This window comes from Bradyrhizobium macuxiense (assembly GCF_007993935.1).
GTDB lineage: Bacteria > Pseudomonadota > Alphaproteobacteria > Rhizobiales > Xanthobacteraceae > Bradyrhizobium > Bradyrhizobium macuxiense_A.
Map to the genome: position 1 here is coordinate 333043 of NZ_VITY01000009.1, position 55364 is coordinate 388406.

57 protein-coding genes and 1 tRNA gene (2 of these 58 only partly in view) are annotated in these 55364 nt (G+C 64.3%); 39 read left to right on the forward strand and 19 right to left on the reverse strand.

Annotated features, from left to right (window positions below; translation table 11 throughout):
- The 9 genes from FBZ93_RS24685 to FBZ93_RS24725 form a co-directional block, all read left to right on the forward strand.
- Positions 1–44, forward strand: the final stretch of a protein-coding gene (locus FBZ93_RS24685; protein ID WP_146989259.1) for a branched-chain amino acid ABC transporter permease. It extends 880 nt beyond the left edge of the window; only the last 44 of its 924 coding nucleotides appear in the window; its start codon lies off the left edge, out of view; it ends in the stop codon at positions 42–44.
- Positions 41–787, forward strand: a complete 747-nt coding sequence (locus FBZ93_RS24690) for an ABC transporter ATP-binding protein (protein WP_146989261.1) — start codon at positions 41–43, stop codon at positions 785–787. The genes FBZ93_RS24685 and FBZ93_RS24690 overlap by 4 nt, the downstream gene beginning before the upstream one ends.
- Complete coding sequence (locus FBZ93_RS24695) at positions 787–1479, forward strand: ABC transporter ATP-binding protein (RefSeq protein ID WP_146989263.1); 693 nt, start codon at positions 787–789, stop codon at positions 1477–1479. The genes FBZ93_RS24690 and FBZ93_RS24695 overlap by 1 nt, the downstream gene beginning before the upstream one ends.
- Positions 1463–2146 (forward strand): DUF2848 domain-containing protein, encoded by a 684-nt coding sequence (locus tag FBZ93_RS24700; RefSeq protein ID WP_146989264.1) that lies wholly within the window; start codon positions 1463–1465, stop codon positions 2144–2146. Before FBZ93_RS24695 ends, FBZ93_RS24700 begins: the two co-directional genes overlap by 17 nt.
- Before the next feature lie 30 nt (positions 2147–2176).
- Positions 2177–3505: an amidase family protein gene (locus FBZ93_RS24705; RefSeq protein ID WP_146989267.1), complete on the forward strand. Its 1329-nt coding sequence runs from the start codon at positions 2177–2179 to the stop codon at positions 3503–3505.
- Between the two features lie 247 nt (positions 3506–3752).
- A complete protein-coding gene (locus FBZ93_RS24710) occupies positions 3753–4751 on the forward strand; it encodes an AraC family transcriptional regulator (protein ID WP_146989268.1) in 999 nt (332 codons plus the stop codon).
- 150 nt (positions 4752–4901) lie between these two features.
- The gene (locus tag FBZ93_RS24715) at positions 4902–5900 is read left to right on the forward strand and encodes a SphA family protein (RefSeq protein ID WP_146989270.1); all 999 of its coding nucleotides are present in this window, start codon (positions 4902–4904) and stop codon (positions 5898–5900) included.
- Between the two features lie 86 nt (positions 5901–5986).
- A complete protein-coding gene (locus FBZ93_RS24720; protein WP_146989271.1) occupies positions 5987–6724 on the forward strand; it encodes an alpha/beta fold hydrolase in 738 nt (245 codons plus the stop codon).
- Between the two features lie 40 nt (positions 6725–6764).
- On the forward strand, positions 6765–7208 hold the full coding sequence (locus FBZ93_RS24725) for a nuclear transport factor 2 family protein (RefSeq protein ID WP_146989273.1): 444 nt from the start codon (positions 6765–6767) through the stop codon (positions 7206–7208).
- Positions 7209–7463: 255 nt separating this feature from the next.
- Here FBZ93_RS24725 and FBZ93_RS24730 read toward each other — a convergent pair whose 3' ends face one another.
- Both FBZ93_RS24730 and FBZ93_RS24735 read right to left on the reverse strand, forming a co-directional pair.
- Positions 7464–9773 (reverse strand): tetratricopeptide repeat protein, encoded by a 2310-nt coding sequence (locus FBZ93_RS24730; protein WP_146989275.1) that lies wholly within the window; start codon positions 9771–9773, stop codon positions 7464–7466.
- 332 nt (positions 9774–10105) lie between these two features.
- Positions 10106–11722, reverse strand: a complete 1617-nt coding sequence (locus tag FBZ93_RS24735) for an AMP-binding protein (protein WP_146989277.1) — start codon at positions 11720–11722, stop codon at positions 10106–10108.
- A gap of 191 nt (positions 11723–11913) precedes the next feature.
- On the opposite strand from FBZ93_RS24735, the gene FBZ93_RS24740 reads away from it, so the two are divergent.
- The 5 genes from FBZ93_RS24740 (at position 11914) to FBZ93_RS24760 (ending at position 17956) form a co-directional block, all read left to right on the forward strand.
- Positions 11914–12507, forward strand: coding sequence for a GNAT family N-acetyltransferase (locus tag FBZ93_RS24740; protein ID WP_146989279.1), 594 nt, complete (start codon positions 11914–11916; stop codon positions 12505–12507).
- A gap of 342 nt (positions 12508–12849) precedes the next feature.
- On the forward strand, positions 12850–14124 hold the full coding sequence (locus tag FBZ93_RS24745; protein ID WP_246667629.1) for a DUF3100 domain-containing protein: 1275 nt from the start codon (positions 12850–12852) through the stop codon (positions 14122–14124).
- A 24-nt stretch (positions 14125–14148) separates the two neighbouring features.
- Positions 14149–15318 carry a M20 aminoacylase family protein gene (locus FBZ93_RS24750; protein ID WP_146989283.1) on the forward strand — a complete coding sequence of 390 codons (1170 nt, stop codon included), beginning with the start codon at positions 14149–14151 and terminating at the stop codon, positions 15316–15318.
- Positions 15315–16715: an L-serine ammonia-lyase gene (locus tag FBZ93_RS24755; protein WP_146989424.1), complete on the forward strand. Its 1401-nt coding sequence runs from the start codon at positions 15315–15317 to the stop codon at positions 16713–16715. Before FBZ93_RS24750 ends, FBZ93_RS24755 begins: the two co-directional genes overlap by 4 nt.
- A 167-nt stretch (positions 16716–16882) precedes the next feature.
- Positions 16883–17956: an AraC family transcriptional regulator gene (locus FBZ93_RS24760; RefSeq protein ID WP_208764052.1), complete on the forward strand. Its 1074-nt coding sequence runs from the start codon at positions 16883–16885 to the stop codon at positions 17954–17956.
- Between the two features lie 379 nt (positions 17957–18335).
- Here FBZ93_RS24760 and FBZ93_RS24765 read toward each other — a convergent pair whose 3' ends face one another.
- From FBZ93_RS24765 to FBZ93_RS24775, 3 genes are all read right to left on the reverse strand, one after another.
- A complete protein-coding gene (locus FBZ93_RS24765) occupies positions 18336–19535 on the reverse strand; it encodes a CaiB/BaiF CoA transferase family protein (protein ID WP_146989284.1) in 1200 nt (399 codons plus the stop codon).
- A gap of 126 nt (positions 19536–19661) precedes the next feature.
- The gene (locus tag FBZ93_RS24770; protein ID WP_146989286.1) at positions 19662–20636 is read right to left on the reverse strand and encodes a 3-hydroxyacyl-CoA dehydrogenase NAD-binding domain-containing protein; all 975 of its coding nucleotides are present in this window, start codon (positions 20634–20636) and stop codon (positions 19662–19664) included.
- Between the two features lie 21 nt (positions 20637–20657).
- Positions 20658–21416, reverse strand: a complete 759-nt coding sequence (locus tag FBZ93_RS24775; protein WP_146989288.1) for an acetoacetate decarboxylase — start codon at positions 21414–21416, stop codon at positions 20658–20660.
- A gap of 265 nt (positions 21417–21681) precedes the next feature.
- On the opposite strand from FBZ93_RS24775, the gene FBZ93_RS24780 reads away from it, so the two are divergent.
- The 12 genes from FBZ93_RS24780 (at position 21682) to FBZ93_RS24835 (ending at position 33968) form a co-directional block, all read left to right on the forward strand.
- On the forward strand, positions 21682–22746 hold the full coding sequence (locus tag FBZ93_RS24780; RefSeq protein WP_208764053.1) for an AraC family transcriptional regulator: 1065 nt from the start codon (positions 21682–21684) through the stop codon (positions 22744–22746).
- A gap of 300 nt (positions 22747–23046) precedes the next feature.
- A complete protein-coding gene (locus tag FBZ93_RS24785) occupies positions 23047–24129 on the forward strand; it encodes an AraC family transcriptional regulator (protein ID WP_246667630.1) in 1083 nt (360 codons plus the stop codon).
- Between the two features lie 180 nt (positions 24130–24309).
- On the forward strand, positions 24310–25119 hold the full coding sequence (locus FBZ93_RS24790) for an esterase/lipase family protein (protein WP_146989292.1): 810 nt from the start codon (positions 24310–24312) through the stop codon (positions 25117–25119).
- 60 nt (positions 25120–25179) lie between these two features.
- Entirely contained in the window at positions 25180–25620 is a 441-nt protein-coding gene (phaP, locus tag FBZ93_RS24795) for a phasin family protein (RefSeq protein WP_246667631.1), read from the forward strand.
- Between the two features lie 39 nt (positions 25621–25659).
- On the forward strand, positions 25660–26427 hold the full coding sequence (locus FBZ93_RS24800; protein WP_146989293.1) for an SDR family oxidoreductase: 768 nt from the start codon (positions 25660–25662) through the stop codon (positions 26425–26427).
- A 28-nt stretch (positions 26428–26455) separates the two neighbouring features.
- Positions 26456–28165, forward strand: a complete 1710-nt coding sequence (locus FBZ93_RS24805) for a long-chain-fatty-acid--CoA ligase (RefSeq protein ID WP_146989295.1) — start codon at positions 26456–26458, stop codon at positions 28163–28165.
- A 171-nt stretch (positions 28166–28336) separates the two neighbouring features.
- On the forward strand, positions 28337–29884 hold the full coding sequence (locus FBZ93_RS24810) for a WS/DGAT/MGAT family O-acyltransferase (protein WP_246667632.1): 1548 nt from the start codon (positions 28337–28339) through the stop codon (positions 29882–29884).
- A 97-nt stretch (positions 29885–29981) separates the two neighbouring features.
- Complete coding sequence (locus FBZ93_RS24815; protein WP_146989297.1) at positions 29982–31319, forward strand: MFS transporter; 1338 nt, start codon at positions 29982–29984, stop codon at positions 31317–31319.
- Positions 31320–31422: 103 nt separating this feature from the next.
- On the forward strand, positions 31423–32007 hold the full coding sequence (locus tag FBZ93_RS24820; protein WP_146989433.1) for an adenylate kinase: 585 nt from the start codon (positions 31423–31425) through the stop codon (positions 32005–32007).
- Positions 32008–32018: 11 nt separating this feature from the next.
- Complete coding sequence (locus FBZ93_RS24825) at positions 32019–32336, forward strand: hypothetical protein (protein ID WP_146989298.1); 318 nt, start codon at positions 32019–32021, stop codon at positions 32334–32336.
- A complete protein-coding gene (locus FBZ93_RS24830; protein WP_246667633.1) occupies positions 32333–33124 on the forward strand; it encodes an SDR family NAD(P)-dependent oxidoreductase in 792 nt (263 codons plus the stop codon). Before FBZ93_RS24825 ends, FBZ93_RS24830 begins: the two co-directional genes overlap by 4 nt.
- A 67-nt stretch (positions 33125–33191) precedes the next feature.
- Positions 33192–33968, forward strand: coding sequence for an esterase/lipase family protein (locus FBZ93_RS24835; protein WP_146989302.1), 777 nt, complete (start codon positions 33192–33194; stop codon positions 33966–33968).
- Positions 33969–33993: 25 nt separating this feature from the next.
- Here FBZ93_RS24835 and FBZ93_RS24840 read toward each other — a convergent pair whose 3' ends face one another.
- The 5 genes from FBZ93_RS24840 to FBZ93_RS24860 all read right to left on the reverse strand — a co-directional run bounded on the left by FBZ93_RS24840 (position 33994) and on the right by FBZ93_RS24860 (position 39963).
- A complete protein-coding gene (locus FBZ93_RS24840; protein ID WP_146989304.1) occupies positions 33994–34914 on the reverse strand; it encodes a LysR family transcriptional regulator in 921 nt (306 codons plus the stop codon).
- 153 nt (positions 34915–35067) lie between these two features.
- On the reverse strand, positions 35068–36060 hold the full coding sequence (locus tag FBZ93_RS24845) for a Csu type fimbrial protein (RefSeq protein ID WP_146989306.1): 993 nt from the start codon (positions 36058–36060) through the stop codon (positions 35068–35070).
- A gap of 87 nt (positions 36061–36147) precedes the next feature.
- Complete coding sequence (locus tag FBZ93_RS24850; protein WP_167529200.1) at positions 36148–38571, reverse strand: fimbria/pilus outer membrane usher protein; 2424 nt, start codon at positions 38569–38571, stop codon at positions 36148–36150.
- 16 nt (positions 38572–38587) lie between these two features.
- On the reverse strand, positions 38588–39268 hold the full coding sequence (locus FBZ93_RS24855; RefSeq protein ID WP_167529201.1) for a fimbrial biogenesis chaperone: 681 nt from the start codon (positions 39266–39268) through the stop codon (positions 38588–38590).
- Positions 39269–39411: 143 nt separating this feature from the next.
- On the reverse strand, positions 39412–39963 hold the full coding sequence (locus tag FBZ93_RS24860; RefSeq protein WP_146989312.1) for a Csu type fimbrial protein: 552 nt from the start codon (positions 39961–39963) through the stop codon (positions 39412–39414).
- A 169-nt stretch (positions 39964–40132) separates the two neighbouring features.
- On the opposite strand from FBZ93_RS24860, the gene FBZ93_RS24865 reads away from it, so the two are divergent.
- Positions 40133–40483, forward strand: coding sequence for an alpha/beta hydrolase (locus tag FBZ93_RS24865; protein WP_146989314.1), 351 nt, complete (start codon positions 40133–40135; stop codon positions 40481–40483).
- Between the two features lie 435 nt (positions 40484–40918).
- Here FBZ93_RS24865 and FBZ93_RS24870 read toward each other — a convergent pair.
- Positions 40919–41003: transfer RNA gene (locus FBZ93_RS24870), tRNA-Leu, on the reverse strand.
- A 170-nt stretch (positions 41004–41173) separates the two neighbouring features.
- Here FBZ93_RS24870 and FBZ93_RS24875 point away from each other — a divergent pair.
- Positions 41174–41734 carry a disulfide bond formation protein B gene (locus FBZ93_RS24875; RefSeq protein ID WP_433995440.1) on the forward strand — a complete coding sequence of 187 codons (561 nt, stop codon included), beginning with the start codon at positions 41174–41176 and terminating at the stop codon, positions 41732–41734.
- Between the two features lie 154 nt (positions 41735–41888).
- Here FBZ93_RS24875 and FBZ93_RS24880 read toward each other — a convergent pair whose 3' ends face one another.
- Together FBZ93_RS24880 and FBZ93_RS24885 are read right to left on the reverse strand one after the other, a co-directional pair.
- On the reverse strand, positions 41889–42974 hold the full coding sequence (locus FBZ93_RS24880; RefSeq protein ID WP_146989318.1) for an AbrB family transcriptional regulator: 1086 nt from the start codon (positions 42972–42974) through the stop codon (positions 41889–41891).
- Between the two features lie 264 nt (positions 42975–43238).
- Complete coding sequence (locus tag FBZ93_RS24885) at positions 43239–43520, reverse strand: PsiF family protein (protein WP_167529203.1); 282 nt, start codon at positions 43518–43520, stop codon at positions 43239–43241.
- Positions 43521–43707: 187 nt separating this feature from the next.
- Here FBZ93_RS24885 and FBZ93_RS24890 point away from each other — a divergent pair, with 187 nt between their 5' ends.
- Positions 43708–44199, forward strand: coding sequence for a hypothetical protein (locus tag FBZ93_RS24890; protein ID WP_050419521.1), 492 nt, complete (start codon positions 43708–43710; stop codon positions 44197–44199).
- Between the two features lie 67 nt (positions 44200–44266).
- Here FBZ93_RS24890 and FBZ93_RS24895 read toward each other — a convergent pair whose 3' ends face one another.
- Entirely contained in the window at positions 44267–44824 is a 558-nt protein-coding gene (locus FBZ93_RS24895; RefSeq protein WP_146989320.1) for a TetR/AcrR family transcriptional regulator, read from the reverse strand.
- A 195-nt stretch (positions 44825–45019) separates the two neighbouring features.
- Here FBZ93_RS24895 and FBZ93_RS24900 point away from each other — a divergent pair, with 195 nt between their 5' ends.
- The 6 genes from FBZ93_RS24900 (at position 45020) to FBZ93_RS24925 (ending at position 48955) form a co-directional block, all read left to right on the forward strand.
- Positions 45020–45454: an acyl-CoA thioesterase gene (locus tag FBZ93_RS24900; protein WP_146989322.1), complete on the forward strand. Its 435-nt coding sequence runs from the start codon at positions 45020–45022 to the stop codon at positions 45452–45454.
- Between the two features lie 5 nt (positions 45455–45459).
- On the forward strand, positions 45460–45906 hold the full coding sequence (locus tag FBZ93_RS24905; RefSeq protein WP_146989324.1) for a PaaI family thioesterase: 447 nt from the start codon (positions 45460–45462) through the stop codon (positions 45904–45906).
- Positions 45907–46156: 250 nt separating this feature from the next.
- Positions 46157–46543 carry a CidA/LrgA family protein gene (locus FBZ93_RS24910; protein ID WP_146989326.1) on the forward strand — a complete coding sequence of 129 codons (387 nt, stop codon included), beginning with the start codon at positions 46157–46159 and terminating at the stop codon, positions 46541–46543.
- The gene (locus FBZ93_RS24915) at positions 46540–47262 is read left to right on the forward strand and encodes an LrgB family protein (protein WP_146989328.1); all 723 of its coding nucleotides are present in this window, start codon (positions 46540–46542) and stop codon (positions 47260–47262) included. The genes FBZ93_RS24910 and FBZ93_RS24915 overlap by 4 nt, the downstream gene beginning before the upstream one ends.
- Before the next feature lie 241 nt (positions 47263–47503).
- A complete protein-coding gene (locus tag FBZ93_RS24920) occupies positions 47504–48241 on the forward strand; it encodes a sulfite exporter TauE/SafE family protein (protein WP_128970436.1) in 738 nt (245 codons plus the stop codon).
- 36 nt (positions 48242–48277) lie between these two features.
- Positions 48278–48955 carry a DsbA family protein gene (locus tag FBZ93_RS24925; protein ID WP_146989330.1) on the forward strand — a complete coding sequence of 226 codons (678 nt, stop codon included), beginning with the start codon at positions 48278–48280 and terminating at the stop codon, positions 48953–48955.
- Between the two features lie 57 nt (positions 48956–49012).
- Here the strand turns inward: FBZ93_RS24925 and FBZ93_RS24930 are convergent, their stop codons facing one another.
- Entirely contained in the window at positions 49013–49615 is a 603-nt protein-coding gene (locus FBZ93_RS24930) for a CGNR zinc finger domain-containing protein (RefSeq protein WP_146989332.1), read from the reverse strand.
- Between the two features lie 32 nt (positions 49616–49647).
- On the opposite strand from FBZ93_RS24930, the gene FBZ93_RS24935 reads away from it, so the two are divergent.
- Both FBZ93_RS24935 and FBZ93_RS24940 read left to right on the forward strand, forming a co-directional pair.
- Positions 49648–50361, forward strand: a complete 714-nt coding sequence (locus FBZ93_RS24935) for an AzlC family ABC transporter permease (protein ID WP_167529204.1) — start codon at positions 49648–49650, stop codon at positions 50359–50361.
- Positions 50354–50656, forward strand: a complete 303-nt coding sequence (locus FBZ93_RS24940) for an AzlD domain-containing protein (RefSeq protein WP_146989336.1) — start codon at positions 50354–50356, stop codon at positions 50654–50656. The genes FBZ93_RS24935 and FBZ93_RS24940 overlap by 8 nt, the downstream gene beginning before the upstream one ends.
- A gap of 26 nt (positions 50657–50682) precedes the next feature.
- On the opposite strand, the gene FBZ93_RS24945 is transcribed toward FBZ93_RS24940, so the two are convergent.
- On the reverse strand, positions 50683–50889 hold the full coding sequence (locus tag FBZ93_RS24945; protein WP_146989338.1) for a hypothetical protein: 207 nt from the start codon (positions 50887–50889) through the stop codon (positions 50683–50685).
- A 63-nt stretch (positions 50890–50952) separates the two neighbouring features.
- Entirely contained in the window at positions 50953–51840 is an 888-nt protein-coding gene (locus FBZ93_RS24950; protein WP_146989340.1) for a LysR family transcriptional regulator, read from the reverse strand.
- Between the two features lie 120 nt (positions 51841–51960).
- Here FBZ93_RS24950 and FBZ93_RS24955 point away from each other — a divergent pair, with 120 nt between their 5' ends.
- Together FBZ93_RS24955 and FBZ93_RS24960 are read left to right on the forward strand one after the other, a co-directional pair.
- Positions 51961–52701, forward strand: a complete 741-nt coding sequence (locus FBZ93_RS24955; RefSeq protein ID WP_146989342.1) for an SDR family oxidoreductase — start codon at positions 51961–51963, stop codon at positions 52699–52701.
- A gap of 57 nt (positions 52702–52758) precedes the next feature.
- Positions 52759–53658: an SDR family oxidoreductase gene (locus FBZ93_RS24960; RefSeq protein WP_146989344.1), complete on the forward strand. Its 900-nt coding sequence runs from the start codon at positions 52759–52761 to the stop codon at positions 53656–53658.
- 143 nt (positions 53659–53801) lie between these two features.
- On the opposite strand, the gene FBZ93_RS24965 is transcribed toward FBZ93_RS24960, so the two are convergent.
- Both FBZ93_RS24965 and FBZ93_RS24970 read right to left on the reverse strand, forming a co-directional pair.
- Entirely contained in the window at positions 53802–54884 is a 1083-nt protein-coding gene (locus FBZ93_RS24965) for a phospholipase (protein WP_146989346.1), read from the reverse strand.
- Between the two features lie 22 nt (positions 54885–54906).
- Positions 54907–55364, reverse strand: the end of a protein-coding gene (locus tag FBZ93_RS24970) for a S1C family serine protease (protein ID WP_146989348.1). It continues 514 nt past the right edge of the window; only the last 458 of its 972 coding nucleotides appear in the window; its start codon lies beyond the right edge, outside the window — the gene reads right to left on this strand; it ends in the stop codon at positions 54907–54909.

The following is a 55364-nucleotide window of genomic DNA, read 5'->3' on the forward strand; positions in this document are numbered from 1 at the left end:
GCATCTATGGACTATTCGCGCGCAAGGAGGCGTCGAGCCCATGAGGCGTCCTATCCTGGAGGCCAGGAGCCTCTGCGTCGCATTCAACGGGGTCAAGGCCGCCGACGGGGCGAGCATCGCCATCCACGACGGCGAATTCCTCGCGATCATCGGTCCGAACGGATCGGGCAAGACGACGTTGCTCAACATCTGCACGGGTTATATCCGCCCGGTTTCGGGCAGTGTGCTGCTCGACGGCAACGATATCACCCGGCTGTCGCCGCGCGCCATTGCCCGACGCGGCGTCGCGCGCGCCTTCCAGATCCCGCAGCTGTTCTCCGCGCAGCGCGTGATCGACAACATGATGCTGGCGCTTGCCGCGAAAGACGGGCTGTGGAGCGCGATCCGGCCGCTTGAAACGGCGCAGCGGCGCGACGAGGCAAAGGTCCTACTCGAGCTGGTCGGGCTCGACGGCGATGCCGACCGGATCAGCAGCACTCTGCCTGAAGGTCATCGCAAGCTGCTCGACATCGCGGTTGCGCTGGCGCTCAAGCCGCGGCTCCTGCTGCTGGACGAGCCGACCAGCGGCGTGAGTGCGCTGGAGCGCTTCCCGCTGATGGAGGCGCTGATGAGCGCGCTGCGCCAGCGCCGGATCACGGCTCTTTTCGTCGAGCACGACATGGACGTGGTTGCGCGTTACGCAAGCCGCGTCCTGGTGTGGAATGCCGGGAATATCATGGCCGAAGGGCGGCCGGACGAGGTGTTCGGCAACGCGCAGGTCCGCGAACGCGTCGTGGGAGTGGCCTAATGCTCAGGCTCGACAAGGTCAGCGTCTCGATCGAGGGCGTTCGCGTGCTGCGCAAGGTCAGCTGCAACATCATCGCGCGCAAGACGACGGTGTTGATCGGCCGCAATGGCGCCGGCAAGACGACGACGCTTCGCGCGATCATGGGCCTCATCGCGCACGACGAGGGCTCGATCCACCTCGATGCTGACGATCTCGGCAGCCGGCCGGCCTACACCCGCGCCCGGGCCGGTATCGGCTATGCGCCGGAAGATCGCCGGCTGATACCGGAATTGAGCGTCGAGGAGAACATCCGCCTTCCGGCACTGGCGCTGAACCTTGCCAAGCCGGAAATCGTTCGCCGGCTGGACGAAATCTATACGCTGCTGCCTGAGCTGCATGTGATGCGGTCGCGGCCTGCGGGCGGCGTTTCCGGCGGGCAGGGCAAGATGGTTGCGCTCGGTCGTGCGCTGATGGTGGCGCGCAAGGTCCTGTTGCTCGACGAACCCTTCCAGGGGCTGGCGCCGGCCCTGGCGCTCGATTATGCACGGACGCTCGGTGAGCTGCGCAAGCACCGGCCGGAGCTCGCCCTGCTGATCACGGAATCCTCGCCGGCCCTGCTCGACCGCGTCGCCGATCGCACGTTGCAGATCGAGCGTGGCGAGATTCTCGTTCCGTCTACCAAGGATGACAAAGCCCATGTTCATGAAGTTTGACCGCATCGCGAAGGATCGGACCGATCACGTCGGCGTCGAAATCGGATCGCTCGTGATCGCGGGCTGGGCGGGCCGGAACGCGGCGGCGATCGAGCACCATATCGAGGAGCTCGCCGCGCTCGGAATCCCGCGCCCGTCGACGACGCCGCTCTACTACCGCGTCGCAGCCCAGACGCTGACGCACGATAATTGCTTGACCGTGCTCGGTCCGGACAGTTCCGGTGAGGTCGAGCCCGTCGTGGTCGCCATGGCCGACGGACTCTGGATCGGAATCGGATCCGATCATACCGATCGCAAGGCGGAAGCAGCTGGCATCGCCCTTTCGAAGCAGCTCTGCGGCAAGCCGGTCGGCCGGCAGCTCTGGTCCTACGCTGATGTCGAGCCGCACTGGGATGAACTCGTGCTCCGCTCGTGGGCGACGATCGACGGCAAGCGGGTGCTCTATCAGGAGAGCCCGGTTTCCTCGCTGAGAACGCCGCGCGATCTGATTCGTCGCTACGCGAACGCCGACATCCTTCCGGCCGGGACCTTGATGTTCTGTGGCACGCCGGGGGCGATCGGCGGAATTCGCCCAGGAACACGCTTCGAAATGGAGCTGAGCGACCCGGTTCTCAAGCGCTCCCTGACCCACGGCTACGATATCGACGTGCTTCCGGTTGTCTCTTGACCTCCAACGTCCGGTGAGGAGCATCGACCAATGACGTTGGCTAACGACCAATCTCAACCCGGTGCCGTGGCACGATTGGAAGCCGCACTGACGCGCGCGCGATCATCTGACGCAGCGAATGTCTTCACCACCCTGTTCGAGGAGAGCGCGCGGTGCGAGGCCGAAGCCGCCGATCGGCGCGCCGCTGCCGGGACGACGCGCGGCCCGCTCGACGGTCGCATCGTCTCGGTCAAGGCTCTCTTCGATGTTGCCGGCACCGTGACGAGCTCGGGTTCAGCCGTCCTGCGCGCTTTGCCTCCCGCCGCTGATGACGCGCTGGCTGTGAAGCGTTTGCGCGCGGCAGGAGCCGTGATCATCGGCAAGACGCAGATGACCGAGTTTGCCTTTTCAGCGCTCGGCACCAACCCGAACGATGGGGGGCCGGGCAACCCGAGGGACCGCCGGCGCGCTCCGGGAGGATCCTCGTCAGGGGCTGTCGTCTCGGTCGTCGACGGCATGGCGGAGATCGCCATCGGGAGCGACACCGGAGGGTCGATCCGAATTCCGGCGGCGCTGTCGGGTGCAACCGGCTTCAAGCCGACGAGCGGCTTCGTGCCGACCGCCGGCGCGTTCTCGCTGTCGTCGAGCCTCGATACCATCGGTCCGATTGCTTCGAGCGTCGCGGACTGCTTCGTGGCCGATCAGGTGCTCTCGGGTGGCGACGTGGCGTCGCGGCCGCAGCTTGCCTCTCCCTATACATTTCGGCTCACTATCGCTCGCGGTCGCCTGTTTCACGGTTGCGAGCCGGAGGTGCTTGGTGCGTTCGAGAATGCCGTCGAGCGGCTTCGATCAGGTGGCTTGCAGATCGCGGATGGATCGATCGAGACGGCGCTCGACAATGTTGCAGAGATCGACGGCATCGGCACCTTTCCGTCGATCGAGGTCGGTGCGACGTTGCGAGGTCTCGGCCTATCGAGCCTGGATGGCGTCGATCCGAAAACCCGCGTTCGTATCGAGGCGGGGGCCGGCATCCCCGGTATCGACTATGTGCGCATGGTGCGGCTGCGGGAAGCGGCGATCCGATCCTTCGAGCAGTCCTTCGGCAATGATGAGGTTTTCATCCTGCCAACGACGCCAATCCGCGCGCCGCTGCTGTCGTCGGTCGAGGAGGATAGTGCGTTTCATCGGGCCAATGGTCTGGTGCTGCGCAATCCACGGGTCGCCAATCTGCTCGATTGTCCGTCGATCTCGTTGCCGATACCGCTCGACGGTCTTCCCGTCGGTCTGATGTTGATCGGCCGCAGGAATGCCGACCGGCGCTTGCTGGAGATCGCGTCCTGTGTCGAGACGATGCTGCGAGGCCCTTCGGCTGCCGTTTAGGACTTTTGACCGCCGCATCTGTTTGAGCGAAGAGGTTGTGCAAAAGCGCCTGTGAAGCTGCAGCTTGCCGATTGTCGATATCGGGCATGGGCGCCGAAGCAGGGCGCTTCTGCGGCGGTGGCCAATGGCGGGTTTTGCGATGCGGCAGAACCATGTTGCCGATAGCGCGATATCGTGCGCCAATCGGCCGACTGCGCTATGGTTGCGATGTTGAGGTGTCGCCGACGATTGGAGAGGAGCAGCAGTGATGGCCGTGTCGACCTCGTTCATCGCAGGTCGTCTGTTCGACGCCAAGCACCTGGTTCTTGCAAGCAGTGACCTTGACGAGGTCGTCGAGGGATGCAGCAGGATGCTCCGGCCGCACGACCTGGCTATGCGAGGGCGGCGCGCGAAGCTCGCCGCGCGTTTGCATCATCTGCCAATAGGGCCGATTTCGCTCAACCGGCTGCGCTATGGCGGCGATGTCACGGTGGTGCCCGAATTGTCGGAGGAGGGGAATTTCCTCGTCACGCTGCCGGTTCGGGGCAGTGCGCAGTTTCGCTATGGCTCGGCGGTTGCCGAGGTGACACCGGGCCACGGCACGATCGTAGGGCCATACCGGGAATTTCGCCTCGACATCGATGGCGCGTTCGACCAGATCCTGCTGCGGCTCGACCGCCGGCGGGTCGAGGTGGCCTGCGCGAACCTTCTCGGCCTCGACAAGGCGACGCCGGTTCATTTCGATCTCGCGTTGCGCGGCTTCCCGGCGTTCTGGCACAAGCTGCTCGAGGCCGCCGCCAGCCTGTCGATGTTCAGCGAGGCGCTGGCGCATCCGAAGATGCTGGTGCGGCTCGAGGAACTGATCATCGAATCGCTGCTGATGGCGCAGCCGAACAATTTCAGCGGCCCGATCGCTGCGGCGAACGGGGCGGCGCCGTCGGCGCAGGTGCGCAAGGCGATGGACTATATGCGGGAGCACATCGCCGATGCGGTCAGCCTGGGGCAGGTCGCACGGCACTGCGGGCTCAGCCTGCGCAGCCTCCAGGCCGGATTCCAGCGCGATCTCGGGACGTCGCCGAGCCGATGGCTGCGCGCGCAACGGCTCGACCGGGTGCACGCCATTCTGTTGTCATCCGAACCCGGCAGTGTTGCGGTGACCGACGTCGCGCTGCAATGCGGCTTCTTTCATCTCGGCGATTTCTCGGCGCGGTTCAAGCAACGGTTCGGCGAGAAGCCGTCCGTCGTACTGGCAAAACGCCGCTCGTAGCGCCGCGCGTACACGAAAAATTTTCGCGATTCCGATAGCCGTCTTCGCGCGTGCGATAGCGCCGCGCCGCCCTCTGTCCAACATTCCAGCCAACGAAACCTGCCGCCGCCATCCGGTGATGAGAGCAGGAGACATTGGATCGGAGGGGACATGCTTTCTACACGGATATTTACCACAGGATTGACGGTCGGCCTGGCGATCGCTTGCACGGAGGCTTCTGCGTTCGAGGCCGGCTACATCGGCTCGGCGCAGAAGCCGGGCCTTGTACTTGGAAATGCCGCGATCACGCCGCCGGCCGGCCTCTACATGTTCGATCAGGCGGTGGCCTATTCGGGATCGATCGTCGGTCCGGGCGCGCCCACCGCCGCAGGCGACGGCAAGACCTCCGTTCACATCGCGGCCGGGGCCGCAGGATTGCTCTGGGTGCCCGGATGGACGGTATTCGGCGCAACCTATGATGCGGTGATCGTGCAACCGTTCATGATGCTCGACGTCGGCTCGCCGGTGAATGTCAATCCGCTCGGCATGCACAATACGTTCCTGGCGCCGGCGGAGCTGAGCTGGAAGCTCGCCGACAGCGGTGTGTACGTCAAATCGGGTTTCGGCATGTGGATGCCGACCGGCACCACCTCAGGCTCGAACGGGCTTGGAAATGTCGGCGCGCCCTGGTGGACCTTCCAGCCGAACCTCGTCGTCTCTTATTTCAAGGACGGTTGGAATCTCACCGCCAACCTGTTCGAGGAAATCAACACCGCGAGCTCGGTGACCGGTTACACCAGCGGCAACGTGCTGCATGCCGAGTTCACCGCGACCAAAACCATCGGCAACTGGACGTTCGGTCCGGTCGGCTACTATGTCGGACAGGTGAGCGACGACAAGTCCAGCGCATTCTATGGCGGGGCGGTCAATCTCAAGCGTTACGACATCTGGGCCGCCGGCGCGCTGGTCGGATACAATTTCGGTCCCGCCGCGTTGAGCGTGTGGGCGACGCACGAGCTGTCGGCCAACGTTTCCGGAGGGACTGCAGTGCCCGGCATCGACAGTGCGGCCGTCTCGCGCGGGTTCACGGTGTTCGCCAACCTGAGCTACCGACTGTGGGCGCCCGATGCGCCGGCCCCCGCGCCAACGCGTACATCGTTTCGCAAATAGCAGCATTCGCGTCCGCGCAACGCTCGACACGGCGCTACGCCGCCGTGTGATCGCACATCGCGCCATCGAAAAATCGGAGACCATTGATGTCCTATGCAGTTGAAAATTGGGGTGGTGGAGGAGACCGGATCGTCCTTGTCCACGGCAGCCTTGGCGTCGGCGCCGCCGCGTTCGGCAAGCAGAAACCGCTGGCCGACACCTTCGCCCTTGCAGTCATGACCCGCCGCGGCTATGGCGACACCGCGCCGATCGATGCGGTGGATGTCCTTCGCGACGCGGCTGATGTCATCGAGTTGCTCGGCGACGGCGCCCATCTGGTCGGCACGTCGATGGGAGGGATCGTTGCGATGAACGCTGCGGGCCGCCGTCCCGACCTCGTGCGTTCGCTCACGGTGATTGAGCCGCCGGCCTTTGCGCTGGCGTCCGATCTCCCCCCGGTGCGCCGCGTGGCGGAGGCGATGCGCAAGCATTGGGCCACCGCCGATCGGACGAAGCGCCACGCCTTCGTGACGGGCTTCCTGGCGGCGCTCGAGATGAACATGCCGATGCCTGATCCGCTTCCCCCGCCGGTTAACGCTGCAGCCGGCGTCCTCGTCACCGAGCGTCCCTGGGGCGTCGACGTGCCGGTCGGCGCGGTCGCCGACGCACGCTTCCCGAAGCTCGTCGTCACCGGCGGCTGGAGCGAAGCCTTTGACGGCATCAGCGGGCGGCTCGCTGACCTGTTCAACGTCGAATGCCACTGCCTGCAAGGTGCCGGTCACGCCGTCCAGAAGGTTGGCGAGCCTTTCAACGCGCTGCTGCGCCGGCACATTGCGTCCGCCTGAATCCATTCATTCAAATACTGAAACCCAAGGGAGACTATCGATGACCATCACGACCGAAGACAAGATCGACATCCAGGAACTCACCGCGCGCACCTATATCGGGCTCGACAGCGAGGATGCCGGCGGGTTCGCCTCCGGCTTTGCCGACGACGGCGTCTTCGTCGCCCCCTACGGCGAGTTCGTCGGTCCTGCCGCGGTGAAGGAATTCATCACCAAGCACATCGCGGCCGGCAAGGAAGACGGCGTGCGGCATTTCCTTACCAACCACGTCGTCGATGCCCACGAGGAGGGGGCACGCTATCGCTTCTACATCACCAAGATGAACATCGCGACCGGGCCGGTTGCAATCGCCACCGCGGGCGGCGATTGCATCGTGAAGCGGACGGGCGAGGGCTGGCGTTTCAAGCGCTTTCAGTTGACGATCGATCCGGCGATGTTCGGCGACGCCAAGCCGGTGGTCGCGCCGGTTGCCAAGAGCGCGTGACGGTATCATTACCAGGACCTTGCTCGGCGGATCGTCGATCGCGCGACCGCTTTCTGTTCTGATGCCGATGGGCCCCTTCGGCGAATAGCGCATCGTTACCGGTGTGCCGTAGTTGTTGACGACGGTCCACGTCTGCAGAGGGCCCTACTTCCTTTTGGTAGGGCCGATGAAGCAGCTTTGGGCATTGGCATTAGCGGTTCGCGCGAAGGGCCTTCGAAACCAGACCGGCCGCGCAAGCCGGCGACGCCGCAACGATCACGCCGGGACGTCGATATGATCCGGCGCAAGTCCCGCCCGGTGACGCTCATGCATCGCGGTGTAAGCGGCCTCGATATGCCGGGCGAAACGTTTGGTATCGAACAACGGTGCCGTCGGCCGATTGGCCGCCAGCCTGGCTTTGAGCGCAGCGAGCTTCGAAGGATGGGTCGCAAGATCCACCGCCATGTGCTCGTAAGCTTCCGGCGATTCCGCAATCAGCTCGGGCAGACCGGTCGCATGGAGCAGGCTCGCGCCGACCCGACTGGCAAACGTGTCGCCTAAAACGGTCAGCACCGGCAGGCCGGCCCATAGCGCGTCGCTGGCGGTCGTGTGGGCGTTGTAGGGCGTGTTGTCGAGGAACAGGCCGGCGAGGCGATGGCGTGCGAGATGGTCAGGCATCGAAATGCGCTGTGCAAAGACAAGGCGCTCCGCCGCGACGCCTCGCGCGACCGCCTCGTTTCGCAGATTTGCGGCAGACTCGGCGTGGGCTTCGAGCAGCCACAACACGCTGCCCTCGACGCGGCCGAGAATTCTCATCCACCGATCGAACATCTGCGGGTTGATCTTGTAGTTGTTGTTGAAGCAACAAAACACGAAGCCGGTCGGGGCCAGCCCCACCTCGCCGCGCGTGAACATACGTTCGGCAATGGCGCGCTTGTCGTCGTTGGCCTGATAGGTGTCGGGCAGAGCGACCACCTTTTCGCTATAGAATTCGCGATGGTGGTCCGGGATCACGGTACGATCGGCGATGATGTAGTCGATGAACGGGGCACCGAGTGTTCCCGGGTAACCCAGATAACTGACCTGGATCGGGGCAGGCCGGCGGCCAAGAACCCTGGTGCGGGATCCCCCGGTGAAGCCTTTCAGATCGACCAGGATGTCGATTTCCAATCGTCTGATCAGGTCGGCGACCGCATCGTCGTTCATGTCCCCGACCTCGACAAATCGATCGAACGACGCCTCCAGCCGTCGACGCATCTCCGTGGGGTCTTTGGGCGACCATGAGATTGCCACCGTCTCGAATTTCGACCGGTCGTGGCACTCGAACAGCCCTGCCATCAAATGCGACGTCGCGTGGTTGCAAAAATCCGACGAGAAATAGCCGATGCGAATTCGATCGTGATGGTAGCGCTCGCCCCGCCAGCGCTGGCTTTCAGAGGGCGGATGGTTCTTCGCGGTCCATCGCGTGGCGCATAGCAGTTGGTCGGCGGCCGATGACGGCACGCTACAAAACAGAAATGGCGCCGCCGTCGCGTCCCGGTTCCTGATCGAATCGATCAGTTGGTCGCACTCAGCGTCGAAGTTACTCCAGTCGCAAATCTGAGATTTGGCGTGCAGGCGATAGCCTTCGATGTCGGCCTGATCCGGCTGGAGCGCGACGGCCTTGTCATAGGCAGCGAGTGCCTCCTGGTAGCGCGCCAGCATGGACAGAACCTTGCCGCGGTTGGCGTAGGCGGCCGCATCGTCGCCCTTGTGCTGGATCGCCTTGTCGATGCTGGCGAGCGCCGCCTCATGATCCCTGAGCTTGAGCAGCGCCGTGCCGCGGTTGTTGTAGGCTTCGCCATAGTCGGGCCGCAGTGCGATCGCTCTGTCGTAACTTGCAACTGCCTCTTCGAGACGATCCAGTTTGATCAGCACGTTGCCGCGGTTGTAGCACGCGCCGGCAATTCCCGGCGCCCGGTCGTAGCTGGCGAGCGCATCATCGAACCTTTCGAGGTCATTGAGCACGTTGCCGCGATCGTTGTGTGCACCGGGATCGTTGGGCTTGAGCGCGATCGCCCTGTCCAGGCCCGCCAGGGCCTCCTCGAGTCGCCCGAGCTTTCTCAGCGCGGCGCCCCTGTTTCGATAGGCCTCTGCGTGGCTAGGCACCAGCGCGATCACGCGATCGTAGCTTGCGAGCGCCTCCTCGTGGCGCCCAAGGTCTGCGAGCGTCAATCCGCGATTGTAGAGCGCCGGCGAAAGGTCTTGCTTGAGCGCCGTCGCCCTGTCGAAGCTCGCGAGCGCTTCGTCGAAACGACGCAAGGCGCGCAGCGCGTTGCCAAGGTTGTTGTGCGCGTCCGCGACGTTGCCGTTGAGCCTGATCGCGCGCCGGATCAGATCAATGCCGCGCTCGCTGCGGCCGGTCTGCGCGGAAATCAGGCCTAACAGATGCAGCGCATCGAAGTTGCTTGGCTGTTGCCGGAGAATGTCTTCATAGATCTTCTCTGCCGCCGCCAACTGCCCCCGCTGATGCAGCGCGAGAGCCTGCGCGAACACGGGCTGAGCGGCGGTCGAATTGGATTTTTGAGGTTCACCTGTCTCGGGCATCCGACGTCTTCACGCGCTTCCAAAATCGCAATACCAACCGCATTGCAATCTACCAACACGGCTACCGCCGTATAGCAGCAAAAGCGGGCGAATGGCCGTGAATGCCGAAATGAAGATGGTGCCCGTGCTGGGAAAATCGAACGTTGCCGGATGGGACCCAGGCCGCCCGTCTTCGCTCTCGCGTCGTTTCAGCATCGCGTGGTGTCCTGGCCGGCAATGAATTTCAAAGGTAAGTACTTTATTTTGCTTAATTTAATCGAAAGTAGCGGCCCTCAGCCGGCCGGGATTTCCAGGTGGCACCGTCCGCTGTTCAGGGCAACTTCGCTGCAGAGTCAGTCCTTGAGCCGCCGCCGCAGCAGCTTGCCGGCTGGTGAGCGCGGCAATTCCGTGACGAAGCTGACGTCCCGCGGCACCTTGTAAGGCGCCATGTTCTCGCGCGCCCATGCCACGAGCCGCGCCGAGTCCAGTTCAGTGCGTGGGGCCAGGACGATGAAGGCCTTGACCACCTCACCCTTCGTTGCGTCGGGCATGCCGATCACCGCCGACGCTGCCACGGACGGGTGCTTGTTCAGGATCGATTCGACCTCTTCGGGGAAGACGCTGTAGCCGGAGACCTTGATCATCTCCTTGAAGCGCCCCATGAAGGTCAGATAGCCGTCGGCATCGAGGCGGCCCATGTCGCCGGTGTGCAGCCAGCCGTTGCGCAGCGTTTCCGCCGTCGCGTCGGGACGATTGCGGTAGCCCTTGAATACGCCCGCGCCGCGGATCACGATCTCGCCTGGAACACCGGCCGGCGTGTCTGTGCCCGAATCCGGATCGACGATCCGGATCTCGTTGCCGGGCACAGGCTTGCCATGCGTGCCCCAGCGCACCGCCGTGCGTGGCATGAAAGTGTCGACCGTATGTGTCTCGGTCAGACCGTACGCGGCCTCGAAGCTTTCGCAGTTCGACGCGACGGCCTGCCATTGCCTGGCAAGCGCTTCGGTCCAGTCGATACCGAAACTGGTCACAGGATTGACGCGAAGGCTGCTCAGCTTGAAGTCGGAAATGTTCGGCAGCTGCGTGATCGCGACATTCATCGGCGCCACGCTGTACCACCAGCTCACCTGGTAACGGTCGATCGCCTGCGCCGTCACCAGCGGATCGAACCGGTACAACAGCACGGACGTCGCGCCCGCGTAGACCGGCGCGTTCACGCCCATCACCATGCCCGCGATGTGGTAGAGCGGCGCGATCGAGAGCAGGACGTCATCGGCGCCGATCCCGTTGCAGTTCACGGTCGCCGCCGTCTTGTAGATGACGTTGCGATACGACAGCATCGCACCCTTGGGCCGGCCGGTGCTGCCCGAGGTGTAGATCATCAGCGCCGTGTCGTTCATGTCGATCGCGACGGCGCCCGGCCGTGCATCGCTTGTTGTGACGGCAAGGAAGTCTTCGGTGTCGCCGGCTGTATCGACGGGCTCGGGCGCCGATCCCAGCAGTTCGTCCGGAACGCCGATCTGGGGCCGCTCGGGCAGCAGATCGGCATAGCGGACCACGAACACATGTTCGAGCTTGGTCTTGTCGCGGACCTGCCGCACGATCGGCAGCAGCGGTTCGGCCGCGACGATCACGCGCGCGCCGAGATCGTCGAGCTGATAGCCGAGTTCGTGCTCCTTGTTCAGCGCGCCGCAAGGCGAGGCGATGGCGCCGATCTTCTGGATGCCGTACTGCGCCATCATGTATTGCGGGCAGTTGTTCATGAACAGCGCGACCGGCTCGCCCTTGGCGACGCCGAGCTGTTGCAGGCGCGCCGCAAATGCATCGCTGGCGCGGTCGAGCTCGAGGAACGTGACGGCACGGCCGTACCAGATGCAGGCCGGTTTCTCGGGCCGCTCGCGGGCATGCTGCCGGAGTATTTCATGCAGCGGTCGTTCGTCGTTGCTCCGGGGCGCGCTTGTATTGGTCATTGTCGAAAAGCTCTTGTGCTCATGCCAGCTGGGAAAGGTGCAAACTGGCCGCTTCAGGGGTTATATTCGGACATTGGCACGCCCGGCTTGCGTGATCCGGCTCTCGCGTGCAGGACAGGCGAGAGAAACGCGGTGCGCCCGCAAGGGCGGTTGCGGCGAAGTGCGAACCTTTGATTGAGCGAGCCGTCTGCATGAGGAATACCAAGATGCGATCCTATCCACGTCGCGTCAACTTCGAGAGTGGAGATGTCGAGTTCCGGTTGATGGGAGCTGCCGACGAGGCCGCCACCCTCAAATTCGCCAAGGCGCTTGCCGTGCACGACATGCTGTTCCTGCCGCGGAATATCAGCGAGCAGAAGGTGCTCTCGGCATGGATCAAGGAGATCGAACGCGGCTCGATCGTCAGCCTGCTCGCGGTCAAGGATGACGCAGTGGTGGGGTGCGGTGCGATCGTGCGGGACCCAATGTCGTGGTCGGCCCATGTCGGTGAGATCAGGACCGTGATTGCCTCGCATGTGCGTGGGACCGGCATCGGGCGGGCGCTTTCCAATGAGGCTTTCGATCTCGCGCTGTCGATGGGCCTCGAGCGCCTGACCGTGCAGATGACGTCGGACCAGACCCGGGCGATCGCGATCTTCGAGGCGCTCGGCTTCCGCGTCGAGGCGCTATTGCGCGATCAAGTGAAGGACCTCCAGGGCAAGACGCACGACATCGTGGTGCTCGGTGTCAACGTGTCGGAGGTGCAGAAGCTCGAGCCGAACGGCTCATCCAGCGCGATCGAGTAGCGCGGGCTACTGCCGAAGAAGTTGCATCGCCTCCTCGCGCGGCTCGCATTCGCGACGGCGTACCTACTCATACGCGTACAGAGTGATGTCCTTTGCGGCGGCTTGCACAGGGCCGGAATTGCGTCTCGCGAGTGTTGCAAAAAATGCAACAGAAATTTGACACCTCGATCATTGATGCAACAGGCGTTCTCCCCGATGCTGGGCGGGCAAGTTGGTTCACCGTTCACCGCATTGCCTCGCAATCATTTTCCTGAGGTGTCCAGCACTATGACGTCGACCTCTTCTCCGTCCGCAGACCAGTCTGCTCAGGCAGTCGATTCCGCAAGCTCCGGCAAGCTCACATTGTTCGTTGCCGTTCTGATCATCGTTGCCGTCGCCGAGACGATCGGGATCGTCCAGTTTCGGATCGGGCCGGGCACGGTGCTGCTTCAACCGATGGTGTGGGCGCTGCTGATCGCCGCCGCATGGGGCCTTTCAGCGCGCTATCTGCCTGCCGCCGCGCGGATCGGGCCCGGACTGCAGACCTACGCGGGACAACTGCTCAACGCGGGCCTGCTGCTCTTCGTGGTCAAGATGGCATTCACGGTCGGTGGAGCGCTTCCGGAGGTGCAGAAGGCCGGCTGGGCGCTGCTGTTTCAGGAGCTCGGACATACCTTCGGCACGCTGGTCCTCGGCCTGCCGATTGCGCTTTTGCTCGGCGTCAAGCGCGAGGCGGTCGGCGCGACCTTCTCGATCGGCCGTGAAGGCAATCTGGTGATCATCGGCGAGAAGTACGGCATGAACTCGGCAGAGGGGCGCGGCGTGCTGGCCGAATACATCACCGGCACCGTGCTCGGCGCGCTGTTCATCGCGCTGCTGGCCGGCTTTGTCGCCAGCCTGCACATCTTCGACCCGCGCTCGCTTGCGATGGGCGCCGGGGTCGGTTCGGGCAGCATGATGGCGGCCGCGATCGGCACCATCAACGGCCACAACCCGCCCGAGATGGCGAAGGAGCTCATCGCGATCGCTTCGGCGGCGAACCTGATGACCGCCGTCCTCGGGTTCTATTTCGCCTTGTTCTTCTCGCTGCCGGTGTGCTCCTGGCTGTATGACAGGCTCGAGCCAGTGCTCGGCCGGTTCTCGAACTCCAGGTTGGGAGACCTCGGGCCGTCGATCGCCAGCGTCGGCGAGGCAAAGCGCGGCGCGTTCGGCTTCTCGGACTCGCTGCTCGCCTGGGTCACTGTCGCGGGCGGCGTCCTGATCGGCAATTCCCTCACCTACAAGGTGCCGCTGCTGCAATCGGGGGCAGGTCTCCTGGTCATGCTCGCCGTCGTGCTGTTGGTCGACGTTCTTGCCCGGCTGTTGACCAAGGTGCCGCACATGCTCATCCTGGTCGTGGTCACCACGGTGCTCGGCATCCCCGGCCTGCTGCCGTTCTCCAACGCGATGATCGGCTCGGTCGACAAGCTGAACTTCCTGGCTTTCACGACCCCCGTGCTGACGCTCGCCGGCTTCTCGGTGGCCAAGGACCTTCCGATCTTCAGGAAGCTGAGCTGGCGTATCGTGGTGGTCTCGCTGACGGCCGCCGCAGGCACGTTCCTCGGTGCGACATCGATCGCCGAATTCTTCCATCGCTAAGCAACGGACAGGTAGACCCCACGCATGTCAAAGGAATTTGGAATCGCCGACGATATCTGCACCCGGATGCGGGATTGGCGTCATGACATCCATGCCAACCCGGAAACCGCGTTCGAAGAGCACCGCACGGCCCAGCTCGTGGCCGATGCGTTGATGGAGATGCAGATCCCGGTCCATCGCGGCCTCGGCGGAACGGGCGTGGTCGGAACGTTGAAGAATGGCGAGGGTCCGACGATCGCGCTGCGAGCCGACATGGACGCGCTTGATCTCCAGGAGCTGGGGGACCGCGCGCACAAGTCGACACGTGCCGGCAAGATGCACGGCTGTGGCCACGACGGCCACACCACGATGCTGCTCGGAGCCGCCGTTCATCTCGCCCGTCACCGGCCGTTCCGCGGCACCGTCCATTTCGTTTTCCAGCCCGCCGAGGAGAATGAAGGCGGCGGCAGGAAGATGGTCGAGGAGGGGCTGTTCAAGCTCTTTCCGGCCGACGCGGTCTACGGCATGCACAACATTCCGAACATCTCGCGTGGAAAATTCGCGATCAGGACCGGCATTGCGACCGCCTTCCTCGATACGTTCGAGATCGTGGTGACCGGGAGCGGTTGTCACGCCGCGACGCCTGAGAAGGGCATCGATTCAATCCTGGTGTCGGCCGATCTCGTTTCCGCGCTGCAAGGCATCGTAAGCCGCCGGATCGGCGCGATGGACGCAGCGGTCGTGAGCGTCACCCAGATCCATGGCGGCGACACCTGGAACGTGGTGCCCGAAGCCGTTACATTGCGCGGCACGGTGCGGACGCTGGACGCCGAGGTGCAGGATCAGGTCGAGGCTGCCATGAAGCAGGTCTGCGCCGGCGTTGCGCAAACCCATGGCGCAAAGATTGATCTCAGCTACATGCGCGGCTATCCGGGCGTGATCAACACGCCCGCTGAAACCGATGCCGCGGCTGCGGCGGCCGCAAGCCTCGTCGGCGCCGAACAGGTGCAAACCGACATCAAGCCGGCGATGGGATCGGAGGATTTTGCCTTCATGCTGCAGGAGCGCCCAGGCGCCTATATCTGCATCGGCGCAGGCGAAACCGCCAACGATCCGCCGCTGCACAATCCATACTACGATTTCAATGACGCCATCCTGCCGCTCGGCGCCGCCTATTGGGTCGAACTGGTGAAGCAACAACTGCCTGCTGCCTGATGCTTTCGGTTTTCGACATCTTCAAGATCGGCATCGGCCCCTCGAGTTCGCATACGGTGGGGCCGATGCGCGCGGCCGGACAATTCGTCCGTGCGCTCGCGCGCGTTGGCCTTCTGGACAGAACGGTGCGGGTCCGCGCCGATCTCTATGGATCGCTGGGTGCCACCGGACGAGGGCATGCGACCGACCTCGGCGTGATCCTCGGCCTGCTCGGCGAAAAGCCCGATACGGTCGATCCGGCCCAGGTCGCACCGCGGCTTGCGGACATTCGACGCTCGGGCGAGTTGCGGCTGCTCGATGTTCATCCGGTCGCGTTCCGGCGCGGACGTGACATCGTGTTCAGGCCCGACAGCGCGCTGCCGGAACATCCCAACGGGATCCGCCTCGTGGCGTTCGCGGCCGGCGACACGCTGCTGGCGGAACGCTATTACTTCTCGATCGGCGGCGGGTTCGTGATCGAGCGCGGCGTTGACGATGCGCCCGATGGTGCCGACGGCGCGCCTTCGATCTGGCCATATCCGTTCGGCACCGGCGCGGAGCTGGTGGCGCGCGCGCAGGAGAGTGGCCGCTCGATCGCGGAAATGATGCTCGCCAACGAATGCGTCTATCGCACCGAGGCCGAGGTCCGGGCCGGTCTCCTGAAGATCTGGGATGCGATGAAGCAATGCGTCGAGCGCGGCTTCGGGATCGGCAATGCGGGCGCGGCCGAACCGTTGCCCGGCCCGCTGAACATTCGCCGTCGCGCGCCGGCGCTCTATCGCGAATTGTCGGTCCGCAACAGCGACACCGAGGGCGTCGATCCGCTCGCCGCGATGGATTGGGTCAACGCCTTCGCGATGGCGGTCAACGAGGAGAATGCAGCGCGCGGACGGATCGTAACCGCGCCGACCAATGGCGCCGCCGGCGTGATTCCGGCGGTGCTGCACTATTACGTCAAGTTCAGTCCCGGCGTGACCGACGACGGCATCATCACCTTTCTGCTCACCGCGGCCGCGATCGGCATGCTCTATAAGGCGAACGCCTCGATCTCCGGCGCGGAAGTCGGCTGCCAGGGCGAGGTCGGCGTCGCGTGTTCGATGGCCGCGGGCGGCCTGACGGCCGTGCTCGGCGGTACGCCGGCGCAGGTCGAGAACGGGGCCGAGATCGGCATGGAGCACAATCTCGGTCTCACCTGCGATCCCGTTGGCGGACTGGTGCAGATCCCCTGCATCGAGCGCAACGCAATGGGCGCCATCAAGGCGATCAACGCTGCGCGAATGGCGTTGCGCGGCGACGGCAAGCACTATGTCTCACTCGATGCCGTCATCAAGACGATGCTGCAAACCGGCGAAGACATGAAGTCCAAATACAAGGAAACGTCCTTGGGCGGACTTGCGGTGAACGTCGTGGAATGCTGACGCGAAACACGACTGCAGCGGAGCATCCGAGAACGAGCTCGAGCCGCGGGCACGGCCCTGTGGCCGCGCTCCCCCGAGGTTGGGGATAGCGGAGGCCCGTTGGCTGCCGCCAGCATTGCGAATGATTTCGATTTGGAGCTAGACTCTACATTAGGAGGAGGACGACCATGAGCGCTGGAGGGCGCCCGCAAGACGCCATGCCTGCATGCCAATTGCCGCCGGATTTCGACCAGTATGTCTATTCGGCGCAGTTGATTGCGGCCATCATTGCCGAGCTTGGCAGGCTGGACGTCCGATCGTCCGTGGCGCTGGCAGGCACGGGCCTGACCGAGGACAAGCTCGAAGCGCACACGACGCGTATCTCTTACCGGCAGATCGACGTTGTGGTTCGCAATGCGCTGCGGCTGTCGAACGACCCGACGGTTGCGCTTCGCGCCGGACAGCGGATGCGTGTGACGGCGCATGGAATGTACGGGTATGCATTGCTGAGCAGCGCGACCTATGACGATGTGCGGACCTTCGCCAATCGATATCTCCGGGTCGTCGGCCCGCTTTGCGATGCGAAATATTCGTATGACGGCGCGGCTGTCGTCTGCGCGTTCGAGCCGCTGCATTGGCCGAATCCGACGCAGGACGTGCATCGCTTCGCGGCCGAGTTCGCGCTGTCGTCGCATTTGACGACCATGAAGGATCTGGCGGGCGAATCGTTCCGCTTTTCGCAGATTTCCGTTGCCTATGGCGAACCGGCGCATGCTGGTGCCTATCAGGCAATCTTCGACTGCCCGGTGCTGTTTCAGCAGCGGGGCAATGAATACAGGTATGAGCTGTCGCAGGCCGATGGTCCGGTGGCGCTGGCGGACTCCCGCACCCACGGGATGGCGCGCGAGATGTGCGAGCAGGTGTTGTCCGAGGTCAACCAGGCGGGCGGGATCGCGGTGGATGTCCGGCGCGTGCTGATCGAGCAGCCCGGCAGATATCCGAACATCGAGGCGATCGCCGAGAGGCTTTCGATGCATCCCCGGGCGCTACGGCGGAAGCTCGAGGCCGAGGATACATCGTATCGCGAGCTCCTGGCCGAAGTGCGGACGCGCCTTGCGATCGAATACCTGCGCAAGACCGCGATGACCAACGAGGAAATCGCGAGCCGGCTGGGCTATAGCGACGCCGCCAACTTCAGGCATGCCTTTATCCGTTGGACCGGCAAGAGCCCATCCGATTTCCGGGTATCTTCGCCGATGTGAAGGCCGCGAGGGCAGTGCGGCACGGCGCTTGATCGTTCGTCATCGCGGCTGTCCATAAGTCACCTCCGAACTGGCCTCGTCGAACCTCCTCGCGGGCGAACTCCGTGCATAGACTGGCTATCGACCGGAAACGCAATGGTTGGTCAAGGGGTTGAGATGTGTGGGGCGACGCGCGGTAAGGCGATCCATCGACCGGCTTTGGCGCACCTCAGGCTCTAGCTGATTCCTCTCGGAGGCGCCTTCCGAACCTCAGCTGCGCCGCACCGCCGCTGTGGTGCCCCCGGTTCGGGCCTCGAGACTGGCCGCGCACCTCAACCGAGGGCGCGGCCTTTCTCGCGCGCGCCATGAACCTGTCAGGCATCGCCCGACGGTCAGCGTGTCATGCCAGGATCTTGCTTTCGCGCATCCCGGTGATGGCCGCGTCATCGTAGCCAGCCTCACGCAATATCTCTGTGCTGTGTTCGCCGACCGCGGGTGCCTTGCGCGGCTTCACCTTGGCCGCGCCGTCGACAAAGAACGGGCTGTCGATGGTCAACATTCCGTCGTCCTCGAACGGCACCAGCACGCCGGCCGCCAGCATTTGCCGGTCGGCGGACAGGTCGCCCATCTCGGCAACGCATTCGAAGACGATGCCTGCCTCATCGAGCCGCGCGCGCCACTCGTCGCGGTCGCGCGTTGCGAAGGCCGCATCGAACAGCGCGATCAGTTCCGCCGAGCGCGCGAACCGGTCGGCCTGCTTGGCAAATCTGGGGTCTTCGAGCAGATGGTCGAGGCCAAGGCATTTCGCCACGGTCGGAAAGTCGCGCTGCTCGTTGACGATCGCGAGCAGCAGCCAGCGGCCGTCGCGACAGCGGTAGTAGCAGCCGAGCGCATTGAACAGGTTCTCGCGCGGCGGTCGTGGCGTGAAGGTCGCCCCGCACAGCGCGGCCTGCGCCATGATGCCGTTCGACCAGACGCCGTTGGCGAGCAGCGAGGAGCCGACCTGGGTGCCGCGGCCGGTACGCTCGCGCTGATACAGCGCCACCGCGACCGCCGCGAACAGCGAAACGCCGGACGGATGATCGCCCATGCCGGCGAGCGCCCGTGCAGGTGGCGTGCTGGCGTCACTCCGCACCATGTCCATCAGTCCCGAACGCGCCCAGTAGGCAGTGACATCGAAACCCGGTTTTCCCGCCTCGTCGCCGGTTTCGCCATATCCGGTGAAGGATGCGTAGATCAGTCGATCGTTCATCGCGGCGAGCCGCTCGTAGCCGATCGCAAGCTTCCTGCGGACGGCGAGAGGATAGTTCGTGATGAACACGTCCGCGGTCGAGGCGAGGCGGTGCAGCACCGCCTGGCCTTCGGGTTTTGACAGATCGAGCGCGAGGCCGCGCTTGTTGCGGTTGTCGAGCAGCCAGCCATAGGGCTGATCGGACCTCGGCATGCCCGGCAGCTTAGGTACCTGACGGAACGCGTCGCCTGCGCCGGGCGGTTCGATCTTGATCACGTCGGCGCCGAAGTCTCCCAACAGCGTTGCCGCGGTCGGGGCGGCGATGAAGCTGCCGCAGTCGATGACCTTCAAACCCTCGAAGATGCTCATATGAGTCCGTCTCCGCTTGATTGCTTTGGGATCATCCCAGGCTCGTCGGGTCTTCACCGACCGGATGACCTTGTCTCGAAATAGCCTCCCTGGGCCTGCGATTGCATGCAGCCCGAGGCGAGCCGGTTATGTGCGATCCCTTCCGTTGCGTGCGGCCAGCACGTGCAGCAGCGCCACCTGGGTGTCGTCTCGCGCACGCTCCATCTGCGGGATCGGTGTCCTGCCGAACGATGCGGCGGCCTGGTCGATGATCCGGCGCTGCAGCGCCTCGTCGAGGTCGACTTGCGGAATCATCTTGAATGACGCGGCCATGTTCTTGCCGAGGTGCTGGAAGAACGATTCGAGCCCGTTCGGTCCGCCGCCCATGTGGAACGAGCTGAACGGCCCGTTCACGGCCCAGCGCAGGCCGATCGAGCTGGTGACGATATCGTCCAACTCGTCGACCGTGACGACGCCCTCCTGCACGAGATAGCAGGCCTCGCGCATGATCGCGCGCTGCAGCCGGTTGGCGACAAAACCCTGGATCTCCTTCTTGAGCACGCGCGGCACCTTGCCGAGCGCCTCATAGAACGCCACGGCGTCGGCGGTCGCTGCCGGATCGGTCCGGTCGCCGGGAACGACCTCGACCAATGGTATGAGATGCGGCGGATTGAAGGGATGGCCGACCAGCAGCCGGCTCGCATCCTTCATCTCTTGTGCTTGCTCTGTGGCGGGCCGCGCCGAGCTGGATGACAGCAGCAGCGCATGTTTCGGCACCGCAGCCTCGATCCGCGCCCAGACCTGCTGTTTCCATTCGGGCTTCTCCGGACCGTTCTCCTGCACGAGGTCGGCGCCGGCGACGGCGCGCGTCAGATCCGGCTCGAAGCGCAGGTTGCGCTCCAAACCCTCATGCGGCAGACCAAGCTTCAGCAGCGTCGGTGCGATCTTGATCAGCGCGGCCTTGACGACGGCCTCGATGTCGGGCTGCGGGTCGTTGATCACGACGTTGAGCCCGTGCGCGAGAAATAGCGCTGCCCAAGACGATCCGATGACGCCGGCTCCGATCACGCACACATTGCGATATCGGTTGAGCACGACGGCACGATCTGCGGATGATGGCATGGTTTCCTCCGGAGTGCCCGCTCAGCGCGGTTGATCGAGATAGTTGTGGCAGCGCTTGGCGCGGGACAGCGTCAGGTCGGTCATGATGTGGCTGCACGCGACGATCTCGCGCACCGGAAAGTCGGCCATCGGTGCCAATGCGTGGGCGAACAGCTCGAGCCGCGCCGGGCCGGTCCATGCGCCCTTGACGGTGATGTCGGTGATTTCGGAGCGCAGCAGCTCGCAGATGCGTGGCTCGCCCGCCGGCTTCGGGCTGTCATAGGTCCACAGGATTTTCAGCATGAAGGTCGGCACGCAGATCTCGGCCTTTGCCTTCTCGAGGTCCAAGGCACGGTGCTTGTAGCCCATCGTCGCGGTCGCAACCCGCAGCGTGCCGTAATCCATCGTGCCCACCAGGGTGTCGGAATCGACGTAGAGCTTCGGCTTGCCGATCACCTTTGGGTAGCCGCTGATTTCGCGGCCGGACGCCAGCGCCGGCAAATTGTCGAGATACATCGCGTGAAGGTACTCACCCTTCTCGTCGCCGAAGCGCACCTGGACCGCCTGGCCGCATTCGGTGTAGTCGCCGAGGCCAGAGGTGTCGGGCATCCGCATGATCTCCCAGCGGACCAGCGGGTCGTCGATCTCAAGCGGTTCGGGAACCACGGCGCGCAACGCTTCGATGTCGGTGCGATACAGGATGTTCAGGTATTCGCGGTTGGTGAAACGAAACGGTCCGCGGGGAAATGCCGGCGCGCCGATCGGCGTCGTCAGCTGCTTGAGAACGTCTTCCCGTCGCATCCGCTCCTCCCTTGATAACGGTTGGTCAATGCACGCCTCCGGCTGCATGCCGGTCGTCGCGCAAGGCATCGCGAGCCTAGCGATCTTGCGAAACGGAGAAAGGTGCGATTGGACCGCCGACCGGGTGACTTCCGGACGCGGAAGGCGGCGCGTACGGTCCGCACGATCCGATCATTGCGTCGCGCACGCGATCGGGCTTACGCTCGGAATGGTCGATCAATAGCAGGGGAGGAGCCTGCGGAATGCCAGGGGGCAAGCGGTCGTCATGACCAGGCAAGAGCCGCAGGTAAGCGAACCGCAAAGTCGAACGTCAGCCGGTTTTTCGCAGCGTATCTTCCCGCCGCATTCGATCGCGGCGATTGCGGCCGAGCTTGGCGGGCAGGGCATTGATCCATCAATGGTCCTTGAGGGGACCAGGCTTGGCATCGCCCAGCTCGAATCCCATACGACGCGAATATCGTATCGGCAGCTCGACACGGTGATCCGGAATGCACTGCGGCTGGCAAAGGACCCCGCTATTGCGCTGCACTCGGGGGCGCGAATGCATGTCACCGCCTATGGCATGTACGGATACGCGCTGCTGAGCAGCGCAACGCACGCGGAGGCGCGCGACTTCGCGGCGCGATACATCCGCGTGGTGGGGCCGTTCTGCGATTTTGGTCTCTCCTACAATGGTGAGAGGGTGGTGGGAACCTTCCAGCCCATGCACTGGCCGAATCCGACCGAGAGCGTGCATCGCTTCGCGGTGGAGTTCGCGCTGGCCGCGCATCTGACCACCATTCGCGACCGCTCCGGTCCGAGCTTCGGGTTTTCGCGCGTGCTGCTCGACTATGCGCCGCCGCCGTCCACTGCAGCGTATCAAAGCCTTTTTCAATGTCCGGTGCTCTTCAATCAACTGCATTGCGGATACGAATATGCGCGCAATGACGGTCCGCGGGCGCTGGCGGATCCGCGAACCCACGCCATGGCGCGGGAGATGTGCGAGGAGATACTCGGCGAGGTCAATCGCGCTGGCGGTGTCGCCGCAGATATCCGCCGGCTCTTGATCGAGCAGCCGGGTCGCTATCCGAGTATCGAGGCGATCGCCGAGCAGCTCGACATCTATCCCCGGGCGCTGCGGCGCAGGCTCGAGGCGGAGGGGACCTCATATCGCGATCTGCTTGCGGAGGTGCGCATGCGGCTTGCGATCGAGTATCTGCGCAAGACGCGCATGACCAATGAGGAGATCGCGAGCCGGCTGGGCTACAGCGACGCGGCCAATTTCCGCCACGCCTTCTTGCGCTGGACCGGCAGGAATCCATCCGAGTTCCGAAGCGACGAGGGGCTGTAACCCGGGCATATCCAGGGTAGCTCTGTCCGTAGTTCACCGCCAAATTGGCTCAATCGAACCTTTTGTGCCGCCAAGGCGCGCTTATGCTCGGTGCCGTGGTTGCGCTCGCGATCGCGTTCTCCCTACTTGGACCGCCCTCCCTCGGCGGTCTTTCTTTTGGCCGCTCCTGTCCGGAATTCACCTTCAAATACGACCAATCGAACCTTCCGCTGCCCGGTCCGGCTTACTAGCCTCCCGGACGTAGCGAGGAACCGGATTGCGGGGCTGGCAAGCAGACGCCGAAGGCGGACGAGGAAGCTCGTGTATCACCCGTCACCAAATCTCCTGCAGTGTCTCTATTCGCCGCAACGGATCGCTGCGGTGGTGGATGTCCTGTCCGAGGATGGGATCTCCGCGTCGCGCACGCTCGGCGGCGCCGATTTGAGGAGTGCCGACCTCAGGGATTCGTCCGTGCGCGTCTCCTATCGGCAGGTCGAGACCGTGTTTCGCAATGCGATGCGGTTGTCGCGCGATCCGGCGATCGCGTTTCGTGCCGGCGCACGAATGCATGTCCTGGCTTACGGCATGTATGGTTATGCCATGCTGAGCAGCCCGACCCGCGCCGAAGTCATTGACTTCGCGGCCAAGTACGGCCGCGTTCTGGGTACAGTCGCCGACATCGACTTTGCCCGCAAGGACGACACGGTGAGCTGCCTGTTCGACCCTCTGCTCTCTCGCGATCCGGCTCATGACGTCTATCGATTCGCGCTTGAGTTCGCCTTTGCGGCCTATCAGACGCTGAGCCGAGACATCTATGGCGGCTCGTTCCGCTTCTCGAAGCTCAGCGCCGCCTACACGACGCCGCCCCACGCCAAAACCTACGATCGCATCTTTCAGTGTCCGGTCGAGTTCGGCCAGTGCAAGAACGTGATGGAGTTCGACACGGCCTGGATCGACCATCCGGCGGCCCGCCCCGACGAGATGACCAGGGCAATGGCGGGCCGAATCTGCCATCAGCATCTTGATCGGATCCGGCGTGACGATGGCCTCGCCGCCGACATCAGACGACGGCTGCTCGAACATCCCGGCCGCTTTCCGAGCATCGAGGCAATGGCGGCGGAGCTCGCGATTCATCCGCGGACATTCCGCCGCAGGCTGCAGCTGCAGCAGCAGACGTACCGGCAGATCGTCTCCGAGGTCCGCATGCAGCTCGCGCTCGGCTATCTGCGCAACACCCAAATGACCAATGACGAGATCGCGGCGCGGCTGGACTACAGCGACGCGGCGAATTTCCGCCACGCCTTCGTCCGCTGGACCGGCAAGAGCCCGTCGGACTTCCGCAACGGCCGGGCATCGAGCCTCGCAGCACGCGTGCAGGAATCATTGGCGGATGTCCCAAACTAACCGCTCAAGCGGGCCAATTGCACCTTTTACCCATCTGACCTGCCCGATAGCGTTTTGAGACCAAAAGAATGCACGGCTGCGCGGTCGGATTGATATGGAGCCGCTCGCGAAGCACGGCAGCGATCAAAAATGACGGGTCGTGGGGACACTCCACGCGATCCGGGAGGGGACATTTCTGACATGAAAACGGCCGTCGACCGTTCCGCGCCGCCGTCGCAACTCCTGCTCGCGCTCGAGGTGCGGGGAATCTGGGAGCTGCAGGCATTCTTCGCAAGCTATCCGCTGCTTCGGCGCGCGCCGCGCGGCGATGGACATCCGGTACTCGTACTACCGGGGCTCTCCGCGAGCGATATCTCCACGCGACCGCTGCGCGCCTACCTGAAGGCGCAAGGCTATGCGGTGCATGGCTGGAAGCTCGGGCCCAATCGCGGACCGCGACCCGGCGTCGAGGCCGCCATGGACGCAAGGCTGGCCGAGCTCGCCGAGCGATACCAGCGCAAGGTCAGCCTGATCGGATGGAGCCTCGGCGGGGTCTTTGCGCGCGAGATTGCGCGGCGTACGCCCGAGCTGGTGCGTCAGGTGATCACGCTCGGCAGCCCGTTCGCCAACGAGCCGAAGGCGAGCAATGCGTGGCGTCTCTATGAAGCCCTGAGCGAACGCCGTGTCGACGACTGGCCCGATCGGGATACGATGAAGCTGCCGCCGCCGGTGCCGAGCACGGCGATCTACTCGCGCACCGACGGCATCGTCTCATGGTGGGGCTGCCGCGAGCAGCATGCCGACAGGACGCAGAACATCGAGGTCGAAGGCAGTCATTGCGGGCTCGGACACAATCCGGCCGTGCTCTATGCGATCGCTGATCGGCTCGCGCTGCCGGAGGATGCTTGGTCGCCATTCGACCGCAGCGGTCTTCGCGGCTTGGTTTATCCCGATCCTGATCGTACCGAGGACAGCCCGTCTCTGTTTTGGCCGCGCGCGTCCGCGGCCTGACGCGCAGCCCACCGGACGGCGTTTCGCCGCCAGCAGCCAAATACCAGAAGGAGGACATCGATGGGGACCGATGACAGCCAATCCGACGCAATGAGCATGGGCGCGATGCCCTGGCTCGGGGACCTGAAGAAAATGGCCGAGCGGTTCACGCTGCCCGGGATCGACATCGCCGCGCTGATCGAGTGGCAGCGCAAGGACATAGAGGCGTTGGCGGAAGCGAACCGGCAGGCCTATGAAGGCATCCAGGCGATGGTCAGCCGACGCAACGAGATCCTGCAGGAAACGCTCGCGCAGTGGCAGGCGGGGATGAAGGACCTCGCGAGCGGCGAAGCCATGACCAAGCAGGCGGAGAACGCCAAGCAGCAGGTCGAGAAGGCGGTCGCGAACTTCCGCGAGCTGTCGCAGCTGGAGGCGCAGGCGCGCAACAACGCCTGGAAAGTCATGCAGGACCGCATGCAGGAGAATTTCGCGAACCTTCAGAAGCTGCTGCAGCCGAAGTAGCGCCTGTGCGCGCGAGGAGCCAACCCACCGGAGGATGCCATGAGCCTGGCCAAGTTGCAGGACCTGACCGGCCGCGTCGCGCTCGTGACGGGCGGATCGAGAGGCCTTGGTCTTCAGATCGCCGAGGTGCTGGGCGAGCTCGGCGCAAAGGTCGCGATCACCGCTCGCAAGCACGACGAGCTCGAGACCGCGGCCGCGCACCTGAAAGGGCTGGGGATCGAGGCGCTGCCGGTGGTTTGCGACATGGGCAGGCTGGAGACGATCCCGCCGATGGTCGAGCAGGTCGTGGCCGCGCTCGGCCCGATCGACATCCTGGTCAACAATGCCGGCACTTCATGGGGCGCGCCGACGATCGAGCACGCGCTCGACGGCTGGAACAAGGTGATCAACCTGAACGTGACCGCGATCTTCATCGCCACGCAGGAGGTCGGCCGCCGCTGCATGGTGCCGCGGCGGAGCGGCAAGGTGATCAACATCGCCTCGATCCAGGGACTGACCGGCTGCTATCCGGAAGGCACGCCGACGCTGGCCTACAACGCCAGCAAGGGCGCCGTCGTCAACCTGACCCGCACGCTGGCGAATGAATGGGCGCCGCTCGGCATCAACGTCAATGCGATCGCGCCGGGCTATTTCCCGACCAAGATGACCGCGCAACTCGATCAGAGTGCGACCGCGCACATGGCGCCGATGAACCGCGAAGGCGGCCCCGAAGATCTCAAGGGCGTCGCCGCGCTGCTTGCCTCCGATGCGTGTGCATTCATCACCGGCCAGACCATTGCGGTCGATGGCGGCGTCACGGCCGTCTGACCTGAGAGACCATAGAGGGAGAGATCTCATGAACGACATGCCCTGGATCCGATCCTATCCCGACGGCGTGCACTGGGATATCAAGATCGCTCCCGGACCGGTGCAGGGGATTCTCGACGAGGCCGTTGCCAAATGGCCGATGCGTCCTGCCATCGATTTCCTGGGCAAGCGGATCAGCTATGCCGAGCTCGGGCGGCTCACCGATCGCGTGGCCAAGGGCCTGCAGCTGCTCGGCGTGAAGCCGGGCGTCCATGTCGGCCTCTATCTGCCCAACACGCCGCATTACATCATTGCGTTCTTCGGCATCCTCAAGGCCGGCGGCACGGCGGTCAATTACTCGCCGCTCGACGCCGCCAAGGTGCTTGAACACAAGATCGAGGACAGCCGCACCGATATCCTGATCACCCTCGACATGGCTGCGCTCTATCCGCAGATGGCGGCGATGCTCGGCAAGACGAGATTGAAGAAGCTCGTGGTCGGTTCGCTTGGTGAGATCACGGCCGATCCCGACGCCGTCATCAACGAGATGAAGGCGGCCAAGCAACTGAGCGAAGTCGCCTGGGATGATCATCACGTCAGCTTTGGTCAGCTGATCCACAATGACGGCGCCTGCGAGACCTATCCGATCGCCGATCCGCGCGAGACGATCGCCGTTCTGCAATATACCGGCGGCACCACGGGGCTGCCGAAAGGCGCGATGCTCACGCACGCCAACCTGACCAGTGCGTGCCAGCAGTACCGGGCCACAACGGCGGGCTCGCCACCGGTGCTGGTGGATGGGCAGGAGCGTTTCCTGGCCGTTCTGCCACCGTTCCACATCTACGCGCTGTCCGTGAATGTGCTGTTCGGCGTCCTGATGGGCGCCGAGATCATCCAGCATGTCCGCTTCGATCCGAAGGCCGCGCTCGAGGAAATCTCGACGAAATCGGTCAGCGTCTTCTGCGGGGTGCCGACGATGTTCACCGCGCTGATCAACCATCCTGAGACGCCGAAGCACAGCCTGCGCACGCTCAAATATTGCGGGTCCGGCGGCGCGCCGCTGCCGCTCGAGGTGGCGCAGCAGTTCGCGTCGATCACCGGCTGCAGCCTGAGCGAGGGCTGGGGCATGACCGAGACCTCGCCGAGTGGAACCTTCACGCCGGCGCAGCCGGGAGCGACGCGCAAGGCCGGCTCCTGCGGCATGCCGATGCCCGGGATCGTGATCAAGTTCCTCGATGTCGACAACAGCAGCAGCTACGTCCCGCTCGGCGAGCGCGGCGAAATCTGCATCAGTGGCCCCAATGTGATGAAGGGCTACTGGAATAAGCCGGACGCGACGGCCGAGGTCACGACATCAGACGGGTTTCTGCGCACCGGCGATGTCGGCTACATGGATGAAGACGGATTCATCTTCATCGTGGACCGCACCAAGGACATGCTCCTGTGCAGCGGATTCAACGTCTATCCGCGTGTCCTCGAAGAGGCGATCTACAAATATCCGGCGGTCGAGGAGGTCGCCGTGATCGGCATCCGCGACGAGTATCGCGGCCAGTCGCCGAAGGCCTTCGTCAAGCTGAAGGCGGATGCCAAGCCGTTCAAGCTCGAAGAGCTGCAGACGTTTCTAAAGGACAAGCTGGGCAAGCACGAGATGGTGCACGCGCTCGAGATCCGCGCCGAGCTGCCGAAAACCGCGGTCGGCAAGCTCTCGAAGAAGGAGCTTTACGACGAGGAGGAACGCAAGGCCCAGGCGCAGGCATGAGATCGCCTGCGTGAGCCGGCCGATGCGGGGAGCGGCCGAGGGAGAAGCCCACCCTCGAACCCCGTTCGCCGGTATCGGGCCCTGACAGGAATGCGATGACCGCGGCCCGCAAGGCTTGGGCAAAGGTCGTCAGCTGCGGCGATTGCCGTCACAGCGTCACGGGAGGAAAGCATGGACCAACTCAGCAGCATGGATGCATCGTTCCTGCATCTCGAAACACCGGAAACGCCGATGCATGTCGGCAGCCTGATGATCTTCGATCTTCCCGAGGGCTACCAGGGCGACTACTACGAGGACGTCAAGGAGATGCTCGGCAAGCGGCTGCATCTCTCGGCGTTGCTGAACCGCAAGCTGGCGCAGATGCCGTTCCAGCTCGCCGAGCCGGTCTGGATCGAGGATGACGATATCGAACTCGATTACCACGTGCGTACCGTCACCTTGCGGCGCCCGGGGACGATGGCACAGCTCGAGCAGCTCGTCGCGCGGTTGCACGCCTCGCTGCTCGACCGCAGCCGTCCGCTCTGGGAGATGTATGTCATCGACGGCCTCGAGAACGGGCAGGTCGCATTCTACACCAAGGCCCATCACAGCGGGGTCGACGGCAAAGCCGGCGTCGAGCTCGCCAAGGTGCTTTATGACGTCACGCCCACGATGCGCGAAGTGCCGCCGCCGCGGCGCAAGCGCGCCGCTGCGCAATACCAGCTCGGTGTAACCGAGCTGTTGCAGGCGGCGGCCAACAACGCCGCCCAGCAGTATCGCAAGCTCGCGGAACTGCTTCCGACGGCCGCCAAGGCGCTCGGCACCGCTGCGAGCGTGATGGCCAGCCAGCGGTCGCAGAAGGGGGAGCGCTCGCTCAGTCTCGGCCTGGCGCCGAAGACCGTGTTCAACGATTCCATCACCAACCAGCGCTCCTATAGCACCATGACGTTGCCGCTCGCCGACATCAAGGCCCTGGGCAGACGCGTCGGCGGCACAGTCAACACCATCGTCATGGCGATGTGCAGCATCGCGCTGCAACGCTTTCTCACCGAGCGCGGTCTGCTGCCCAAGGAAGCGCTGATCGCGATGGTACCGGTCAGCCTGCGCGCCGAGGGCGACAAGGCGATGAACAACCAGGTCTCGGCGGTGCGCGTTGACCTGGCGACCGATATCGACGATCTGCCGACCCGCTTCAAGGCGATCCATGCCTCGTCCGAGGCGGCCAAGGCGGTGGTGCGCGAGCTCAAGCCGGTGCTCGGTGTCGATGTGCCGATCACGGGTTCGCCGTGGCTGATGACCGGACTCGCTTCGCTGCTCGGCCGCTCCAATCTTGCAAGCCGCCTGCCGGCGGCTGGCAACGTGCTGATCTCCAACGTGCCGGGACCGGGGCAGCATCTCTACATGGCGGGCGCCCGGATGGTGCACTATTTCCCGGTCTCGATCCCCTATCACGGCAGCGCGTTGAACATCACGGTGCACAGCTACGCCGGCCTGCTCGAGTTCGGCCTGACCGCGTGCCGACGGGTGCTGTCGCAGGACGAGTCCTACGAGATGATCGAGCATCTGCGGGCGGCGCTGCGCGAAATCGAGGCCCTGCCGCAGGTCGAGATCGTCGAGTTGAAGACGCCGGGTGCCGATCAATCGAAGGTCAAATCCGCGGCGGCAGCTTCGGTGACGGTCATTCAGCCGGATGAGACCGCGCCGGTTGCCGCAAACGACAAGGCGAGCCGGGCCGGCTAGCAAGCCCGGCGGGTTGGGCAATCACGTCCCCGGCGGTCGCGGCGCGGCCGGATCGCCTTCGGGTCTCGAAATTGAAGAACATTTGGAGGAAACCGGAATGCACCCGTCCGCTGCGAGCAAGGGATTGCTGTCTCTCCTGGAGAGCCCTGCGCATAAATCGCTGTTCTCGAAGATCGATTGGCGCCTGATCCCGCTGTTGCTGATCGCCTATATGATCGCCTATCTCGACCGCATCAATATCGGCTATGCGCAGCTGCAGATGAAGCAGACCCTGCCGTTCGACGAGGCGGTATACGGCCTTGGCGCGGGTATCTTCTTTGTCGGCTATTTCCTGTTCGAGGTGCCGAGCAATCTGCTCCTGGAGAGGATCGGCGCCCGCAAGACGCTGTTGCGGATCATGCTGCTGTGGGGGCTGGCGGCAACAGCCATGATGTTCGTGTCGACGCCGTTCCAGTTCTATCTGGTGCGGTTCCTGCTCGGCGTGTTCGAGGCCGGCTTCTTTCCCGGCGTCATTCTCTATTTCACCTACTGGTATCCCTCGGTGCGTCGAGGACAGGTGATCGCGACCTTCATGTCGGCGACAACAATCGTGTCGGTGATCGCCGGTCCGCTATGCGGCTCGATCCTGAAATACTTCGACGGTGCCGGCGGCCTTCATGGCTGGCAGTGGCTGTTCCTGGTGCAGGGACTGCCGGCGCTGATCCTCGGTGTCCTCGTCTATGTCCTGCTTGAGGACAAGCCCGAACAGGCTGCTTGGCTGTCGAAGGATGAGAAAGCCCTGCTCGCGGAGTCCTTCCAGCACGATGAGAAGGATGTCGAGAGCGAGCCCTCGGGGACGTTCGGGCAGATGCTGAAGGACCCCAAGGTCTATGTGCTCTCGTTCGTCTATCTGCTGCTGCTCGGCGCGACCTACACGATGGTGTTCTGGCTGCCGACCCTGATCCAGAGCTGGGGCATCAAGGATCTGTTTCTCGTTGGCGTATATGCCGCGATCCCGAATGCGGCAGGAGTGATCGGCATGATCCTGATCGGCCGCCATTCGGACAAATGGCACGAGCGGCGATGGCATTATGCCGCCTGCGTCGGCATCGCTGCTCTCGGCCTGCTCATCACGACGCTGCTCCAGGGGAACCTGGTCGGATCGATCCTTGCGCTGTCCTTTGCCGTGATCGGAATTGCGTCGGCGACGCCGCTGTTCTTCGCGTTGACCAGCGAATATCTCTCCACCGGCGCGGCCGCCGGCGGGCTTGCGCTGATCAGCAGCCTCGGAAACCTCGGTCCGGCGATCAGTCCCACGATCAACGGCCTGATCGTGCGCAGCACCGGCGACAACATCTACAGCATGTACTTCGTGATGGCGCTCTACCTGCTGTCCGGATTGCTGTTGCTGCTGTCGGTGCGGCCTGCGCCGAGTGCGCGATTGGCGATGGCGTGACAAGAGCTCCGGCGAGGCCGGCCAACGCGGCGGAGACGGGTCTCCCGCTGCTGGCGGCCGCCGCAATGCCGTTGGCGATGATACGAGTATCGGGACGCAAGCGATGAGGATTGTTCTGCTGGGGCCGCCTGGCGCAGGCAAGGGTACGCAGGCGCGGCGCCTCGTTGAGGAGTACGGCATCCCGCATCTCTCCACCGGAGATATGCTGCGCGCCGCGGTCGATGCGGAAACCTGCATCGGCCGGAAAGTCAGGGAAACGATGGCGAACGGCGGGCTCGTGCCGGATCAGCTCGTCATCGCCGCGGTGATCGAACGCATCTCGCAACCGGACACCGAGCGCGGCTTTGTGCTCGACGGCTTCCCGCGGACGATCGCTCAGGCGGTCAGCTTCGACGACCTGCTCGATACCGAGGGCCTCACGCTCGACCATGTCGTTGAGCTCAAGGCGGATGAAACGGTGTTGCTGGATCGCATCGAGCAAAGGGCCCGCGAAACGCGCGAGCAGGGCGCCGCGGCGCGCGCCGACGACAATCATGAAACGCTCAAGGCACGTATCGACGCCTACAACGAACAGACGGCGCCGCTGGTCGACTATTATCGCTCGCGGAACCTGCTCAGGAGCGTCGACGGGTTGCAGCCGGTCGAGGTCGTGGCCTCTGACGTCTTGAGGGCGATCGTGCAAGTTTGATCGGAGATGTGATGCCGGCCACGCGAAGTCTCGACCCGCAATCCGGACCGTCCGGCCATTCCGTCCGGATCGAGGTGCTTGAGCCGCTGCGCAAGTCGCTGGGCGAGGTGAAGGAAACGGCCGATCAATTCGAGCAAGCTCAGGCGCTATTGCGGGCGATCGAACGGTTCTCGTGCAAATATGCCGTTGATCGAAGGAACGCCGGCACGCCGGCCGATCCGGCCCATCGCGACCACCGCCGTCTGGTGCGCGGCAAGATTCTTGCCCGCGTCCTTCGCCGATCGCGCGGATCTGTCCTGGCAGCGAAAGGAACGACCTTATGTCGATGAGCGCAAATGAAGGTCAATGCGCGCTCGTGACCGGCGCGTCGGGCGGTATCGGGCTCGAGCTCGCGCGCGTGCTCGCGGCTCACCGCTTCAGCCTCGTACTGCTGGCGCGCAGCCGCGACAAGCTGCAGGACCTTGCCCGCGAGCTCAAGGCCGATCACGGCACCAGGGTGACCATTGTCGCCGCCGATCTGAGCGAACCGCTGGCGCCGCAGGCGGTGTTCGATTCGCTGAACGACGCCGGCGTGCGGGTCGACCTCCTCGTGAATAATGCCGGCCTGCTGTTCGAAGGACGCTTCGGCGCAATCGGCCTCGAGGACCAGTTGCGGCTACTGCAGGTCAACATCGTGGCCATGACGGCGTTGACCCGCCTCTTCCTCGCGCCGATGCTCGAGCGAAACAGCGGGCGGATCCTGAACGTTGCCTCGGTCGCGGCATTCATGCCGGTGCCCAACCTTGCGGTCTATGCCGCATCGAAGGCCTATGTGCTCTCGTTCGGCGAGGCATTGTCGCAGGAATTGAGCGGCAGCAAGATCACGCTCACGACGCTGTGCCCCGGGGTGACGGACACCGGAATGGTCCATGGCACAAATCTCGGCAACATGCCGAGCATGATGATCATGGATGCGAAGACCGTCGCGCTGGAAGGCTTTCGGGCGTGCATGGCGGGAAAGCCGGTCCATGTCGCAGGACTTGCCAACGAACTCGCGGTCCAATGGATCAAGTATCAGCCGAGCTGGCTGTTGCGGGCGATCGGCGGCGTGTTTGGAAAGGCCGCAACACCGGGCTGAGGGCGGCCTGCTTGCTTGCATCCCCGGCCCGGAGCGCAGTTCTGGCCATCAACAACGGATATTCGTCATGGGACCTGAGGAGCGCACCGTCAAACCACCTTCGCTCGCTTTGCTTGCCGCCGAGGGGCGTGGCTTGCTCGATATTCCTGCGCTGCTCGCCGTCGCGGCTCCGCTTCTGGCGACCGCGCCGCGAGGACAGTCGCACCCGGTGATGGTCCTGCCGGGATTGGGGGCCGATGACCGGTCGACGCTCGCCATTCGCTCGTTCCTCGAGTTTCTCGGCTATCAGGTCCATGGATGGGGCCGCGGCCGCAATGTGCGTGCGCCGGATGCGGATCTGTCCGCGGTGGCGGCGCGCGTCGTCGAGATCGAACAGCAGAGCGGTTCGAAGGTCAGCCTGGTTGGTTGGAGCCGCGGCGGCATCATTGCCCGCGAGGTCGCGCGGCAGACTCCTGCGTCGGTGCGCACGGTCATCACGCTCGGCAGTCCGTTCGCAGCACCGGGCGCGAGCAATGTCCGCACGATCTGGCGGCTTCTGACCGGACAGAAATACGAACCGCCGACACTCGCGCGGATCAGCCGCCTGGCGCAACCGATTCCGGTGCCGGCGACATCGATCTACACCCGCACCGACGGCGTGGTGGCGTGGCGCGCCTGTTTGGAGCCGGACGGCGAGCAGCGCGAAAACATCGAGGTGAACACGACGCATATCGGTCTTGGCTTTCACGCACCGGCGCTTTGGGTGATTGCCGATCGCCTCGCCCAACCGCCCGGCACCTGGAAGCCGTTTCGTCCGGCGCCGCAAGTTGCGATCTGGTTCCCTGCAACGACGCGTCGCGACTAGATCTCGTGAGTGCGCGTTTGCCGATCTATCGCGCGCCGCTTGCCGGTGCGCGCATCTCGCCGACCATCATCCGCAGCAGCTTCATCGCGGCGGGCGGCAACGTGCGTCCCTGGCGTGACACCACATGGGTGCGGCCGCGATGGAGCAGGGCGTTCCTCAACGGCAGCGCCGTCACCTTTGCGGCATCTGCTTCCGTCATTGCGAGGCGCGAGACCAGCGCATAGCCGAGGCCCGCGGTCACGTAATGGGCAAGCGCGTCGAATGAGGCGGTCGTGAATGCGAAATTGAGGCGGACGCCTTCGCTGATCTCGGCGGCCTGGATGTGCTGGCGCAGGCCGTAGTTCGGATGCATCGCGGCTCCCGGATATGGCGCGAGGTCGGCAAGCCTGAGCGGCCGACCGAGCTGGATCAGCGGATGTCCGCGCGGCACCATTGCCTTGATCGGATGCGGCTGCGAATGATGCGAGCACAGCCGATCGTCGCGGGGCGGATTGAAGAGGACGCCGATATGGGCGCGTTCGCTCACGACCTGCTGGACGATCTCGTCGGTGCTCCCGATATCGAGGCTGATCGTGATCTTCGGGTGCGCTTGCATGAAGCGGCACAGGCTGGTCTTGGCCAGCCAGTCGACATAGCCTTCACCCGTCACGACGTCGATGTGACCCGTCTCGACCTTGCGGATGCTGTCCATCTGCGCAAGCAGTGCCTGCCGTTCGCTCTGCTGGCGGTGCAGGTAGGCGGCCAGCAGTTGGCCGGCGTCGGTCGGCGCAACGCCGCGGCCCCGCCTTTCGAGCAGGCGCGCACCATACTCCTGCTCGAGCAAGCTCAGCGCCCGGCTGACCGCCGAGGCATCCATGCCGAGGGCGCCCGCGGCGCCGCGCACGGAGCCGCTATTGAGCACCTCCATGAAATAGTGCAATCGGCGCGGCTCGAGTTTGGCGTTCATCGGCACAGCCCGGATCATTGCAAGCAATGCAACGAATATTCAATTATGCTGCTATTTATGCAAGGACGCCGTACAGGAGCCAGGATAGGGGCGAGGCATCGGTCCGTCTATTTGACGCCGTCGAATGGTCGTGGAGCGCGAAGACCAGGCTGGCTAGAAGGTCACGGTGACGACGATGGTGTCCGCGTAGCTTCCGGCGGGTGGTGAGCTCTGCGGCGGAACGCGTCCATAGACCGAAACGTTCTGGGTCAAAGCTGTTCCTGTACCGAGGACGCAGGTGCTGGCACCGGAAGTGCAGGTCGTGGCGGATGTTGTACTCGTCCAGGCGCTGGTCCGGGCTGGGTCCGTATAGAGATTGTATGTGATGAAGCTTGCACCTGCCTGCATGCGCCGTTGGCTGCCGCTTGCGTTCACTCCGTTATCGAGACTGATCGAGTACGGGGTCGTATTGGTGCACTTCACTGAAATCGTTCCAACGCCGTCAATGTTTGACGTCAACAGCGAAGCGTTGCCGAAATTGAGTGGGGTGGTTGAAACAATGCAATTTCCGGCGATTGTCGCCGTCCAGGGCGAGGCGCCTGCATTTGTCGTCGTTCCGGGGTTCGACGAGCAATTCGGGCTCGCAAGAAGATAGGTTGCGTAGGCGACGACCGGAGAGGTCGTGCTCCAGACGTAGGTTCCGGGTATCGTTGCCTGCTGATTGGCCAGGAAGCGGCCATAGACAGTCAGACTTTGTTGCGCGGGTCCGCCCAAAAGTGGAAGATTCAGATTGATGCTGACGCCGCCGGAGCCATACGCGGTGGTTCCGTATCCCCACGATCCCCAGACCTGCGTGCGCCCCGAATCCGAATACAGCTCGTGGATTGCCGTGTTCGCGCCACTTCCCAGCGATCGAACCGAGCTACTGCTGTTGGGCGCCCCCTGGTTGAATTGCACACACGCATTGACCGTGCAGCCGAGGGCGCAGCCGCTGCATGTCACGGTAAAGGTCGAGGTCGTATCAACGGCGCCGCCGGCCAGAATGTCGACAGATCCGTAGTTGCCCGACGCCGAGGTAACGGAGCAGCTTTGGGCGTGAGCCGAAAATGCTGCCGCAAGCTGCAGGAGCAGGGCAAAGAGCAGGGTTCGCTTCAAGCCGATGACCACGAGCTCAATCTCACAATGCGTGTTGGTCGGAACCGATTATCCAGGCGATTGACGTACGGAGATCTTGTTTGCGAATGAACGAATGCATTATCGGCACACCACCCCGGGGATCCGGACCTGTTCGCCGGGCTTCGGGACAAACGCAAACGTTGCACGGCAGCGCAAATCGGCCAGGTCGATCTCGACTTCGTTCATTGCCGACAATCCCTTGATGTAGGCCTGTCCGTCATAGCCGACAACAAACTCTCCTCCACCGGTCATGCGGCCGACGGCGCCGGCGGGTAGAACGCGATTATCAGCTCCGACAAAGGTAACCAGCGCGGCCGTCGTCTCCTTGCGGACGTCGAATCTGACGAGTATCCCGGCGCGATCGGCCGGAGCTACGATGTCATGCGTCGTTGCGGCTTCGTTGTCGACTGGAAGGTTTGTCGGATCGATCGCAATCTTGTTGTTTTGGTAGGAACGAAGCATCGGTATCAGCAACATGCCGCGGGAATCGGTGACGCCCGCCCAGCGGTTCTCGTTGAGGACCTCGACATCCGGCACGCCTGTCGTGACCACCGCAAAGCTGTCGTCGATCCAGTTCGAAAGGAAAACGCCGCCTCCGATGGTCGTGATCGAACCGCGCAATTCCAGCGATCCCACTGCGCTGGATCCGGCCTGACTTGCGCCAGCCTGGATGGTGCCGTAGCTCGACCTGTAGGAAGCCGTGGCCTCCCGGTAACTGGCCGAGCCTTCGGAATCGTGCACACGCCAGCCGTAACTGCCGGGCTCCGGCCCAAGCGACCTGACGGCATCGACGCTAGCGATCGTACCGCTCCGACCGCTTGAAACCCCGCTCGTGATCGAAGCAGAGTCGCCGATGGGCATGCTCAAACCGGCAAATATGCCGGTATTCCTCTTGCTACCGAAATCGTGGAAGACGGTGGTGAATACCGACGCATTGTACGGCAACGAACGCGAGTAGGAGGCCGTCACAATATTCGAACGATTGCCCGAGGCATCGCGCAGATCGACAAAGCTTGCACTGAGGCTGGCCCTGGAGTCGAACGGCATCGGGGTGCTGAAAGTGATCCGATCGAGTGCGACCGGTGCACGGGCGCTGCCATAGATGCCCGTCACATAAGCAAACGAGTTCGACACCGAAGCGACGCCGCCGGGCAGGTAGTTAAACAGACCGTTCAGGTTCTGCAGGCCGCCGTTGAACGTCGCGATGTTTTGCAATCGGGCGGTGGCCGAGGCCAGGTCGTCATAGGTGCCGAAAGTGTGTTGCGAGCTGGCCGAAATGCTCACGTCGAAAAGTCGGGTCTCGTAGGAAGCATAGGTCTGCATGCCGCGGTTCTTGCCGCTGCCGCTGCCGGCCAGGGCCACGGCGGCGACACCTGTCGTCCCGGTCCTCAAGACACCGCCGATCCCGCCGTTGATGACGCCGGCTCCGCCTTCGGCGTGTGCCTCTGCCGTTAACCCGTCGTAGATGCCGCGCCGCAGGGTTGCAGATCCGACCGGCGAGCCAACATAGACGTCGCTGCTCGAACCGTAGGACAGGCGAGGCAATCCGGCTTCCACCGACCAGCTGCTCAGCCCGGGCGCAAGCAGGCTCGCGTTCGCATAAAACGGCGCCGACGTCCGGGTTTCGTGACCTGCCGAATCCCGCACCACGAGCTGCGTCGTGCCGGCGCCGGAAATCAGCGGAACGTTGTTCACGCTGAAAGGGCCGGACGCGACGTCCTGAGAAAATGTCCTGATGTTGTTGACATAGACGTCGACGGTTGACGGCACTGCCGCGCTGCCGCCGATTGTCGCGAGCGGCGCGGTAATGAGATCGGGCCGCAGGGTGAAATCGCGTTGGGCCTGCAAGCCGCCGATCCTGACCGGACGCGACCAGGCGAGTCCGCCGTTGATCGTATCCCCCGCGACGTAGCTGATCATCCGGTCCTGGTCGGAATACTGGAAGGACGAATTCAGCCTTGTCGCCTGCGCAGGCTGCTGCGGACCACTGCGGATGATCGCCGACTGTTCGGCGGTGCCGTAAGGCGAAAACGCCCGGGCGTCGAGCAAAAGCGATGTGTTGGCGAGCCCGATCGATCTCGAGGTAGAGATGTTGCTGGTTGAAGTCAGCAGATCATAATTCAGCACCGCGCCAGGATCGGCCTGCGCCCTCGGCAGGGTGCCCCTGAAGCCGCCTGCGTCAAGGGCCTGCGGCTTGCGCCCAGCCTCGTCGACGATGATGAATATCCGCTGCGTTCTCTCCTCGTATCGATACTTCAGGGTCGGGATATCATCGAGCGCGATGATCTCGTCCGGTCGATGCGGCCGACCCGGACGCAAGCCCAAGCTCTCTAGTTCTTCCAGCGTTCCCCCGATCCGACCGTTATCAAACCGGACGAACGATCCGATCATTCGGGCAGGCACCGAGTTGATCACGACGTCGAGTTGCAGATTTGTCTGGTTTTCGCCGGCGCGAGCGCGCCCGGCACAGAGGATCATGCCGAGTAGTGCTGCGATGGACACAACTGCGGAGCCCCTTCTACCGACGAGCCGGCGACTCAATAACCGCATGAGTCGGGCCCTTGTCCGTTTCGGCCGTGACAGAGATGGATCCGCCGGATCCAAAGCCGTGAGGATATTTCAGCGTGGTCCAACTCATGGAGGACCGTCCGAGCACGTAGCCGAGGAGGCCGTTGCCAAAGGACAGGGTGGCTCCCGCAGAATCCTTGAGCCGCAGGTTTGCGATACGTAGCCGCTCGTCGCCGGCATTGCGGGTTACGACGGTCAGTTTGCCGGCTTCGGCGCGGAACGCCCAGGAGACCTCTGGCCGGCTGATCTCGCGGCCGCGAAAAAACGCCGGGATCGACTGTCGTACCAGGAGATTGACGGTGCCTCTTTGCCTGCCGCCTGCTCGCGGTAGTTGGTCGACGATGACACGATAGCTTTCTTCGCCTTGGATCGGCTGCTTCGACACCCGCACGACTCGCACGACGTAGTCCGAATGAGGGGCCATCCTGACGGCTGGCGGCGATGCCACCACATCCGTTGTCGGTTCAAGGCTCTCCTTGCCTTCCGACTGCGACCAACGAAGCACGCGAGTCTGAACCTCGACGTCGGCATCTTCATCATTGCGCAGTGTCAGGGACGCCGCTGCCGCCGGTGCATTCAACTCCAGGAGAACGGGTTCAACGCGAAGCGCTGTTGCATGCGCAATATCCATGCATGCCAGGCTTGCGCAAAATGCGGTTAGCAGAATCGAATGTTGATGCATCGCGATGCCGATCGATCTCGAGTCTTGTGCCTGAAGGCAGTTGGTCGATACGCGAACGCAACGGAACATCGGGCCGCGGCTGCGGCCTCTCCTCAGTACGTGATGGTCATGACCACTGTGTCCGTATAGGTGCCGGTGTTCGGCGCGGTGCCGGTAGCGGGAACGTCACCGTAAATGTTGATCGTCTGGGCCGATCCGTTGCCGGTGCCGAGAAAGCAGCCATTCGTGGTCGTGCAGGTTGTGCTGCTGGTGGCCGTGGTCCAGGGGTTGGTATGGGCCGCATCGGTAAAGAGATTGTAGCTGATGAAATTCCCGGCATTCGCCATCCGCCGCTGGCTGCCGGACGGATTTGCTCCATTATCCATGGCGATGGAGTACGGGCTGCCATTGGTGCAGGTGACCGAGACTGTTGTGCTGCCGGATTGCAGGGTGGTCGCAAGCGTTGTTCCGGACACGCTCCCGAAATTGAGTGTTGCAGCGTTGATTGTGCAGGACGCCGTAATGGTGATCTGAACGGTCAAATTCGCGGTCGACGTGCCGGCTTGGGCGGAGCTTTGGCAACCGAATGCCAGGGCAACGAAGAGCACGACCGCCCGGATTCGCGCAGCCTGCCCGACTTGTCGTTTCCCACCGTTGTACCTCATGCGAATCTTTCAACAATGATCGAGAACCTTGCCGGTCGCATTGCAGGCCGGTCCGCAAGCTTCCCGAGCGTCCTTCAAACGACGCGTTCTGGTGGCCGGTTTTGCCATTCGGGCTCGGACAAGCAGGCCGTCGTCGTGAACAAAAACATCAAATTTGGGTAAACTTTGAATGAGCAAAAGCTTAACGACGCCCGATCGAACTATCGGAATTTATCGCCCCATCAAAAAACTATATGGCCGGCCAACGCTGACCGGCGGACCCGGAGTCGACACCTGTGCCGTTTCTGCCCGTCGTTTCGTCTACACCCATGACGGCGGCTGGGTCGGCGGGTTTTCCCGCGACTACCGAGCCGTCACTGGAATGCTTCTGTCCGGCACGCCGGCCGTCGTCGTCGATTATCGTCTGGCGCCTGTGCATTGCTTTCCGGCCGGCTTGCAAGATTGCGCTGCAGGCGGGCCCAATCGAAACGCTGGCTTGCGAGAAACCGAAAATTCGCGGCGCATCTCCGTGAAGGCTTGATCGTTCACTAGGTCGATCGATTGATTGCGTTATGAACCCGCATCCAATGAACCAGGTCGTGCGCCCCTCAAGCCGGCAGGTGATGGAGCAGCGCTAACATCCGAGTTGTGGTGCGGAAAGGCTTGCGGAGTCTGACACAGAGCTCGGCGCCATGCTTGTCTTCGACATTCGCTTGTCGGATGAGCGTCGCAGTATTGACCACCTCGAACTTGCGGCTGCGGCCTTCCTTCCATTCCGGGGGATCGACCTCGTTCTCATCATCTGAATCCAGCCTGCTTCTTCTTAAGGGGAGTCGGGGCATCGCCTTCTGCCCCGAATTTCTCCATCCGCTGGATACCGTGAGAGCTGAGCGAACGACCGCGAAGTCGCAGATGCGACTTATGCCCGTCGTTATTGGAGAAAATGAACGCTGGCGGTCGACGGCGAGCGGACTGTTGGTGCCCCTGGCCGGAATCGAACCAGCACTCCTTGCGGAACTCGATTTTGAGTCGAGCGCGTCTACCAGTTCCGCCACAGGGGCATTCGCGATGGTCCAGACCGGTAAAGGGCCGGGGTCACGAAGCGCGGCGGACTATAGCGGCCGGCCCGTCACGGTCAACCCGCGCGGATGTGATTGTCCCGCGCCTCGACAGCGGTATTTTCACGCGATACGACCCGGGTCGAGCGTGGGGCAGGGCCTGACCCTGCCGAATGGATGCTCGCAGGAGGACCGCCGTGACGACCGCCACCGCCCATCCGTCGGATGCTTCCGCCACCGGCAATCCGGCGCTGACCTCGGCCCTGGCGATCGCCGTGATCGCAGCAGTGACGCTGGCCGGCGCCTGGTTCTTCCAGCTCGTGTTGGAGATCATGCCCTGTCCGCTCTGCCTAGAGCAGCGCTATGCCTATTACCTCGCGGTCCCGCTCGGCGCCCTGGTGGCGCTCGCGGCCGCCCGCGGCACGGCGCGCCCGGTGCTGCTCGCGGGCCTTGCGATTCTCGGCCTCGCCGCGCTCGCCAATGCCGGGCTCGGCGCCTATCACGCCGGCGTCGAATGGGGCTTCTGGCAGGGGCCGACCGATTGCACCGGCCCGATGGTGGATTTCGGCAAGGCCGGCTCGCTGCTGGATCAGCTCGACAAGGTCAAGGTGGTCCGCTGCGACGAGGTGCAGTGGCGCTTCCTCGGCGTCTCGCTCGCCGGTTACAACGTGCTGATCTCGCTCTTGATGGCCGCGATCGCCGGCCGGGGCGTGATGCGGGCCGCGAAGGCCTGAGGCCGAAAGATACGACTTCCCGTGATCCGTCATGCTGAGGAGGCCGCATAGCGGCCGTCTCGAAGCATGCACGGCCACCGACCGGGCCGTTCATCCTTCGAGGCTCGCTCCGCTCGCACCTCAGGATGACGGAAGCAAGAGGTGTTCGCCCACCCTAATCGTCGACGTCGTCCTGCGGCCGTCCGAACAGATGGATGATGCCCGGCGTCGAGATGGTCACGAACAAGAACCGCGACAGGTGATGCGCGCCGACGAAGATCGGGTCGATGTGCAGCGTCAGGGCCAGCGCCAGCATCGCGTCCATCGCGCCGGGCGCGAAGGCGACCACGACGTCGGCAAGCCGTACGTGGGTGGTGAAGGCGATCACCGCGACGAACACGGCCGAGATCAGGATCGCGATCGCGAACGAGCCGAGCCCGGCATTGACATGGCTGAGCAGGGTCGAGGTCTTCATCCGCGCGAAGCGGGTGCCGATAATGGCGCCGATGCCGACCAGCGCGATATTGCGGAGCCAGGGCGGCAGGCCGCCGTCGACCAGGCCCGAGCCATGCAGCAGGCTGGAGGCGAGCATCGCGCCGAACATCCAGCTGGCGGGGAATTTGATCCAGCGCAGCAGCAGCGAGACGCCGATCGACCCGGCGACCAGGGCGATCAGGCCGAACGGCGAGGCGACGGTCGTCGGCAATGGCGGCGGCGCGGCGTGCGTCACCCCGGTCAGCGCCAGCACCAGCGGCAGGGCCGCGGTCAGGATGATGACGCGCATGGTCTGCACCACGGCGATCGCCGCGACGTCGGCGCCCTTCTCCGCGGCGAGGATCGTGATCTGCGAGAGCGCGCCGGGGCTGCCGGCGAGGAAAGCCGAGGTCTGGTCCCAGCCATGCATGCGCTGCAGATAGAGGCTCGAGCCGAAGGTCGAGCAGAACGTCGCCAGTGCCAACAGGGCGATGGTGAGGGGATAGGAGCTCATATGCTGCAGCAATTGCTGCGACATCAGCGAGCCGAGCGAGATGCCGAGCAGCAGCAGCACCGATTGCGTCAGCACCGGCGGCACCGCGAGCGGCCGGCCGGCCAATGCTGCGATCCCGACCGCGCACATCGCCCCCGAGATCAGCCCGCCCGGCAATCCCGCCCATAAAAACAGCAGGCCGCCGCCGGCGCCGATGACGAGGGTCTCGAGCCCGTTCAGAACTTTGCTGCGGTCGGGAATGGCCGTTGCCATCGAAGCGCGGATCAAGGTCACGCCGCCTTATGGCAAATTCGCGCGGACGCGACAAATGCATCTCGCGATTGCAGCATTGCGCCCGAAAACGCGGGCATTCTTCCTTCACCCTACCCTGGAGGGGGAGGGTCGACGCGAATGAAATGAGCGGCGGGGTGGGGTGACGGTCTCTCCCATCGGGAGCTGCCCGTGTTGAGAGATCACCCCACCCCGACACACGTTTCGCTGCGCTCAACGTGTGCCGACCCTCCCCCTCCAGGGGAGGGTGGCCACGGTGTGTGTGTGTTACTTCGTGCCCGCGGGCGCCGCGGCGGCGCCGCCCGATGCGTTCTTCTTGCACTCGGAGCGGAATTTCTTGCGCTCCTTGCCGTGCAGGCCCTTGGCGTCGGCTTGCTTCGAGCATTCCAGCGACTCGGCGGTACGCGGCTTGGCTTCCTTCGCCATCTTGGCGTCGGCCTTCGGAGCCGCGTCCTTGGCGGCGGGCGCGGCGGTTTGCGCGAAGGCGCCGCCGATCAGCAGTGCGGAGGCAAGGGCGGTCACGGTCGCAAGGGAGGAAATCTTCATCATGGGGCACCTCTGAGGAAAGGAGCCGAAACGTTGCGCGGCGATGCTGAACCGTGGATGAACACGCGGTGGTCCTGTCGCCACAATATTTTAACGCGCAGGCGCGCCCGCACGTTGTCGCAAGTCCGGGTTGCGCTAGGATAATGGTCTTACGCCAATGCCCCCAACCAGGGATGACGGGAGACCAGGGATGACCATTCAGACCAGATTGTTGTGTGTGATTGCGGTGTCGGGCTTTGCAGCCTTTGCGGCGAGCGCGCCGGCGCAGGCCCTGACCGCGCAGGAATGCAGCGCCAAGTATCAGGCGGCCAAGACGGCCGGCACCCTCAACGGCCAGAAGTGGAATGATTTCCGCAAGGCGCAATGCGGCGCCGACGCGACCCCGGCCGCGGCGCCCGCCGCGCCGCCGCCCGCTGCTGCCGCGCCTGCTCCGGCCGCGCCGAAGGAAGCCAAACGGGAAGCCGCTCCCGCGGCAGCACCCGCCGCGCCGGCAGGGCCCGCCGTGTTTCCGAACGCGGTCGATCCCAAATACGCCAAGGAAACCGAGGGCAAGCAGCGCATGCACAGCTGCCTCGACCAGTACAACGCCAACAAGACCACCGGCGGCAATGGCGGCATGAAGTGGATCCAGAAGGGCGGCGGCTATTACAGCGAATGCAACAAGCACCTGAAGGGCGCCTGAGCCGTTTCGCGATGCGTTTTCGAGCAGGCGGCCGGCGTAAGCCGGCCGCTTTCTTTTGGCCGAGGCTCTACGGGCCTTCCGCAAGCAGCTTGTCCGCCGATTGCGCCAGCAGTTGCGCGCGCTTGCGCGGACCGCGCTCGAGGAACAAGAGGCTCTGGCCGAAAATGAAGCAGTAGAACAGGAAGGCCTGCGCATCGGCCTCTTCAGTCGGCAGCCCCGTGGCGCGATAGAGCTGGCCCACCTGCTTCAGCCGTGCCGCATCGACACTCGCGGCGGCGGTCGCAGCAGCCTCGTCGGTGCGCGCCCATTGCCGGATCGCGAGCTCGACCGCCATCGCCTCGGTGTTCATGCGCTCCGAATAGAGCGTGATGATCGCCTTCAGCCGTTCGCGCGCGCTCGCACCGTCGAGCGCGGTCTGCTTCTCGATCGCGGCGACGCGGCCGTCGCGCCAGCGCGTCAGCATGGCCTCGAGCAGCGCGGCGCGATCCTTGAAGCGGCGGTAGAAACCGCCCTTGGTGACGCCGAGATTCTTCGCCAGCACCTCGACCCGCACGCCGTCGACGCCGCTATGGGCGAGTTCGGCAAAGCCGGCCGCGACCCAGACGTCGCCCTTGCTCTCAGTCATGTGATCTCCGCGGATCCCGATGCGCGATCGGGTCATCGCGCATTAGTCTCTTGTTTGAGCACGATCTTTTCGGAAAACCGCGCGCACTTTGCGCTAACGCGGCCCTGCGGGTCCGGATCGTGCTTGATACGGTACCGTATTGCTAGCCCGCCTTGTGCTTGATACGCTACCGTATCACGATCGGGGAGGAGCAGAATGGAAGGCGAGGCGACCTATCGCGGCACGGTCTATCCCTGGCACTGCGACCACATCGGCCACATGAACGTCATGTGGTATGTCGGCAAGTTCGACGAGGCGAGCTGGAACATGTTCGCGCGGCTCGGCCTGACGCCCACCTATCTGCGCGAGTCCGGCCGCGGCATGGCCGCCGTGCAACAGAACATCGCCTACAAGCGCGAGCTGCTCGCCGGCGACCTCGTCGAGGTCAAGAGCCGGCTGGTCGAATTCCGCGACAAGTCGATCCGCATCCTGCACGAGATGCGCAATGCCGAGACCGGCGAGATCGCCGCGACTTGCGAGATCACCGCCGTGCACATCGATCGCGCCGCGCGCAAATCGGCGCCGTTTGCGCCGGCGATCCGCTACGCGGCGATGCCGCATCTCGTGCCGTCAGAGCCCGCGATCGCATGACCGCCATGCCTCGTTTCGAACCGAAGAATCCCGACTATCGCGCAGTTGCAACCGAAACATTCGCGCGCCAGCGCGCGATGCAGACGCTCGGCATCTCGATTGCGCGCATCGAGCCGGGCGAAGTCGATCTCGCGATGCCCTATGCGCCTGAGTACAGCCAGCAGAACGGCTTTGTGCATGCCGGAATCATCACCGCTGGGCTCGACAATGCCTGCGGGATCGCCGCCTTCACGCTGATGCCCGAAGGCTCCGACATCCTGACCGTGGAGTTCAAGACCAACCTGCTGGCGCCGGCCTGCGGCGAGCGGTTCGTGTTCCGCGGCGTCGTGGTCAAGCCCGGCCGCACGCTCACCGTCTGCGACGGCCGCGCCTATGCGGTGCAGGACGGCGTGGAGACGCTGGTTGCGACCATGAGCGGCACGCTGATGGCGCTGCAGCGGCGGGAGGGATAGGGGGAACGCATCGTTCCATCCACGTCATTGCGAGCGAAGCGAAGCAATCCATCGTTCCGCAAGGGGAGGAATGGATTGCTTCGTCGCTATCGCTCCTCGCAATGACGGCGGTGATAGCCTCATAACCTCTCGGCATATTGGAGCGGAAAACCGACGTGCCCAGCATTTGCGCACGCATCTAAGATCGGCGCATTGACAAGCCACCGCCACAACGACCTGATAGGCGGATGTTTCGCGTGGGCGCCTTGTCATGATCGCCAGCCTCAGCCTGATCCTACTTTGTCAGCTCGTCGGTGAGGTTGGCGTGCGCGCGCTTGCCGTGCCGGTGCCGGGGCCGGTGGTTGGTCTCGTGCTTCTGCTGTTGCTGCTGCTGGCGCGCGACCGCTATCCGGCGCTGGCGCGCGGGCCGCTCGGCAATGACGGCGTCGAGAGCGCAAGCCGCGGCATGCTGGCCAATCTCTCGCTGCTGTTCATTCCGGCCGGCGTCGGCGTGGTGCAGAAGCTCGATCTGCTCGCCGAGCACGGCGTCGCGATCCTGGTGATCCTCGCGGTGTCGGTCATCGTCACGCTGCTGGCGACGGTCGCGACCTTTGTTGCGGCGAGCAGTCTCTTCGCGCGCGAGGACGAGACGCTGTGAACGACAATCCGTTCTCGCTCTGGGTCTATCTCTCGCAGTCGCCGCTGCTCTGGCTGACGGTGACGCTCGTGACCTATGCCGCGACCGATGCGGTGTCGCTGAAGACAAGGCGGCATCCGCTCGCCAATCCGGTGCTGCATTCGCTGTGGATCATCGGACTGTTCCTGCTGCTGACGGGGACCTCCTACACCACCTACTTTGCCGGTGCGCAGTTCGTCCACTTCCTGCTCGGGCCGGCGACGGTCGCGCTCGCGGTGCCGCTCTACGAGAACCGCAAGCGGGTTGCGGCGGCGGTCCTGCCGATGCTGGTTGCGCTCGCGGTCGGCTCGCTCACGGCGATCGTCTCGGTGGTGCTGCTGGCGCGGGCCTTCGGCCTGCCCCGCGAGATCATCCTGTCGCTGGCGCCGAAATCGGTCACGGCCGGCGTCGCGATGGGCATCAGCGAATCCCTGCATGCCGACCCCTCGCTGACCGCGGTGTCGGTGATCCTCACCGGCATCATGGGGGCAATCATCGTCACGCCGCTGATGAACTTCACAGGGATTACCGACTTCCGCGGCCGCGGCTTTGCCGCCGGCATCGCCGCCCATGGCATCGGCACCGCGCGGGCCTTCCAGGTCGACGAGGTCGCGGGCGTCTTTGCCGGCATCGCGATGAGCCTGAACGCGCTGGTCACCTCGCTGCTGGTGCCGCTGGCCGTGACATATCTGCTGCGCTGAGCATGATCCGGACCGGCAGGGCCGCGTTAGCGCAAAGTGGCAACCGGTTTTCCCTCGCGACAAACGCGGAACGCGTTTGCGCGGAGATCATGCTCAAATAGAGATAAGCCGGTTGCAGGGCAGTTTTGTGCTATGGGTATGGCGTTGGGCAGCAAATCCTTCTAGGGTCGTCGCCGCAAACGCGAGTCTGTTCCCCTTGGTCTTCTCCGCAACCCAGAGCGTGCTTGGGCTGGCATCGGGCATGCTGGTCGGTTTCTCGCTGGGCCTGGTCGGCGGCGGCGGGTCGATCCTTGCCGTGCCGCTGATGGTCTATGTGGTCGGGGTGCCCCAGCCGCATGTCGCGATCGGCACCTCGGCGATCGCGGTCGCCGCCAACGCTGCGATCAATCTGTCCAACCACGCCCGCGGCGGCACCGTGATCTGGTCCTGCGCGCTGGTGTTCGCGCTGTCGGGCATGTTCGGCGCTTTCGGCGGCTCGATCCTCGGCAAGATGCTGGACGGGCAGAAGCTGCTGGCGCTGTTCTCGGTGGTGATGCTTGTCATCGCCGGCCTGATGCTGAAGACCCGGGCGCGGGTCGGGCTGACCGACGTCAAGATCTCGATGTCCAACATGCCCGCGATCATCGGTCTCGGGCTTGCCACCGGAACCATGTCCGGCTTTTTCGGCATCGGCGGCGGCTTCCTGATCGTGCCGGCGCTGATGCTGGCGACCGGGATGCCGATCATGAACGCGGTCAGTTCCTCGCTGGTGGCGGTCACCGCCTTCGGCGTGACCACTGCCCTGAGCTATGCGTGGTCAGGGCTGGTGTCATGGGGCCTGGCGGGGCTATTCGTCGCCGGCGGCATCGCGGGCGGCCTCCTGGGTACGAGGAGCGCCCGGCACCTGTCGGAACGCCGCGGCGCGCTCAATATCGTGTTCGCGGCTGTGATTATCGTCGTGGCGATCTATATGCTGCTGCGTAACATCAATGTGTCCTGAACGTAGAAGGGCGAGGAGCCCTTCCGAAAGCCAGCCATGAACCATCTGACGAAATCGCCCCTCGACAATGCCGGCGCCACCCGCCGCGACGCGCTCGGCCTTATCGGTGCCGGGATCGCGCTGCTGGCCGCGGGGGGCGCGCGCGCCGAGGACGACAAGGTCCTGACCGAGGAGCAGGTGCTGCGCGATCCGGATATTCCTGTCATCGGCAATGCCAAGGGCGACATCACGATCGTCGAATGGTTCGACTACAACTGCCCGTATTGCCGCAAGCTGGCGCCGGAACTCCGCCAGGTGGTGCAGGACGACGGCAAGGTCCGCCTGGTGCTGAAGGATTGGCCGATCCTCGGGCCGGTCTCCAAGGTCGCGGCGCGGATGGCGCTGGCGGCGAAGTACCAGGGCAAGTTCGACACCGCGCATGAGGCGATGATCTCGGTCAATTCGCGGATCACCGAGCCGCGCATTGCCGAACTGCTCTCGGGCGCCGGCCTCGACATGGACCGGCTGAAGAAGGATCTCGACGCCAACGCCAAGGCGATCGACGCGATCCTCGCGCGCAACGACGAACAGGCGCAGGCGTTCGGCTTCAACGGCACGCCGTCATTCATCGTCGGCAAGTATCGCGTGCCGGGCGTGCTCAGCATGGATCAGTTCGAGCAGGTGATCGCCGACGCCCGCAAAGCCAATATGGGCCGCAAGACCGAGCAGAATTAGAGCATGATCCGGAAAAGTGTGAAGCGGTTTTCCGAAAAGATCATGCTCAGATAATGCTCACGCGGAGCCCTTGCGCTTGGCGTAGGCGCGCCGGGCGCGCTCGCGATTGCCGCAGACTTCGCTCGAGCACCATCTGCGGGTCCGGTTCGGGCTCTCGTCGACGAAGAACCAGCCGCAGCCGTCGGCCTCGCAGCATCCGATCCGCCTGGCGTCGTCGGACGCCAGCAGCGCCGTCAGTGACCAAAGCACCGGCCATAACGGCTCGGTCACGTCGGTCCCCGCGAAGGCGTGGCGATATGCGCGATCCTGCCGCACGAGGTCGGGTTGCCGCGGCGCCGCCGAGAGCATCTGATTGACGAGACGAAGGTCCGCACCGCGGCCGCCGCGCAGTGCGTCCGAAATGGTCCAGATGTCGCGGCGCAAATCATATGCCTTCTGCATCGTAGCCGCGGCCTCGCCGCCTGCCGAACGCGCCCTCAGCTTCCTCGTCGCGGCAAGCGGCAAGGTCCCGCGGCGTTCGCTCCAGGACAACAACGCCGCATAATCCGGGATCAGCTCCTGCGGATCGTCCGAGGTGCGCCAGTCCAGCGTGTTCGCGAAGTCAAGGCAGACCCGTCCGCCGAAGAACTGCGTCGCTGCCCGCACGGGATCTCTTGACATCACGGCCTCTCACCAAGTCTAATCTAATGGTCATGACCATTACAAGCGCCTCGCCACCAGCCTCGACGATGACTGCCGCGGGTTTCAGGCGCGGCCTGGTCGCGGCGTTGCCCTTCCTGCTCAGCAATGGCGCCGCCGGCCTCGTGATGGGACTGACCTACAAGGGACTTGGGCTGGGGGCAGAGCACGCCATTCTATTCAGCCTGCTGGTCTACTCCGCCACGGCGCAAGCGATCACGCTGAGCATGTGGGCTCATCCGCTGCCGGTCGTCGCCATGGTCGTTGCCTGCATTGCCGCGAATTCAAGATACTTACTGATGGGCGCCCATCTGCGCCAGCTGTTTGGCGGACTGGCGCCCCGGAAGATGCTGCCCACGCTGTTTCTGCTGGCGGATGCGTCGTGGCTGATGACGAGCTCGGACGCCGACCGCAACGGGCCGGACGCAGGATATCTGCTCGGATCGAGCATCCCGATGGCGATCGGCTGGGTCGGCGGCACCGCGCTCGCCTATGCGGCCCCGCTCGCCGCGAACGAACCGCTCGGGCTCGCCGCTACGTTGCTGCCGACGATGTTCATCGCGACCCTGCTGCCCAGCCAGTGGAAGAATGTGAGATCGCTGTGGCCGTGGCTGACCTCGGCCGTCGCGGCACTTCTCGTGGCCCGGTTCGTGGATCCGAGCTGGTCCATGCTGATCGGAGGCGGATGCGGCACGCTCGTGAGCATGATGGAGCCGAAAGATGGATGACCTGAAGGTGCTTGGCGTCATCTGCGTCCTCGGCGTCACCTGCTATGTCATGCGCGCCGGCGGCTACGTCCTCGCCGCATCGATGCGCGACGACGGCATCGCCGCGCGGTTCTTGCAGCTCGCGCCCGGCAATCTGTTCATTGCATTCATTGTCGGCGGTTGCCTGTCAGGCGGGCTGGCTGGCTTAGTCGGGACCGTGGTCGCGCTCGTGACCATGGCGATCACGGCGAGAGAATGGGCCGCGCTGGGAGCCGGATTCGGCGCGGCCTTGGCGGCGTCTGCGATCGGGCTGTGACGTCGATCGGGCTGCGACGCCGGCCGTTACTTCGATGCGATCTTGTCCCACTGCTCGCGGGTGCGCGTCTTCAGCAGGTTCCAGTCATGCGCCGCGACGTCCCAATTGACGATGGTGCGCGCGTCCCGCGCGGCTTCGCCATTGGCCGCGCTCGATGTTCGCATCGAGTCATAGAGATAGACGCCGCATATCAGCAGCAGTGCGCCCAAAATCATTCCGAAAAACGTCCGCATCGCTTAATCCCTCCGGTGTCGAAGGGATAACGTCGCGGGGTTCGCAGTGGTTCCGGCGGCCGATCAACTGCGCGCGAACACGCGCATGACATAATCGATGAACACGCGCACGCGCGGTGAAAGCTGGCGGTTGCGCGGATAGAGCAGGTTGACTGGCACCATTGGTGGCGGCCATTGCTGAAGCACCGCCACCAGCGTTCCGTTGGCGAGATCGGTTTCGGCATGGAAGCGCGGCACCTGCACGAGACCGAGGCCGAGCTTTGCGCTCGCGAGATAGCTCTCGGGCCCGGTCACCGACATCGGCGCGGGCAGCGGAAACTGTTTGAGTTCACCGTCGATCACGAACTCCATCGGCCGCAAGCGTCCCGTGGTCAGCGAGCGGATGCCGATCATGCGATGGCCTTCGAGCGCGAACGGATCGGTCGGCACACCGAAGCGCGCGAAATAGTCCGGCGTGGCGCAGGTCAGCCGCTCCAGCATCGTCACCTGCCGCGCGATCATGTCGCTGTCGGGCAGCTTGCCGAAGCGCAGCACACAGTCGACACCCTCGCGGATCAGGTCGACGAAGCGATCGCTCTCGCTCATGTTGATCTCGATATCGGGATACTCCGCAAAGAAGCCCGGCAGGTTCGGCAGCAGGAAGTGCCGCGCCAGTGTGCCCTGCACTTCGAGCCGGAGTAGCCCCTTCGGCCGCGCGCCGCCGAACGCACCCTCGGCGTCCTCGAGGTCCGAGATCAGCGACAGGCAGCGGCGGTAGTGTGCCTCACCGTCGAGCGTCGGACGCACCGTGCGCGTGGTGCGCTCGAGCAGCCGCACGCCGAGCCGTGCCTCCAGCCCCTTCACGGCGTCCGTCACCGTCGAGCGCGGCAGGCCGAGATCGTCGGCGGCCAGCGAAAAGCTGCGCCGCTCGACCACCCGGGTGAACACGCGCATCGCATCGAAGCGGTCCATCTATTATCCGAAATCTGCGAATAGTAATGCCAAAAGATGCCTGATTATCCGCTTGATGCCAAGGCGTAGCGTCCTTCCATCGAACGCGGCTTGGCCGCACTTTCTGATGGGAGACCAAAAATGACCAACCAAACCAACAAGGTAGCTCTGATTACGGGCGCCTCGCGCGGGATCGGCGCGGCGGTCGCCGAGCGCCTCGCCAAGGACGGCTTCACTGTCGTCATCAACTATTCCGGCGATGCCAGGCCCGCCCAGACGGTCGCCGACCGGATCGAGGCCGACGGCGGTCGGGCGCTGACGGCGAAGGCCGATGTCAGCGATGCCAACGCGGTGCGCGGCATGTTCGACGCGGCGGGAGCGGCGTTCGGCGGCGTCGACGTGCTGGTCAACAATGCCGGCATCATGAAGCTCGGCAAGATCGCCGACAGCGACGATGCGGTCTTCGATCAGCAGGTCGCGGTCAATCTGAAGGGCAGCTTCAACACCATGCGCGAGGCGGCACGCCGGCTGCGCAACGGCGGACGCATCGTCAATTTCTCGACCAGCGTCGTCGGCACCAGGCTCGAGACCTACGGCATCTATGTCGCGACCAAGGCGGCGATCGAATCCCTCACTGCGATCCTGTCCAAGGAATTGCGCGGCCGCGGCATCACCGTGAATGCGATCGCGCCGGGCCCGACCGCGACCGATCTGTTCCTCAACGGCAAGTCTGACGAGCTGATCGACCGCTTCGCCAAGATGGTGCCGCTGGAGCGGCTCGGCACGCCCGACGACATCGCCAATGCCGTGTCGTTCCTCGCCGGTCCCGACGGCTCCTGGATCAACGGCCAGACCCTGCGCGCCAATGGCGGCCTGGTCTGACGTCCTCGCGCCTTCAACTCAATTCCCGTTCAATCCGTCATCACAAGGACACGTGTCATGAAACAGGTCATCGTCATCACCGGCGCCTCGAGCGGCTTCGGCCGCTTCACCGCCAACGCGCTCGCCAGGGCCGGCCACATTGTCTACGCCTCGATGCGGCACACCACCGGCCCCAACGCCGCCGCGGTCGCCGATATCGAGGAGTTCGCGAGGGACAACAAGGTCGACCTGCGCTCGCTGGAGCTCGATGTCGGCTCGCAGGCGTCGGTCGACAAGGCCGTTGCGCAGATTGTCGCGGAAGAAGGCCGCCTCGACGTCGTCATGCACAATGCCGGCCACATGGTGTTCGGCCCGGCGGAGGCGTTCACGCCGGAGCAACTCGCCGAGCTCTACGACGTCAACGTGCTCTCGACCCAGCGCGTCAACCGCGCGGCGCTGCCGCAGCTGCGCAAGCAGGGCAGGGGGCTCGTGGTCTGGGTGTCGAGCAGCTCGTCGGCCGGCGGTACGCCGCCCTATCTCGCGCCGTATTTCGCGGCGAAGGCCGGCATGGATGCGATGGCGGTGATCTATGCCCGCGAGCTCGCGCGCTGGGGCATCGAGACCTCGATCATCGTGCCCGGCGCCTTCACCGGCAGCACCAATCACTTCGCGCATTCCGGCCGTCCTGCCGACGAAGCGCGCGTCGCCGAATATGAAGCCGGTCCTTATGCCGGCTTCGGCGATGAGATCATGAAGGCGTTCGCGGCGATCGTGCCCGAGGACGCCGACGCGTCGCTGGTCGCGGACGCGATTGTGAAGGTGGTCGGCTCACCGTTCGGCAAGCGGCCGTTCCGCGTCCACATCGATCCGACCCAGGACGGTGCCGAGGTCGCCTTCAGCGTGATCGACCGCGTCCGCAACGAGATGCTGCACCGGGTCGGCTTTTCAGACCTGCTCAAACCGCGGGTGAACAGGTAACGAGGCGCACTCTCTGCACGTCATTGCGAGGAGCGACAGCGACGAAGCAATCCATGCCTCCGCTTGTGGCGCGATGGATTGCTTCGCTTCGCTCGCAATGACGGGGGGGAGAGCGGCGTTACTCGGCGCCAACCGACGATGCTCTAAGCGTCGTCCGCTTGCTCGCCGTTCAGCCACTGAAGAATCTCCGCATTGATCTCGCGCGGATAGGTGTGGCTGAGATCGTCGATCTCGCGATAGGTCACCTTGGCGCCGGCGGCCGACAGCAGGCCCTGGGTCTGCCGCGCGGTCTGCACCGGGAACATCCAGTCGAGCCGGCCGTGGGTGATGAAGATCGGTAAGCCCCGCAGCCGCTCCGCATCGGCCATTTCCGCCATCAGCGGATGGAAGGTCGCCGCGACCGGCGCCAGATGCGTGAAGCGCGAGGCGCCGTCGAGCCCGGTCACATAGCTGAACGTGCCGCCGTCGCTCATGCCGGTCAGCAGCATCCGCGTCGCGTCGATATTCCAGCGCGCGCGCACCTGGTCGAGAATGCGGTTGAGGTTCGGCGTGTCGGTATCGTCGCCCATCAGCGCCCAGGTCTGGCCGGTCGCGGTCGGCGCCACCAGGATGGCGCCGCGGCTGCGCGCGTCGCGCAGCCAGCTCCACAGGAAGCCGCGGCCATTGCCGCTGCCACCATGCAGCGCCATCACCAGCGGCCAGGCGCGATCCGGCGTGTAGTATTCCGGCACGTACATCGAGAAGCCGCCGCGGCTGCCCGGTTCGTTGCGCTCATGGAAGATGCCGGTGTCGTCGTTCGGCGTCGCCGCGAGTTTTGCCTGCAGACCGGCATCCTCGCGCAGGTCGGGCGCGATGAAGAAGCCGCTGACCGGCGGCAGTTCGGTCAATGGATAGAGCGCTTCCTGCGCGCGCGGCAGGTAGCGCAGCGCGCGGAATACGCCGACGAGGTCGCCTTCACCGTTCTGCACCGCGCGCAGCCCCGCATAGCCGGCGAGCGCCGGTTCGATCGCAGCCTCAAGTGCAGTCTTGATATGCGCGAATTTCTCCGGCCAATCGGCCAGCCGCGGCCGCACCGCCTGCAACGCCTCCTCGGGCTCGCCCGCGATCTGCATCACGCGATCGAAGTTCGGCGGATTCAGGTTGCGCGCGACAAAGGACAGCGATTCCAGCGTCTGCAGCAGCGGCGGCAGCACGGCCACGATATCGTCAACCACGGCCTCGCTCATCGCCGCTGCCTCTCGTTCTGTACTAATGCAGCCGCGGCGCCTTCAGCAGCTTCATCCGGTCGATCGAGCTCAGCGTGACGTCGAAGGTGACGCCCTCGTGATAGACCGTCAGCGGCACGTCGACGCCGGCCGCGCCGAGCGACCAGAGCTTGCGGTAAAAGCCGGTCTGGCTCGTCACCTTGTCGCCGTCGACCGCGAGGATCACGTCGCCGGTCTTCAGCTCGGCGCGCGCCGCCGGTCCCTTGCTGGCAACGCCGACCACCACGAGGCGGTTGTCGATCTCGGTCGTGTACATGCCGAGCCACGGCCGCGCCGGCTTGTCGACTCGGCCGAACCTGCGCAGGTCGCTCAGCACCGGGTTCAGCAGATCGATCGGCACGATCATGTTGACGTGCTCGGCGCGGCTCGAGCGTTCGCGCTCGAGCTGCAGCGAGCCGATGCCGATCAGCTCGCCGGCGTTGTTGATCAGTCCGGTGCCGC

Bases quoted from the DNA above. Each gene is read 5' to 3' on its own strand.
- FBZ93_RS24690 (WP_146989261.1), top strand. From the start codon at position 41: ATGAGGCGTCCTATCCTGGAGGCCAGGAGCCTCTGCGTCGCATTCAAC.
- FBZ93_RS24695 (WP_146989263.1), top strand. From the start codon at position 787: ATGCTCAGGCTCGACAAGGTCAGCGTCTCGATCGAGGGCGTTCGCGTG.
- FBZ93_RS24700 (WP_146989264.1), top strand. From the start codon at position 1,463: ATGTTCATGAAGTTTGACCGCATCGCGAAGGATCGGACCGATCACGTC.
- FBZ93_RS24705 (WP_146989267.1), top strand. From the start codon at position 2,177: ATGACGTTGGCTAACGACCAATCTCAACCCGGTGCCGTGGCACGATTG.
- FBZ93_RS24710 (WP_146989268.1), top strand. From the start codon at position 3,753: ATGGCCGTGTCGACCTCGTTCATCGCAGGTCGTCTGTTCGACGCCAAG.
- FBZ93_RS24715 (WP_146989270.1), top strand. From the start codon at position 4,902: ATGCTTTCTACACGGATATTTACCACAGGATTGACGGTCGGCCTGGCG.
- FBZ93_RS24720 (WP_146989271.1), top strand. From the start codon at position 5,987: ATGTCCTATGCAGTTGAAAATTGGGGTGGTGGAGGAGACCGGATCGTC.
- FBZ93_RS24725 (WP_146989273.1), top strand. From the start codon at position 6,765: ATGACCATCACGACCGAAGACAAGATCGACATCCAGGAACTCACCGCG.
- FBZ93_RS24730 (WP_146989275.1), bottom strand. From the start codon at position 9,773: ATGCCCGAGACAGGTGAACCTCAAAAATCCAATTCGACCGCCGCTCAG.
- FBZ93_RS24735 (WP_146989277.1), bottom strand. From the start codon at position 11,722: ATGACCAATACAAGCGCGCCCCGGAGCAACGACGAACGACCGCTGCAT.
- FBZ93_RS24740 (WP_146989279.1), top strand. From the start codon at position 11,914: ATGAGGAATACCAAGATGCGATCCTATCCACGTCGCGTCAACTTCGAG.
- FBZ93_RS24750 (WP_146989283.1), top strand. From the start codon at position 14,149: ATGTCAAAGGAATTTGGAATCGCCGACGATATCTGCACCCGGATGCGG.
- FBZ93_RS24760 (WP_208764052.1), top strand. From the start codon at position 16,883: ATGAGCGCTGGAGGGCGCCCGCAAGACGCCATGCCTGCATGCCAATTG.
- FBZ93_RS24765 (WP_146989284.1), bottom strand. From the start codon at position 19,535: ATGAGCATCTTCGAGGGTTTGAAGGTCATCGACTGCGGCAGCTTCATC.
- FBZ93_RS24770 (WP_146989286.1), bottom strand. From the start codon at position 20,636: ATGCCATCATCCGCAGATCGTGCCGTCGTGCTCAACCGATATCGCAAT.
- FBZ93_RS24775 (WP_146989288.1), bottom strand. From the start codon at position 21,416: ATGCGACGGGAAGACGTTCTCAAGCAGCTGACGACGCCGATCGGCGCG.
- FBZ93_RS24780 (WP_208764053.1), top strand. From the start codon at position 21,682: ATGACCAGGCAAGAGCCGCAGGTAAGCGAACCGCAAAGTCGAACGTCA.
- FBZ93_RS24790 (WP_146989292.1), top strand. From the start codon at position 24,310: ATGAAAACGGCCGTCGACCGTTCCGCGCCGCCGTCGCAACTCCTGCTC.
- phaP (WP_246667631.1), top strand. From the start codon at position 25,180: ATGGGGACCGATGACAGCCAATCCGACGCAATGAGCATGGGCGCGATG.
- FBZ93_RS24800 (WP_146989293.1), top strand. From the start codon at position 25,660: ATGAGCCTGGCCAAGTTGCAGGACCTGACCGGCCGCGTCGCGCTCGTG.
- FBZ93_RS24805 (WP_146989295.1), top strand. From the start codon at position 26,456: ATGAACGACATGCCCTGGATCCGATCCTATCCCGACGGCGTGCACTGG.
- FBZ93_RS24810 (WP_246667632.1), top strand. From the start codon at position 28,337: ATGGACCAACTCAGCAGCATGGATGCATCGTTCCTGCATCTCGAAACA.
- FBZ93_RS24815 (WP_146989297.1), top strand. From the start codon at position 29,982: ATGCACCCGTCCGCTGCGAGCAAGGGATTGCTGTCTCTCCTGGAGAGC.
- FBZ93_RS24820 (WP_146989433.1), top strand. From the start codon at position 31,423: ATGAGGATTGTTCTGCTGGGGCCGCCTGGCGCAGGCAAGGGTACGCAG.
- FBZ93_RS24825 (WP_146989298.1), top strand. From the start codon at position 32,019: ATGCCGGCCACGCGAAGTCTCGACCCGCAATCCGGACCGTCCGGCCAT.
- FBZ93_RS24830 (WP_246667633.1), top strand. From the start codon at position 32,333: ATGAGCGCAAATGAAGGTCAATGCGCGCTCGTGACCGGCGCGTCGGGC.
- FBZ93_RS24835 (WP_146989302.1), top strand. From the start codon at position 33,192: ATGGGACCTGAGGAGCGCACCGTCAAACCACCTTCGCTCGCTTTGCTT.
- FBZ93_RS24840 (WP_146989304.1), bottom strand. From the start codon at position 34,914: ATGAACGCCAAACTCGAGCCGCGCCGATTGCACTATTTCATGGAGGTG.
- FBZ93_RS24855 (WP_167529201.1), bottom strand. From the start codon at position 39,268: ATGGATATTGCGCATGCAACAGCGCTTCGCGTTGAACCCGTTCTCCTG.
- FBZ93_RS24860 (WP_146989312.1), bottom strand. From the start codon at position 39,963: ATGAGGTACAACGGTGGGAAACGACAAGTCGGGCAGGCTGCGCGAATC.
- FBZ93_RS24865 (WP_146989314.1), top strand. From the start codon at position 40,133: ATGAGCAAAAGCTTAACGACGCCCGATCGAACTATCGGAATTTATCGC.
- FBZ93_RS24875 (WP_433995440.1), top strand. From the start codon at position 41,174: ATGGATGCTCGCAGGAGGACCGCCGTGACGACCGCCACCGCCCATCCG.
- FBZ93_RS24885 (WP_167529203.1), bottom strand. From the start codon at position 43,520: ATGATGAAGATTTCCTCCCTTGCGACCGTGACCGCCCTTGCCTCCGCA.
- FBZ93_RS24890 (WP_050419521.1), top strand. From the start codon at position 43,708: ATGACCATTCAGACCAGATTGTTGTGTGTGATTGCGGTGTCGGGCTTT.
- FBZ93_RS24895 (WP_146989320.1), bottom strand. From the start codon at position 44,824: ATGACTGAGAGCAAGGGCGACGTCTGGGTCGCGGCCGGCTTTGCCGAA.
- FBZ93_RS24900 (WP_146989322.1), top strand. From the start codon at position 45,020: ATGGAAGGCGAGGCGACCTATCGCGGCACGGTCTATCCCTGGCACTGC.
- FBZ93_RS24905 (WP_146989324.1), top strand. From the start codon at position 45,460: ATGCCTCGTTTCGAACCGAAGAATCCCGACTATCGCGCAGTTGCAACC.
- FBZ93_RS24910 (WP_146989326.1), top strand. From the start codon at position 46,157: ATGATCGCCAGCCTCAGCCTGATCCTACTTTGTCAGCTCGTCGGTGAG.
- FBZ93_RS24920 (WP_128970436.1), top strand. From the start codon at position 47,504: ATGCTGGTCGGTTTCTCGCTGGGCCTGGTCGGCGGCGGCGGGTCGATC.
- FBZ93_RS24925 (WP_146989330.1), top strand. From the start codon at position 48,278: ATGAACCATCTGACGAAATCGCCCCTCGACAATGCCGGCGCCACCCGC.
- FBZ93_RS24930 (WP_146989332.1), bottom strand. From the start codon at position 49,615: ATGTCAAGAGATCCCGTGCGGGCAGCGACGCAGTTCTTCGGCGGACGG.
- FBZ93_RS24935 (WP_167529204.1), top strand. From the start codon at position 49,648: ATGACCATTACAAGCGCCTCGCCACCAGCCTCGACGATGACTGCCGCG.
- FBZ93_RS24940 (WP_146989336.1), top strand. From the start codon at position 50,354: ATGGATGACCTGAAGGTGCTTGGCGTCATCTGCGTCCTCGGCGTCACC.
- FBZ93_RS24945 (WP_146989338.1), bottom strand. From the start codon at position 50,889: ATGCGGACGTTTTTCGGAATGATTTTGGGCGCACTGCTGCTGATATGC.
- FBZ93_RS24950 (WP_146989340.1), bottom strand. From the start codon at position 51,840: ATGGACCGCTTCGATGCGATGCGCGTGTTCACCCGGGTGGTCGAGCGG.
- FBZ93_RS24955 (WP_146989342.1), top strand. From the start codon at position 51,961: ATGACCAACCAAACCAACAAGGTAGCTCTGATTACGGGCGCCTCGCGC.
- FBZ93_RS24960 (WP_146989344.1), top strand. From the start codon at position 52,759: ATGAAACAGGTCATCGTCATCACCGGCGCCTCGAGCGGCTTCGGCCGC.
- FBZ93_RS24965 (WP_146989346.1), bottom strand. From the start codon at position 54,884: ATGAGCGAGGCCGTGGTTGACGATATCGTGGCCGTGCTGCCGCCGCTG.